Origin of the sequence: Flavobacterium flavigenum, from assembly GCF_027111255.2 — a bacterium.
Classification (GTDB): domain Bacteria; phylum Bacteroidota; class Bacteroidia; order Flavobacteriales; family Flavobacteriaceae; genus Flavobacterium; species Flavobacterium flavigenum.
Window position 1 is genome coordinate 2,652,888 of sequence record NZ_CP114285.2, and the last position, 57,671, is coordinate 2,710,558.

Annotated in this window: 51 protein-coding genes and 1 tRNA gene (2 of these 52 cut by a window edge); 30 read left to right on the plus strand and 22 right to left on the minus strand. The window is 31.8% G+C overall.

Annotation, left to right across the window (positions count from 1 at the left end; translation table 11 throughout):
• From OZP09_RS10855 to OZP09_RS10890, 8 genes are all read left to right on the plus strand, one after another.
• On the plus strand, positions 1 to 695 hold the 3' portion of the coding sequence (locus tag OZP09_RS10855; protein ID WP_269233674.1) for a hypothetical protein. The gene continues 310 nt to the left of window position 1, outside the view; the window shows 695 of its 1,005 coding nt (coding positions 311–1,005); the start codon falls outside the window, past its left edge; the stop codon is at positions 693 to 695.
• Positions 655 to 3,015, plus strand: coding sequence for a hypothetical protein (locus OZP09_RS10860; RefSeq protein WP_281310743.1), 2,361 nt, complete (start codon positions 655 to 657; stop codon positions 3,013 to 3,015). The genes OZP09_RS10855 and OZP09_RS10860 overlap by 41 nt, the downstream gene beginning before the upstream one ends.
• A gap of 20 nt (positions 3,016 to 3,035) precedes the next feature.
• The gene (mce, locus tag OZP09_RS10865; protein ID WP_281310744.1) at positions 3,036 to 3,440 is read left to right on the plus strand and encodes a methylmalonyl-CoA epimerase; all 405 of its coding nucleotides are present in this window, start codon (positions 3,036 to 3,038) and stop codon (positions 3,438 to 3,440) included.
• A gap of 147 nt (positions 3,441 to 3,587) precedes the next feature.
• Positions 3,588 to 3,661: transfer RNA gene (locus OZP09_RS10870), tRNA-Ile, on the plus strand.
• 228 nt (positions 3,662 to 3,889) lie between these two features.
• On the plus strand, positions 3,890 to 5,104 hold the full coding sequence (locus OZP09_RS10875) for a site-specific integrase (protein WP_269233678.1): 1,215 nt from the start codon (positions 3,890 to 3,892) through the stop codon (positions 5,102 to 5,104).
• A 53-nt stretch (positions 5,105 to 5,157) separates the two neighbouring features.
• Positions 5,158 to 7,647: a DEAD/DEAH box helicase gene (locus OZP09_RS10880; RefSeq protein ID WP_269233679.1), complete on the plus strand. Its 2,490-nt coding sequence runs from the start codon at positions 5,158 to 5,160 to the stop codon at positions 7,645 to 7,647.
• Positions 7,648 to 8,043: 396 nt separating this feature from the next.
• Positions 8,044 to 8,913 (plus strand): AAA family ATPase, encoded by an 870-nt coding sequence (locus OZP09_RS10885; protein WP_269233680.1) that lies wholly within the window; start codon positions 8,044 to 8,046, stop codon positions 8,911 to 8,913.
• The gene (locus tag OZP09_RS10890) at positions 8,888 to 9,922 is read left to right on the plus strand and encodes a DUF3871 family protein (protein WP_269233682.1); all 1,035 of its coding nucleotides are present in this window, start codon (positions 8,888 to 8,890) and stop codon (positions 9,920 to 9,922) included. The genes OZP09_RS10885 and OZP09_RS10890 overlap by 26 nt, the downstream gene beginning before the upstream one ends.
• Positions 9,923 to 9,949: 27 nt before the next feature.
• Here the strand turns inward: OZP09_RS10890 and OZP09_RS10895 are convergent, their stop codons facing one another.
• Entirely contained in the window at positions 9,950 to 11,743 is a 1,794-nt protein-coding gene (locus OZP09_RS10895; RefSeq protein WP_281310745.1) for a PIN-like domain-containing protein, read from the minus strand.
• Positions 11,744 to 11,974: 231 nt separating this feature from the next.
• On the opposite strand from OZP09_RS10895, the gene OZP09_RS10900 reads away from it, so the two are divergent.
• Genes OZP09_RS10900 through OZP09_RS10915 form a run of 4 tightly spaced genes read left to right on the plus strand, consistent with a single transcriptional unit; the run spans position 11,975 to position 17,006 of the window.
• Positions 11,975 to 13,987 carry an AAA family ATPase gene (locus tag OZP09_RS10900; protein ID WP_269233685.1) on the plus strand — a complete coding sequence of 671 codons (2,013 nt, stop codon included), beginning with the start codon at positions 11,975 to 11,977 and terminating at the stop codon, positions 13,985 to 13,987.
• Positions 13,987 to 14,595 (plus strand): hypothetical protein, encoded by a 609-nt coding sequence (locus OZP09_RS10905; RefSeq protein ID WP_269233686.1) that lies wholly within the window; start codon positions 13,987 to 13,989, stop codon positions 14,593 to 14,595. The genes OZP09_RS10900 and OZP09_RS10905 overlap by 1 nt, the downstream gene beginning before the upstream one ends.
• Before the next feature lies 1 nt (position 14,596).
• A complete protein-coding gene (locus OZP09_RS10910) occupies positions 14,597 to 15,712 on the plus strand; it encodes a hypothetical protein (RefSeq protein WP_281310746.1) in 1,116 nt (371 codons plus the stop codon).
• A 10-nt stretch (positions 15,713 to 15,722) separates the two neighbouring features.
• Positions 15,723 to 17,006, plus strand: coding sequence for a DNA methyltransferase (locus tag OZP09_RS10915; RefSeq protein WP_281310747.1), 1,284 nt, complete (start codon positions 15,723 to 15,725; stop codon positions 17,004 to 17,006).
• An 81-nt stretch (positions 17,007 to 17,087) separates the two neighbouring features.
• Here OZP09_RS10915 and OZP09_RS10920 read toward each other — a convergent pair whose 3' ends face one another.
• Both OZP09_RS10920 and OZP09_RS10925 read right to left on the minus strand, forming a co-directional pair.
• A complete protein-coding gene (locus OZP09_RS10920) occupies positions 17,088 to 17,522 on the minus strand; it encodes a Cthe_2314 family HEPN domain-containing protein (RefSeq protein ID WP_281310748.1) in 435 nt (144 codons plus the stop codon).
• A gap of 43 nt (positions 17,523 to 17,565) precedes the next feature.
• Positions 17,566 to 17,760, minus strand: a complete 195-nt coding sequence (locus tag OZP09_RS10925) for a hypothetical protein (protein ID WP_269233693.1) — start codon at positions 17,758 to 17,760, stop codon at positions 17,566 to 17,568.
• A 291-nt stretch (positions 17,761 to 18,051) separates the two neighbouring features.
• On the opposite strand from OZP09_RS10925, the gene OZP09_RS10930 reads away from it, so the two are divergent.
• Both OZP09_RS10930 and OZP09_RS10935 read left to right on the plus strand, forming a co-directional pair.
• A complete protein-coding gene (locus tag OZP09_RS10930; protein ID WP_269233695.1) occupies positions 18,052 to 18,456 on the plus strand; it encodes a hypothetical protein in 405 nt (134 codons plus the stop codon).
• 58 nt (positions 18,457 to 18,514) lie between these two features.
• Complete coding sequence (locus tag OZP09_RS10935; RefSeq protein WP_269233696.1) at positions 18,515 to 18,967, plus strand: JAB domain-containing protein; 453 nt, start codon at positions 18,515 to 18,517, stop codon at positions 18,965 to 18,967.
• A 127-nt stretch (positions 18,968 to 19,094) separates the two neighbouring features.
• Here OZP09_RS10935 and OZP09_RS10940 read toward each other — a convergent pair whose 3' ends face one another.
• Positions 19,095 to 19,331, minus strand: a complete 237-nt coding sequence (locus tag OZP09_RS10940; protein WP_269233697.1) for a helix-turn-helix domain-containing protein — start codon at positions 19,329 to 19,331, stop codon at positions 19,095 to 19,097.
• A gap of 81 nt (positions 19,332 to 19,412) precedes the next feature.
• Here OZP09_RS10940 and OZP09_RS10945 point away from each other — a divergent pair, with 81 nt between their 5' ends.
• The 4 genes from OZP09_RS10945 (at position 19,413) to OZP09_RS10960 (ending at position 22,214) form a co-directional block, all read left to right on the plus strand.
• Positions 19,413 to 20,051 carry a hypothetical protein gene (locus OZP09_RS10945; protein ID WP_269233698.1) on the plus strand — a complete coding sequence of 213 codons (639 nt, stop codon included), beginning with the start codon at positions 19,413 to 19,415 and terminating at the stop codon, positions 20,049 to 20,051.
• Entirely contained in the window at positions 20,048 to 20,518 is a 471-nt protein-coding gene (locus OZP09_RS10950) for a hypothetical protein (protein WP_269233699.1), read from the plus strand. Before OZP09_RS10945 ends, OZP09_RS10950 begins: the two co-directional genes overlap by 4 nt.
• A 96-nt stretch (positions 20,519 to 20,614) precedes the next feature.
• Entirely contained in the window at positions 20,615 to 21,262 is a 648-nt protein-coding gene (locus OZP09_RS10955) for a hypothetical protein (protein WP_281310749.1), read from the plus strand.
• A 733-nt stretch (positions 21,263 to 21,995) separates the two neighbouring features.
• Complete coding sequence (locus tag OZP09_RS10960) at positions 21,996 to 22,214, plus strand: hypothetical protein (protein ID WP_269233705.1); 219 nt, start codon at positions 21,996 to 21,998, stop codon at positions 22,212 to 22,214.
• 36 nt (positions 22,215 to 22,250) lie between these two features.
• On the opposite strand, the gene OZP09_RS10965 is transcribed toward OZP09_RS10960, so the two are convergent.
• On the minus strand, positions 22,251 to 22,841 hold the full coding sequence (locus tag OZP09_RS10965; RefSeq protein ID WP_269233706.1) for a riboflavin synthase: 591 nt from the start codon (positions 22,839 to 22,841) through the stop codon (positions 22,251 to 22,253).
• Positions 22,842 to 22,898: 57 nt separating this feature from the next.
• Between OZP09_RS10965 and pdxA the strand changes: the two genes are divergently transcribed.
• The 6 genes from pdxA (at position 22,899) to accC (ending at position 27,930) form a co-directional block, all read left to right on the plus strand.
• On the plus strand, positions 22,899 to 23,948 hold the full coding sequence (gene pdxA, locus OZP09_RS10970) for a 4-hydroxythreonine-4-phosphate dehydrogenase PdxA (RefSeq protein ID WP_269233707.1): 1,050 nt from the start codon (positions 22,899 to 22,901) through the stop codon (positions 23,946 to 23,948).
• Positions 23,949 to 24,054: 106 nt separating this feature from the next.
• Positions 24,055 to 24,597, plus strand: coding sequence for a YceD family protein (locus tag OZP09_RS10975; RefSeq protein WP_269233708.1), 543 nt, complete (start codon positions 24,055 to 24,057; stop codon positions 24,595 to 24,597).
• Between the two features lie 9 nt (positions 24,598 to 24,606).
• A complete protein-coding gene (rpmF, locus tag OZP09_RS10980) occupies positions 24,607 to 24,801 on the plus strand; it encodes a 50S ribosomal protein L32 (RefSeq protein ID WP_008465217.1) in 195 nt (64 codons plus the stop codon).
• 173 nt (positions 24,802 to 24,974) lie between these two features.
• The gene (locus OZP09_RS10985) at positions 24,975 to 25,973 is read left to right on the plus strand and encodes a beta-ketoacyl-ACP synthase III (RefSeq protein ID WP_269233712.1); all 999 of its coding nucleotides are present in this window, start codon (positions 24,975 to 24,977) and stop codon (positions 25,971 to 25,973) included.
• 23 nt (positions 25,974 to 25,996) lie between these two features.
• The gene (gene accB, locus OZP09_RS10990; RefSeq protein WP_110307307.1) at positions 25,997 to 26,485 is read left to right on the plus strand and encodes an acetyl-CoA carboxylase biotin carboxyl carrier protein; all 489 of its coding nucleotides are present in this window, start codon (positions 25,997 to 25,999) and stop codon (positions 26,483 to 26,485) included.
• Positions 26,486 to 26,583: 98 nt separating this feature from the next.
• The gene (gene accC / locus OZP09_RS10995) at positions 26,584 to 27,930 is read left to right on the plus strand and encodes an acetyl-CoA carboxylase biotin carboxylase subunit (protein ID WP_163395367.1); all 1,347 of its coding nucleotides are present in this window, start codon (positions 26,584 to 26,586) and stop codon (positions 27,928 to 27,930) included.
• 286 nt (positions 27,931 to 28,216) lie between these two features.
• On the opposite strand, the gene OZP09_RS11000 is transcribed toward accC, so the two are convergent.
• From OZP09_RS11000 to OZP09_RS11025, 5 genes are all read right to left on the minus strand, one after another.
• Positions 28,217 to 29,467, minus strand: coding sequence for an OmpA family protein (locus OZP09_RS11000; protein ID WP_269233717.1), 1,251 nt, complete (start codon positions 29,465 to 29,467; stop codon positions 28,217 to 28,219).
• A 631-nt stretch (positions 29,468 to 30,098) separates the two neighbouring features.
• On the minus strand, positions 30,099 to 30,470 hold the full coding sequence (locus tag OZP09_RS11010; protein WP_269233719.1) for a hypothetical protein: 372 nt from the start codon (positions 30,468 to 30,470) through the stop codon (positions 30,099 to 30,101).
• A gap of 10 nt (positions 30,471 to 30,480) precedes the next feature.
• Positions 30,481 to 31,326 carry a tetratricopeptide repeat protein gene (locus tag OZP09_RS11015; protein ID WP_269233720.1) on the minus strand — a complete coding sequence of 282 codons (846 nt, stop codon included), beginning with the start codon at positions 31,324 to 31,326 and terminating at the stop codon, positions 30,481 to 30,483.
• Between the two features lie 38 nt (positions 31,327 to 31,364).
• On the minus strand, positions 31,365 to 31,925 hold the full coding sequence (locus OZP09_RS11020) for a hypothetical protein (RefSeq protein WP_269233721.1): 561 nt from the start codon (positions 31,923 to 31,925) through the stop codon (positions 31,365 to 31,367).
• 154 nt (positions 31,926 to 32,079) lie between these two features.
• Positions 32,080 to 32,799, minus strand: a complete 720-nt coding sequence (locus tag OZP09_RS11025; protein WP_269233722.1) for a hypothetical protein — start codon at positions 32,797 to 32,799, stop codon at positions 32,080 to 32,082.
• Between the two features lie 532 nt (positions 32,800 to 33,331).
• On the opposite strand from OZP09_RS11025, the gene OZP09_RS11030 reads away from it, so the two are divergent.
• Entirely contained in the window at positions 33,332 to 34,624 is a 1,293-nt protein-coding gene (locus OZP09_RS11030) for an aminopeptidase P family protein (protein WP_269233723.1), read from the plus strand.
• A gap of 62 nt (positions 34,625 to 34,686) precedes the next feature.
• Here the strand turns inward: OZP09_RS11030 and OZP09_RS11035 are convergent, their stop codons facing one another.
• Together OZP09_RS11035 and OZP09_RS11040 are read right to left on the minus strand one after the other, a co-directional pair.
• Positions 34,687 to 35,205 carry a ferritin gene (locus OZP09_RS11035; protein ID WP_269233724.1) on the minus strand — a complete coding sequence of 173 codons (519 nt, stop codon included), beginning with the start codon at positions 35,203 to 35,205 and terminating at the stop codon, positions 34,687 to 34,689.
• Between the two features lie 90 nt (positions 35,206 to 35,295).
• Entirely contained in the window at positions 35,296 to 35,652 is a 357-nt protein-coding gene (locus OZP09_RS11040; protein ID WP_281310750.1) for a hypothetical protein, read from the minus strand.
• 176 nt (positions 35,653 to 35,828) lie between these two features.
• Here OZP09_RS11040 and OZP09_RS11045 point away from each other — a divergent pair, with 176 nt between their 5' ends.
• Together OZP09_RS11045 and OZP09_RS11050 are read left to right on the plus strand one after the other, a co-directional pair.
• Positions 35,829 to 36,632 carry a TIGR00266 family protein gene (locus OZP09_RS11045; RefSeq protein ID WP_281310751.1) on the plus strand — a complete coding sequence of 268 codons (804 nt, stop codon included), beginning with the start codon at positions 35,829 to 35,831 and terminating at the stop codon, positions 36,630 to 36,632.
• Positions 36,633 to 36,796: 164 nt separating this feature from the next.
• The gene (locus OZP09_RS11050) at positions 36,797 to 37,576 is read left to right on the plus strand and encodes an alpha/beta fold hydrolase (protein ID WP_281310752.1); all 780 of its coding nucleotides are present in this window, start codon (positions 36,797 to 36,799) and stop codon (positions 37,574 to 37,576) included.
• A 648-nt stretch (positions 37,577 to 38,224) separates the two neighbouring features.
• Here OZP09_RS11050 and OZP09_RS11055 read toward each other — a convergent pair.
• The 7 genes from OZP09_RS11055 to ileS form a co-directional block, all read right to left on the minus strand.
• Positions 38,225 to 40,990, minus strand: coding sequence for a PD-(D/E)XK nuclease family protein (locus OZP09_RS11055; protein WP_269233726.1), 2,766 nt, complete (start codon positions 40,988 to 40,990; stop codon positions 38,225 to 38,227).
• 64 nt (positions 40,991 to 41,054) lie between these two features.
• Positions 41,055 to 42,515, minus strand: coding sequence for an OmpA family protein (locus tag OZP09_RS11060; RefSeq protein ID WP_269233727.1), 1,461 nt, complete (start codon positions 42,513 to 42,515; stop codon positions 41,055 to 41,057).
• Between the two features lie 112 nt (positions 42,516 to 42,627).
• A complete protein-coding gene (kbl, locus tag OZP09_RS11065) occupies positions 42,628 to 43,821 on the minus strand; it encodes a glycine C-acetyltransferase (RefSeq protein WP_269233729.1) in 1,194 nt (397 codons plus the stop codon).
• Between the two features lie 82 nt (positions 43,822 to 43,903).
• The gene (locus OZP09_RS11070; protein ID WP_269233730.1) at positions 43,904 to 47,062 is read right to left on the minus strand and encodes a UvrD-helicase domain-containing protein; all 3,159 of its coding nucleotides are present in this window, start codon (positions 47,060 to 47,062) and stop codon (positions 43,904 to 43,906) included.
• A gap of 141 nt (positions 47,063 to 47,203) precedes the next feature.
• Positions 47,204 to 47,800: a lipoprotein signal peptidase gene (locus tag OZP09_RS11075; RefSeq protein ID WP_269233731.1), complete on the minus strand. Its 597-nt coding sequence runs from the start codon at positions 47,798 to 47,800 to the stop codon at positions 47,204 to 47,206.
• Between the two features lie 88 nt (positions 47,801 to 47,888).
• Complete coding sequence (locus tag OZP09_RS11080; protein WP_110307084.1) at positions 47,889 to 48,269, minus strand: TraR/DksA family transcriptional regulator; 381 nt, start codon at positions 48,267 to 48,269, stop codon at positions 47,889 to 47,891.
• A gap of 8 nt (positions 48,270 to 48,277) precedes the next feature.
• Positions 48,278 to 51,679, minus strand: a complete 3,402-nt coding sequence (gene ileS / locus OZP09_RS11085; RefSeq protein WP_269233733.1) for an isoleucine--tRNA ligase — start codon at positions 51,677 to 51,679, stop codon at positions 48,278 to 48,280.
• A gap of 278 nt (positions 51,680 to 51,957) precedes the next feature.
• Between ileS and OZP09_RS11090 the strand changes: the two genes are divergently transcribed.
• The gene (locus OZP09_RS11090; RefSeq protein WP_269233735.1) at positions 51,958 to 52,170 is read left to right on the plus strand and encodes a hypothetical protein; all 213 of its coding nucleotides are present in this window, start codon (positions 51,958 to 51,960) and stop codon (positions 52,168 to 52,170) included.
• The gene (locus OZP09_RS11095) at positions 52,167 to 52,577 is read left to right on the plus strand and encodes a T9SS type A sorting domain-containing protein (RefSeq protein WP_269233736.1); all 411 of its coding nucleotides are present in this window, start codon (positions 52,167 to 52,169) and stop codon (positions 52,575 to 52,577) included. The genes OZP09_RS11090 and OZP09_RS11095 overlap by 4 nt, the downstream gene beginning before the upstream one ends.
• Before the next feature lie 94 nt (positions 52,578 to 52,671).
• On the opposite strand, the gene recO is transcribed toward OZP09_RS11095, so the two are convergent.
• The 3 genes from recO to gdhA all read right to left on the minus strand — a co-directional run bounded on the left by recO (position 52,672) and on the right by gdhA (position 57,251).
• Complete coding sequence (gene recO, locus OZP09_RS11100; RefSeq protein ID WP_269233737.1) at positions 52,672 to 53,385, minus strand: DNA repair protein RecO; 714 nt, start codon at positions 53,383 to 53,385, stop codon at positions 52,672 to 52,674.
• A gap of 73 nt (positions 53,386 to 53,458) precedes the next feature.
• Positions 53,459 to 55,744: a type IX secretion system anionic LPS delivery protein PorZ gene (gene porZ, locus OZP09_RS11105; RefSeq protein ID WP_432419449.1), complete on the minus strand. Its 2,286-nt coding sequence runs from the start codon at positions 55,742 to 55,744 to the stop codon at positions 53,459 to 53,461.
• A gap of 163 nt (positions 55,745 to 55,907) precedes the next feature.
• Complete coding sequence (gdhA, locus tag OZP09_RS11110) at positions 55,908 to 57,251, minus strand: NADP-specific glutamate dehydrogenase (RefSeq protein WP_269237864.1); 1,344 nt, start codon at positions 57,249 to 57,251, stop codon at positions 55,908 to 55,910.
• Between the two features lie 323 nt (positions 57,252 to 57,574).
• Here gdhA and OZP09_RS11115 point away from each other — a divergent pair, with 323 nt between their 5' ends.
• Positions 57,575 to 57,671 carry the start of a THC0290_0291 family protein gene (locus tag OZP09_RS11115; RefSeq protein WP_269233738.1) on the plus strand. 689 nt of this gene lie beyond the right edge of the window, so 97 of the gene's 786 nt are visible here — the first part of the coding sequence; it begins with the start codon at positions 57,575 to 57,577; its stop codon lies beyond the right edge, outside the window.

Below are 57,671 nucleotides of genomic sequence, written 5' to 3' on the forward strand. Positions count from 1 at the left end.
AAGATTTGGCACAAAAAACGGTTAAGCTTATAAACGATATCAATTCTAAAAATAACATCAATAGTAAAGAGATTCAGATTGACTGCGACTGGACACTTTCAAGCAAAGACAATTATTTGAAGTTTATTGAGTTATTTAAAAAGCTTTCGCAAAAGAAAATTTCAGCAACAATACGATTGCATCAGATAAAGTATTTCAAGAAAACCAAAATACCAAATGTAGATTCAGGTGTTTTGATGTATTATAATATGGGGACGATTGCTCCGGATTCACTAAATTCTGTTTATGATAAAAAAGTTGCAGATCGTTATCTGAAAAGTTTAAAAAAATATCCGCTGCATCTTGATTTTGCTCTGCCTGTTTATTCCTGGGCAGTTCATATTAGAAATCAAAAAGTAACAGGATTACGTTCAAAGCTCAATGTAAATGAACTTAAAAAAGATAAAAATTTTGAACAGACAAGTGCTGTTTTTTTTAAAGTAAAACACGCCAATTATAAAAACGGTATATTTTATGAAGAAAATGATGTGTTAAAAATCGAAGCCATTTCGTCAGAAGATTTAATTGAAATGGCGGAAAATCTGAATGACAATAGCTCTCAAAAACCAAACGAAATTATTTTTTACGACTTAGACGAATTCAATTTAAAAAACTATGAAAAGAATATTTTTAAGCAAGTTGTTTCTTGTTTCTAGCGCTTCCTTATTATTTGTATATGGAATTATTTATGCCTGTGCTGACGGAGACGACTGGGATTTTTTCGGTTACAATTCAAATTTTACGCCGGAGACTTTTGCAGATAAATCCTATTCGCCACTTTTTTTAGCGGGAGATGTTTTTTATGGTGTAGGATTCGATACTGAACATAATTCACGCTTCAACGAAAACATAAAATCGGATTGGGTTACCTATCTTAAAGGAGTTGTAGATGCTGCAACTGTCAATTATTTTTTAATTGGAGATGATAAGTCCCGATATTATTCAGACGAAAAAAACACAATAAAAAATAAAGAAGAAGAAGTTACACAGCTTCATGTATATTATAAAAATAAAAAAGAGAATACTGCTTCTGTAAAATGGGGTAAAAAAATCAGCCTTAAAGATAATAAAGTAAAAAGCTTTATTGAATTTTTATATTTAGCTCAAAAAATAGAAACCGTATCAATTGGGGGAGATTATTGGAGTTATGATCCGGTTGTGGCCAAAACTTTTGATGACCTGAAAATGATTCAATCTATAGAAAATGTTTACAATACTACTTCAGATCCGTTTTTGAAAAATAGATATTGGTTTTTGACTATGAAAGCCCGTTTTTACAGCTCTGATAAGAAAACGGCGATTGATTTTTTTAATAAAACAGAAAATTCAGTTCCTAAAAATACACTCTATTATAGGGCTCTCTCTTATGTGGCAGGAATCTATTACAAACAGAAAAAATATGCGCTTTCTAATTATTTATATGCCCAGGTTTTTGATAAATGCCCTGAACTTCGAATTGTAACTGCGTATAGTTTTCACCCAAAAAACGATGCCGACTGGACCAAATCATTGGCAATGGCAAAAAATAATAAGGAGAAAGCTGCTTTGTGGGCAATACACGGCTATTACAAAGACGAAAAACAAGCCATTGAAAAAATCTACGAACTGGATCCTAAAAGTGAACACCTGAATTATCTTGCAACTAGACTAGTGAACAAGCAGGAACAGGCAATCAATAATTCTTTTCAGCAGAATGCCGGGGAAAATGTGCCAATGAAAAACCAGACTGTGGCAGAAAATAAAACAGAAAATCAGTCAAAAATAGATAAAGCGGGTTTTGATTTAGTCGGAAAAATAGCTGCAGCAGGAAATACAGACAGGCCTTATTTGTGGGATTTGTCCCTGGGATATCTGCAGACTTTAAAAGGAGATTATGCAAATGCGGATAAAAGTTATGACAAGGCAGTAAAAACACTTCCGAAAACAGAATTGGCAGGAATGCAATTGCGTCTGCTTCGTTTTGTAAATAATCTGAGCAAAATAGATAAGCTTACCGATAAAAACGAAAAAACAATTTTAGCCGATTTGAACTGGATTTATAATGAACTTCCAAAGACTTATAAGGGACAGGAGTTTCGTTATCAAAATGCCTCTTCATGGAACAGAAGTTATTTGTCAGCACTTTACAAAGGAAAATTGGATCCGGTTATGGCAGAAATATTTGGTGAATCACGTTACAGCTACTGGAACGATGGAAACTCTTTTTATGATAACGAAAAAAATCTGCTTGATATAAAAGCATTTTTGTCTAAATCGAATAAAACCGAAATTGAGAAAATTGGCGCAGGAATCTATAGTTTAAAACTAAAAGATATCAATAATTTTCAGGCTGTTCAGGCAACCTTTAAAAATAAGATTTCAGAAGCAATAGGATTTATGCAGCAGACAGATTCTGTTCAGTATCAAACCTTTTTAGGGAATCCGTTCAACGGAAATATTAAAGATTGCCACGACTGCGATCACGTTGCTTATCAAAAAAAGAAATACAGTTACCTCGATTTTTTAAATACAATAAAAACGATGCAGGAGAAACTGGCTCAAAAAGAGGATGTTTACACTAATAGTTTATTGCTTGGAAATGCATTTTATAATATTACACATTTTGGTAACGGACGGACTTTTTATGAAATTACGATTGTAGGTTATGGATCAAGCCCCTATTCTTTCAGAGATTCTATGAAGGAGATGATAACCAATTGTGATGTTCCAAAAATGTATTATCAAAAAGCATTTGAAGCAGCAGCAACCAAAGAGCAAAAAGCAAAATGTATTTATTTGATATCAAAATGTGAGCGTAATCAATATTACAATAATAAGTATAACAAAGTTAACAGCTGGTGGGAAATTGAGGATGATAAAATTAATTTTATTGCCTGGAACGGATTTAAAACGTTGAAAAAAGAGTATTCGGATACAAAATATTACCAGGATGTAATTGCAGAATGTGGCTATTTCAATACTTATGTCAATCAATAAGTTGTTAATGTACAAAAGTTATGGTGAATAAAATTGAACATATTGGAATTGCGGTAAAAAACATAGATGATGCCAATGTTTTATTTGAAAAACTATTAGGTGTTCCGTCGTATAAAATGGAAACGGTAGAAACGGAAAATGTAGTAACTTCATTTTTTCAGACAGGAACCAATAAAATTGAACTTTTAATGGCTACAAATCCCGAAAGTGCAATTGCCAGGTTTCTGGAGAAAAAAGGAGAAGGAATTCATCATATCGCTTTTGATGTTGAAGATATTCAAGCCGAAATCACGCGCTTAAAAAATGAAGGTTTTGTGTTAATAACCGACGTTCCGAAGAAAGGTGCCGACAATAAACTAGTAGTTTTTCTGCATCCGAAGAATACAAATGGCGTTTTGGTAGAGCTTTGTCAGGAAATTAAATAAAAAAATACAATTTTTATTTGGAAATAATCTACTGAAAATCAATTGCCTTATAAAAGAGAAGTAGTAAAGTTTTACATTAAATAAAAATCTACTCTTAAAATATTTGGAGTGAACCGAAAATAGTAGTAATATTGCAAACTCTTAACCGGTCCTATAGCTCAGCTGGTTAGAGCACCTGACTCATAATCAGGTGGTCCCTGGTTCGAGCCCAGGTGGGACCACAATTTAAAAAGCTTCATAAAAAATTATGAAGCTTTTTTTTGTTTTGGGTAAATCCTTGTACACTACAGCCAATAGAGGATTTGTATATTATAAATACCCAGTTCTAAAAATAAAATCACTTCTCTTTCACTTCAATTTTATAATTCACGAGGCATACAATTAGGGTTGCAATTCCATTATTTTGGGTTGCATATTAAATCATTCATATATAATAAAATACAAGTATAATGAGTACACAATCATTTAAGATACTGTTTGTGATTTCAGGAGCTAGAATTAATAAAAAAGGTTTAGTTCCTTTGATTTGCAGAATAACATACAATGGTAAAAGAAAACCATTTTCTACAGGATTGTTCATTAATCCTGAATATTGGTTTAGTGAGAAACAACAAGCCAAACCTCCTAGTGAAGAGAATGATCATATCAACATACAAATTAGCCTGATTAAAAATAAACTTAATCAGGCTTTTTTATTTCTACAAGTTCAGCAAGAAAACTTTGATGTTGAAGATATTCTCTTGCAATACAAGGGAGAAAGTACAAAAGCACAAAAATCTGTATTGGTATTGTTCCAAGAGCATAATGATAAAATGGAGAAGCTAATAGGTAAAGATTATGTAATTGGCACATTTTGGAAATTTAAACAGGCTAGAGAGCTTTTAAAAGCTTTTATTAAGCATCAATTTAAAAAGGCTGATTACCAATTTGAAGATTTAAATCTGAAATTTCTAGTTGATTATGAGTTCTTTCTTAAGACAGAAAAAAATCTGAGTCAGGCTACTATAAACAAAACAATTCAAAGATTTAGAAGAATAGTGAGAATTGCTATTTCAGAAAATCATTTGGAGAAAGAACCATTTTTGATGTACAAGGTTAAGAGATCAAAGAAAGAAGTAGTTTTTTTAACTCCTGCAGAACTAGATAAGCTTGAAAAACATCAATTCGCACAGCCAAGACTTCAAAAAGTTAAGGATATGTTAGTTTTTTGCTGTTATACAGGTTTAGCTTTTAATGAAATGTCTAGACTTGAGGAAAAGCATATTGTTGTAGGTTTTGATGGTAATAAGTGGATTAAAATAAATAGAGAGAAAACAAAAAAGCTAGTTTCTGTCCCAATATTATCCAAAGCCACTAGCATAATAGAGAGGTACTGTTCTGAAAACATACCATTTATATTGCCTAGAATTAGTAATCAAAAGTTTAACTCATATCTGAAAGAAATTGCTGAGGTTTTAGGTATTGAAAAGAATCTAACTCATCATATTGGGAGGAAAACTTTTGCAACTACAGTTCTATTATATAATGATGTACCAATGGAAATTGTTTCTGAGCTCTTAGGACATTCAAAAATTAGTATAACACAAGAATATTATGCTAGAGTAGTACAGAGTAAAGTAAGTGAGCATGTTACTAAATTAAGTGAAAAATTGAATAAGAAATAATTAGATAGTTTTAGCTGTGTTGTATATTTTTACGATACAGCTAAATTTATTTTATGGAACTACCAAACCAACATTTTCAAGACTTTCCAATAGAGTTTAAAGAGATTAACCCAAGTGATTTTCCAGAATTTGAAATTGAAAACAATAACGAGAAAATAATAATTGAGCCCAATGACGAGGGCTTTATAAATGATGCTTTACAGCCACACATAGCACTAGGACATAAAAATACTGTTATAGTAAATGCATCTGTAGGAAATGGTAAATCATATTCTATTATTCAAACTATTAAAAGATACTATATTTCAGATGAAAATTATTTAATAATAGTAGCTACACCATTTAAGAGTTTAGTTGAACAATATGTTAATGACATACACATTGATGCTGATATACCTAAAGAGCAAATTTTTAATTATCTTGAGTTAGATAGAGATGTCACTTCTGAATATAAAAGAAGAAAAGTGCAAGTGGTAACTGTTAATTTATTATTAGGTAATCCAGGAGAAGATAGTTTAATAAATACTGCAAGAAAAAGAAGTTATCTAGATAGTTTGATTCAAAAATCAAGAGATGAAAATATTAAAGTAGTTTTCATTTATGATGAAATACACGATGCTATACAGAATTTTAAAGAAGAGTATATTTTTAATTTATGGAAATGGAGGAATGTAATACATAAAAACTTCATTATTAGTGCCACATTTAATGAGGCTTCTAAAGTTGTAATTAAATATCTGGCAGAACTGACAGATAAGAAAATACAAATAATAGAATCAAGGAGATTAGCTATACCAGAAAGGCAAAGTGAATTACACTTGCATTATAATCCTGAAAATAGATTGGAATCAACAAGTAAAGTACTTGTAAATGTTGTTGATGATTTATTAGATAGAAATAAGAATATAGATATTCTTTGTTTTTCTAAAGCTCTAGTAAAAGATATAATTAATGATGTTGATGGGATAGGAGGGAAATTAAAAAACAAATTTGGGGATATTAATGAATGCACTGCTTCATCAGGAAGTAATTCATTGACAAGAAATAGGTTTAATAATGATAAATGTAATATTGGTACAAATTTCAAAACAGGTGTCAGCATTAGAAAAGAAAATCATGCCTTCTTAATTATTATGCCTCCTAGATCTACTAGGGTTGGGTTCAAAAAACAATATGGCATATTTTCTAATGGAATTAACTCAGTTATACAAGCAATTGCAAGACAAAGAACTCAAGGAGAAATTCATATTGTTTTACCAAGACCGGATGAATTTGATTTTAGCTCTCTAAGTCTTTCAGGAATGAGTCCAGAACAAATTGACTCATTCACTTTATCTTATAAAACTGTACAGTATTACGGAGTTAAGGAAACTCCTGTAAAGTATCTAAAACTCAATTCGCAGGAAGCATTCTTACGAGATTTTTACAATAATGTATTGAAGAGAAATGTGCTAGAAGAAATTGAGTACATTAGAAACTTAGACAGATCTAATCTAGTTAGATTAACATATCCAACATATGATATTTTTAAATTAGAGAAAGGAGAAAAATTTTTAGCAAATTATTTTGATTTCTTTGGAGCTGATATATCTGCGTATTTAACTTATTCAGCATTTACAAATCAATTTGTTAACTGCAAATTAGTAGCTATAAACTGTGAAAATGATATAATTTTTGAAGAAAACAAAATTCAAAAAGGATTGAGTGACTTTTTTGAGACTTATCTTAATGAAGATTATTATGAAGTAGTTAGGGAGAATGCTAATTTTTCAATGTTTTATGAAACAATGAGGAATGAGATATTTTCAAACTTTATAATTAAATATAAAAAAGATAATTCTGAGAATTTAATACCTATAATTAGATATTCTAATAAGGAGTTTGAAGTTCAACTTTTAATATTTTCAGGTTTTAAATTCTATGGCACTAGATACAATAGATATAGTGTAGTAGATAATGTTCCTGTGGATATAGATTATGTTCGAGGAGATTATTTCCTAGACAATATAAAAGCATGCTTGCATATTGACTTAGAACAATCAACCTATGATGAAGATTTGAAACAAAGAATAAAATTCTTTCAACTTCTAAATTATTTTAGGGAAAAACTTATTAGTAATAAATTGGAGTACAATTCTAATACTCTCAACTTTTACTACTATAAAAACAGTTCAAATGAATTATTTGATGAAAATGATAATGAAAAATTTAGTGAGTTAAAATCACTAGCTACAAAAGATAGGTTTTTAAATCATGGAATATTTGAGTTTATAAGAACTCCTGATATTAATTCATTTTATAGGAAGTTAATTCAAGATTTCTTTGTAACAAGATCTTCCAAACTTTCAACAGGAGATAGAGAAAATATTAAAAAAATAATTTCTATAAAGGAATTGCCCATTAGTGATATAAGTATAAACTTAATAGAACCCAGTACATATTACTATGAGCAACCAGATGAAGAATATATCAATGAAAATTATGGTAGCCAAGAAGAATATGATCACTACCAGAATAGAATTAATGAACTATTAGATTCTTAAATATCTAATAAAAAAAATAATTTTTAGAGTCCGTCCATTATTTGTGAGTGTATATAAAGTACTTAACAAAAAGTGGACGGATTTTTTATTTCTATGTCTATTTGAAATTTTAGAGAATAAACTCAATCTAGAAATTTTTAATTTAGAAAAACTCGCATAAGGGGTTCTTTAAAAATCTCCCCAACCTTAAAAATCTTTGATTTAACAACGCACGAACTTGGAGGAGGACTACTTTAGGAGTAGGTTTTGTTTCAATGTTTTGATGCACAAAGCTACTAAATTCTCAGGACATTATCAATGGTTAAAGCTACTTTGAAGCTAATAGCCAAATCTTTACGTGCCTGAAAAAAATATTTTTATTCATTTCAATATTAATCATTTTAAACAATTTTATTTATGCAATTAAGACATTCTGAAAGAAAAAAAGCCAAGATAAAAATGGCTCTTCAAGGCAGTAGTGGTTCAGGAAAAACATATTCAGCTTTACTGCTTGCACATGGCTTAACTAATGGAGATTTTTCTAAAGTTGCCATTATAGATACTGAAAATGGAAGTGCAGATTTATACGCGCATTTAGGAAAATATAATGTATTGACATTACCACCTCCATTTACACCTGAAAACTACATTAAAGCAATTGATGTATGTATTAATTCGAGTATGGAAGTAATTATTATTGATAGTATTTCTCATTGCTGGGATTACTTATTAGATTATCATTCTAGTTTATCTGGAAACTCATTTACAAATTGGGGGAAAATTACCCCTCTTCAAAAAGCATTTACAGATAAAATATTACAGTGTGATGCTCATGTAATTGCCACAATGCGAACAAAACAAGATTACGTCCTAAATCAAAAAGATGGTAAGTACATTCCTGAAAAAGTAGGCTTAAAAGCTGTACAAAAAGATGGATTGGACTATGAATTCACAATAGTCTTTGATGTAGATATTAAACACTTTGCTATCTCATCTAAAGATAGAACAGGTCTTTTTATGGGAAAACCTGAATTCATAATTAATTCCCAGACAGGTAGAAATATTTTAGAATGGTGTAATTCCGGAACTAATTTACAAGATGCTAGAGAGAAAATTAAAAATTGTAATTCAATACAAGCTTTAAAAGGTCTCTATTCCCACTATAGCAATTGGAGAGAACTATTAGAATATGACTTTAAAGTCCAAAAAGACAAAATCAATACAAATGAATTATTAATCAACCCTAAATCCTTTAATACAAATGGAACTACTACGCATAGAAACTAACCCAATAATGCATCTTCATACAGTATCTCAAAAAAGCACACATATTCCTATTGTTTCTAGTGGGCATGCTCTATTTAAAGCATCTTCTTTTGAAGTAAAGCCATTCATCGAAGCAAATACTACTGAGATTAATTTAGCACACTTAAAAAACAACTGCGTTATTCCTGTATTCTCAAAAGACAATGAAAGAACCATAGCACATCAAGAGTACATTGAAATTGTACAAGGTTGTGTTAGTAAAGTGTTTCCAAATCATGTTTTTGATAAGCCTGAAATACGAGTGTCTCATGAAATAAAAGGTAGAATTCCTGAAGCAATAAATAAACAGGCTAAGGATCTATTAGAGTGCGAAAGAACTCAGTATTTTGAAAGAATGGCTTTTATCATTAGAGTTCCTAGTATCATAGAAACAATTAATGGTAATGAAATGTCTTTAGTAATAGGGGGAGTTCGAAGTTATAATTTGGAGAATTTATACAGCAAGAAGTCTTTTGAGAAATTCAAATTTTTTATTGGGTTTCAGGTAAAAGTATGCTGTAATTTATGTGTAAGTACAGATGGATTTGCAGAAGAAATGAGAGTAACTAGTTATGTGGAACTACAAGCTAAAATTATGGAAGTACTTCAGAATTATAATGCTGAAAAACACTTAGTACAAATGAAAGCACTTTCTAGACATTCTATTACAGAACATCAATTTGCTCAATTATTGGGTAGAGCTAGATTGTACCAACACTTGCCCAAAAAAGACAAAACAAACATTCCTACATTACATTTCAATGATGGACAACTGAACAACATTGCAAAGGATTATTATGAGAATGAAAATTTTGGCAGGAATTCAAATGGAGATTTGAATCTTTGGAATATGTACAATCTCTTCACACAAGCTAATAAGAGCAGTTATATTGATACATTCTTAGATAGGAATGTTAATGCCTTTGATTTTTCAAAAGGCATTTCTAAGGCACTAGATGGTAAAAGTAATTACCATTGGTTTTTGAGTTGAATAATGGCACTCCTTGAGTGCCATTATCTATTTGTTGTTTTTAAAATCCATTTCTTCAAGTACAAAAAATTTGTCACCCGGATTTTGACTATAGTCAAATTTAACTAGTTGTAATGGTAATGCATACTTATTTAATACAAAATTTTCAAAGCCTCTAACATTTCCTAGCTTAGATATGCTAGAAAATGCTTCTTCTTCTAGTAGTTCAAAGCCATCTAAAGTTACACTTTCAACTCTTACTGTTCTACCATCTTTATCAGATATATTTACGCTAATATTTCTTATAGGAGAATTTTTAACAGGAATTATAAAAATTGCATTTCCCGTTTTTTCAAGGTGTTGGTTTATAAAGTTAAATGAATTATCAAATGCATCAATTTCACTAAGCTCAAAAATTTTCTGATAAAAAGTGTTTTTGTACTTATTACGAATTTCGCCTATTGAATTAAAATAAATTTCGAACAATATACCATTTAGTAAATCAACATTGAAAATGGTTATTTTTTCTAATTTTTGATTTATCGATTCGATGAATTCTACTGCTTGAAATGCTCCTCCACACGCTGATTGATATATATTTCTACCAATAATAAAAAATAAGTCCTTATTGATTTGATTGTTTTCAAATGATTCGAAATTTAGAGAATTAATTATTTCAATTGCCTCATTCTGAGCATACCAATTATGTGACTTTAACATTGTTATTACTGAAATTAATTCAGAATTTAAGTCAATAGAAGTTGAGTCAGCAATTGCAAATTCAGAATACTCATCATTTTTCACTATAACTCCAGGAACGTCAACAACAACATCAGATGGAGTTGTAATTTCATTTGAAGTGTTTTCCTCACTAATAACATCAGTGTTTAATTCGTTATTTGCTTCATCATCTAAGTCATGAATTAATTGTAAAGCTTTTGCTAGTTTAAAGTATTTGCTGTTATTATCGTCCGAAATTAAAAGTTTAGTTAATGTTTCAAAATTTATAATATATAACTCTTCTGAATCTGTATATGTTTGAAACTCATAAACTAATCTCGGATCTGCTATTTTAAACTCCGGTTGTGAATTACTTTTGGTTCTGCCATTTTCCACTATTCTAAGAGGAGCATACATCCAATCTTTTTTATTATCATTTGTAATAATAATAACCTTTTTAATCTCATTATTAGATGAATAGTTTAGAATTTCATTCCAAATTATCAAATCGCCGAAAGAATTAAAATCTTTATCATCTTCAAATCCAGGAGGTAGTTCTTGCAGATATCTTGATTTTCCATCTGGAACAAGTTCAGCAACTAAATCAAAAATATCACTATTTATATTTACAGCTTCAAATCTTGATACCAATTCATCATGAGCTTCTATGATATAATCAGTCATTTTAGTAGCCACTATAGTATGTATCTTTTTTAAACACTCTTGAGTAGAATCAAGATCTGTGAATAAATCACCAGTATTAGCGTATTTTGTTTTATTCAATCTTTTATCATCAACATGTAATTTTAAGTAGTTTGCTAATGATGCAAATTCTTTTTGGATAGTTGATAGTTTTGAACCACCATCTAAATAATCAGAAGTTTTTTTTCTGATAAATCTATTTGTATATTCATTTATAACCCAAGTTGGTACTTTAATCTTATTTTTCTCTATCATTTTATCGATCCATGCATAAAACTCCATTCTTGCAGAGATATTCATTTTAAAGAATAAAGCTAAAATATTTGTATCAATAAATATGATTGAATCATTATCGATTAATAAATCATTAATGCGTTTTAAGTACTCATCTTTATCTAGCAGGCTCTTGGGAAACTTCATTTATATTCAATTTTATTCAAAGATATTTTAAAATTTCGATATTTAGTGTTTTAGTAATAAATCCAATAATGTTGTTAAAGAAATTGTATTTAAGTATATAATGCATGCCCTTTATTTAAGTTAATATGATCTAAATGATTGTATTTCAAAATCATATATCCAAGTCTTTTGATGTTTTTTGCAACATAAATTTCAGTAAGTTTGTAAATATGATAAATGTAAGATAAATAGATGCGTACAATATATCTTCCTACTCTTAGAAAGCTTAAAATTCAAAATTTCACTTTATATCCAAATGGTTTAAATTTCGAATATGACTTTATTAATGGTGTTAATTTAATTATTGGTGGAAATGGAATGGGTAAAACCACTTTAGTAAATATAATTAAGTACGCTATCATTGGTAATTACACTAAACAATTTGGATATTCGAGAACTTATTTAGAGAAAAAAATTGAAGGACGAAAATCTTTTCCCATTGATTATTTTAAAAATAGATTGGATGCAACTATGTCCACCCCTTCTAAGGCAACAGTATCAATTGAATTTGAAATTAATGAGAATATTTTTGTTATTGAAAGGTGCTTAGAAGACATTAAGATTAACTCACTAATAGTAAATGGTGCTGAAATTGAAGGAGAGATAATTACTCAAAAGAAATATGATAGTTTAAAAGACACTGAGAAAAGCATATATCTTAATTATCATTATGAAGATAAGATTTCAAGTTTTTCTGGGATGTCATTTGATGATTTGATTTTCTTTATAAATGAAATATTGTTTTTTGGAGAAAGTCATAATACAGTTCTTTGGAATGACGATGACCCAAATGTTCAGGATGAGCTTTTTAATAAGTATTTTAATAGTCCAGAACTAGATAGTCAGAGACAAGAAGCTATCAGGCAAGCGAAGTATTTTGACAGTATTTCTAGACATAAGTCTGAAGATATAAGGGCAATAAGAGAAGTACTTAAAAAAATAAATCAAAGAGTTGATAATAATAATGGTCAAAATACCAATAATATAGAAGAGTCTTTAAATTTTAAAATATCAGATCTTAAAAAAATAATTGAGAACATTGATGTTAACATTGAAAATAAGCAGAAGGAAAGGATTGTAATTGATGATAAAATTAGATTATTGAATAATAGATCTAATGCATTGAGTATTACTGAAACAGACCTCGATAAACAAAAAAAATCAACAGAAGATAAGTTATTTGCAAATAAATGGGTAAAACTTCATAAAAAATACGATGATTATTTACAAAATTTAAAAGCCAATAAATTTTGTCCTATGTGTAACAATGAAGTTGAAGATTCCTTTGTTTTGGAAAAAATAAGCCATTCTAATAACTGCTTTCTTTGCAATCAAGAAATAAATCAAACCACTAATGATGAACTTACTGCTAATTTTTTAGTGATTGATAAAGAAGTAAAATCAGTTTATACAGAAATCCAAAATATAATCAAGGAGGTAAGAGAAAATGAAAATGCACTTAAAAATTTGGATCGGGAATTCAAATCATTAGAGTATGAAAAAAGGAAATTAATGACTGAATTACGAAATCTTGAATATGAAAATGTTAAAGATACGAGTAAAAACAGTGATGAACTCCAAGCTTTTTTTGATGAAATTGAAGAGTTGGAAAAACAAAAATTAGAATTTCAAGAAAAAAGCAAAGTAGAGAGAGCAAAAGCAGAGAAATTCAGTAAAGATATAGAGTATTCAATATCAAAAAATACAATTCATTTTTCGAATCTGTTTTCTCAATTTGCAGGCAGTTTCCTAGGTATTGATTGTTCTCTTACATATACAGATATGGGAAATGGTAATAAACGATTTTATCCTATGATCGGAGGTAGGGTTAGATATTATGAAGAAGAATTATCTGAATCTCAAAGATTTTTTGTTGATCATTCTTTCAGGATGAGTATTTTAACTTTCTTCTATACAAAACCATCTTTTTATATTGTTGAAACTCCGGATAGTAGTCTTGACATAACATATGAAAGAAATGCGGCTGAAGTATTTGCTAAATTTTTAGGAAATCCAAATTCATTAATAATAACTTCAAATTTAAATAATAGTGATTTTGTCAATCATTTAATAGAAATATCAGATGTTAAGTTGATAAGCTTAATTGATTTAGGGAAAAAATCTTTAATTCAAGGCTCAAGTAATTTACTTAATGATATATTAAAAACAATGTATAATAAAATTAAAGCTAAAGTCATTAAATAATGAAAGCTACTTCTAAAGAAATATTTAATTCAAGTTCAGATATCTTAACATTAGTTTTTTTAGTTAAAGAGATCGGATGGAATTCAATTAGACAACAATCGATTCAAAGAGTTGTATATCTCTCTAAAGTCCTATATTCTTTTGTGAATAAAGAAAATAAAAATCCTTTTGAATATTACCATTTTACTGCGAGCTTGTCAGGACCTTATGCAGATATAATTAATAATTCTATTTTGTATTTAAAAAGTAATGAATACATTTCTGATGATGATGGCGAGCTTAAAATTTTAGATGCAGAATTGGAAAAGCAAATTATTGAAGATGAGAAATTTAGATGGCTAAAAACTATAGTTTATATTTTAGGTGTCTATGGCGAGAACAAAATTTTTGGATTTACTATTAATGACCCACTGTATAAAGATGCAGTTCAGAGGAATGAGCCAAAAGAGTTAGATACTTCTCCTGATAACAAGACAATTAAAGTTTTAAGTCAGTTCAAGGAAGCATTTGAAGAAACTTTAGAGGATGTATCTAAAATTGACAAAAAAGAATATCTGGAATTATACTTTGAGTATATATTTAGTAAAATTATTAAACGTGAAGTCTAATATGGATGATTTTAAAGAAAACCTTAAAGCTTTAATTAGAGAAAAAAAAGAACAAATCTATAAAAGGACAGGCGATGATTTTTCAGAAAATGATAATTTTAAGAAATTACTGGTTGTACTGCATTCCTATAGAAATAATAATATTTTTCAAAAAGAGTACAAAACAATTCTTATAAAAAAAATTGAAATAGAAAATTTATCGACGGATATAGCTGTCAAAGTTGATTTGTGTTTAAAAGGAATAGATGCAGTAGCTAGTAATCATCTAGTAATAGATAGAAATGCATATCTAATTTCCTCTGAAAATAGTACGTATTCAAATGGTACAGAAGCGCGAAAAACCTATTTAGAACTTTCGAAAGATTATTGTGTTTTTTTCATAAATCCAAGTGGAATACATTATTTTATTGATGGAATTGATGTAGGCGACACTATCTTTTTTACACCTCAAGATTATGATAGATTCTCTGAATTAAAAGATGTCAATAAAATTATTGAGGTACTAGATGAATATAGAAAGAATCTTGAGTTAAGAGATGTTTATAGAAAGTTTTTTGTTCTTAATACTGGAAAAAGAGCCTTACATCAGCATTTAGCAAAAGGTTCTGCCACAGAAAAATCGTATGAAGATTTTTTATTAAAGAACCAGCAATTACTTAATAATGTTCCGGAAGACATTTTCCGAGAAGATTTGAGGTTGTTTCTAAAAACGAAATTAAACGCAAAAGTTTTAGGTAAAGAATTAGTTTTAGAAAATTTTAAAAGACTTGATATATTTATATATGACGAATATGGAGACTTATATTTTCTCGAGGTTAAATGGGTAGGTATTAGTATCCATAGGACAGGTCAAAAAATTACAACAGAGTATACCGCGTCAGATATAAATCCAAACGCAGTTATTCAAACTTTGGGGTATTTGAAAGAGTTAAACGAGAAAAAAGAAAGAATAAAAATGGGATACTTAGCTGTGTTTGATGCTAGAAAAAATAATGTAACAGCCACTGACACTGTTGCTCATTTTGACGATTCAGTCCTGGCTGTAGATTTACAGCCGTATTACCGAAGATTTTTTAAAATTCCAGATTTTAAGGTAATAAATAAGCATCCATATTAAAAAATATAAATTGAAAATAACAGATTATACTAAAGATTACTCTAACCTAGTCACTTTTGATCCAAATAAAAATCTTGCTGTACATAAATGGTATCTTTTAGTTGAAGGATACTCTTCAGATTTGGTAAAATCTATTATTAATGAGCAAGTTGTTAAACCTAAAGTTTGTTTTGATCCTTTTGGAGGAGTAGGAACAACTGCTTTAACTTGTAAAGAATTAGGCATAGAAACAATTTCAATTGAAGCTAGTCCTTTCTTTTATGATGTCACCAAAGCAAAACTAAATTTTTCAAATTATGATGCTGAAATTCTTGAATTACTAATTTTAAATTTGCGAAGAAGTTTAATGAAATCCGTTGGAATGCCTAAGCATCCTGAATTGGAATCGAAAACTTTTTTTGAGAATTCTAAAAAAAGTAAATGGATTTTCCACCAATCTGTGTCAAATGCTATTTTTGATATTACAAAAGGAATTGAAAAGACATGTAAAGATCATCAAGAGTATAAAAGTTTATTTACGATCGCTTTAGCTTGTATTCTTCAAGACGTAAGTAATGTATTTAAAAATGGTAAATGTCTATCTTATAAAAAAAAGTGGAAAGAAAAAGTATATAGTAGAATGGAAGTTCATAATTTATTTCTTAAGCAAATAGAAAGTTCTATTCTACCAGATTTAAAGAATTTTCAGAATTTGGATAATAAGACGAAGTTTGAGCTTTTAAATGGTGACTCAAGGGAGAAAATAAAAGATGTAAATACAGGAATAGATTTAGTAATTACATCTCCTCCATATCTTAATTCTAGGGATTATACTGATATTTATAGACTTGAACTTTGGATGCTTGGTTACGTGTCCTCTTATGAAAAGGAAAGGACTTTCAGAAAAAGAGCCTTAACATCACATGTCCAAATTCCTTTGCCTAAGGTAGATTTTCCTCAAGTTGAAGAGCTGAAAAAGGCAGTTGAATTTTTAGAAGGATCTGACGCAACACTTTGGAATAAAAACATTCCAAATATGGTTCGAGGTTACTTTAATGACATTCAAAATTTGCTCCTTGACTTAAAGCCTAAGCTAAATGACAATGCAAAATTATATATAAATGTTTCAAATTCTTGTTATTCAAATTATATAATAGAAGTAGATGTAATTATAGCAAAAGCGGCAGAACTAATAGGTTATGAATGTGAAGAAATTCGAATTGCAAGACCTATAAGGACGAGTAGTCAACAAAACTTGATTCTGAATAGTTTGGATAAAATGCGTGAAAGCATAATCGTATTAAAATTAAAATAATATTAGCGTTGCTTGTACTTTGTATAAGCAACGTTTTTCTCTATTTCTTCAATTAAAGAATTAAAAAAAGCAAACATATAATCAATCGTTAGATTTATTATTTCTTGAATATAGATTTTTACTTCTTCTTTTTTTTTCTTCCTTTTGATTGTTAAACCACTGCTGTAGCACTTCATCAATCTTGATTAGATCTACATTAAAAATTGTATCCTCGATTGATTTGATCTCTTTAGATTGATAATTTTCTTGATGAATTATAATATTTCTTTCATCTTTTTTTTCGGACAATTTAGCATTCAACTCTTTTAAAATTCTCACAGCATCAGATACGGAAGCTTCCTTCGTAATAGAAAATTTATAGAAAGTTATGTCTTTTTCTTTACTGTGTATATTGAATACTACACTTCCTAATTTACAACATAAATCTAGCAGAGTTACTATACGTATTAAAAAATTCTCATAATGACATTTATAATAGTTAATTTCCTGAATACCAATTGTTTCTATCAATTTCATGGATTGAATTGAATCAAAAAAATGGAATTTTTAATAAGGTCTGTTATTGAGTTTCAATTGAATTGTATTTAGTGAAAATTTTATTAAAATATAATTCATAATCTTCTCCATAATTTTCAAAATCAATATCATTATGACTGTTTAAAATTTTCTTCATATGTTTTGCATAGATTTTAGAAACGATTGGTGCTAAAAATGCAACAAAATCAGAGTTGTTTATTTTATTGTCTAAATCCATAATGAATTTGTGTGTTTATATTTGAAAGAATTAAACAATAATACAATTTATTTAATAAAATTTTTTACAGAACTATTAATATTGGGCAAATGCACATGACAGTACAAGCCCCCCGGCACTTCAAAACAATTCACAAACACCCCCACTTATTCCGAGCGAGGACACATTTCTTGTACCTGATTTTAAAACATGCCTTTTACTATACATAAAGATTCAAGTTCAAAGCTGTAATTTTTTGTAGACCAAGTGATGTTTTAACTCAGGGTATTTTCAACTCAAAAAATCAAAAACATGGTAAGAATCGTAAACTATCAAAAGAGACAAACAGAGGAAGGTAAACTTTTCTTTGTATTAGAAATCCAAAGTGGGATTGAAATGGTATTAAGCACTCAAACTGGGCAATATTACGCGACAGCTAAAAAGGCAAATATCTCATCAACATTTGATGAAGAAACTTGTAAGGCATTATTGGGTACTGATATGCCCGGTAATATTGTAAAAATGGATTCTGATCCTTACGAATATACTGTAAGAGAAACAGGAGAAATTATAATGTTGACCCATAGGTATGTTTATCAGCCCGAGATAAATAATCCCAGTTCCACTAGCTCCAAAAGAGAGTCCTCTGAAAATGACTTTGCAACTAAAGTAGAAGCTTTTTCTAGAAATGGGCATTTAGCAAGTATGTCAATGTGATTAAATTAATTTTAAGACGTCCATTTTTTGTATAGCCCCTTTATAGAAATTACAAATTATGGACGGATTTAATATTATGGAAGTAGCAGAAATAAAAGTTTCCTATTCAAATAATAACATTGAAAGGATAAAAGTAACTAATAGCCAAATTTTGTATGATTTGGTTTTGAAGCATTGGGATTTAGATCTTATAGAATTCCAAGAAGAAGTGAAAATTGTACTTCTTAATAGGGCTAACATTGTGTTAGGAATTTATGAAATGTCTAAAGGAGGAACTTCAGGAACTGTCGTGGATACTAAAATAATTCTTGGTATAGCCTTAAAATGTAATGCTTCGAGTATTGTAATAACTCATAATCATCCAAGTGGTACTCTTGAGCCTAGTGAGCCTGACAAATCAATAACAAAAAAGCTTAAAGAAGCCTGTAGAATATTGGATTTAAATCTTCTAGATCATTTAATAATTACGGCACAAGGATATTATAGCTTTAGTGATAATCTCATATTATAACCTCTAGTGTGAAAGGGAAATCTTGAGGTCTTGATAAAGTAAAAGTGTATGTGTGTTATTACTTGATTGTATTTAATACAAAATACACTTTTTACTTTTATACAATACATATATAGATAGCTAAATTTTATTTTGTAGTGGGGTCAAGTTTAACTAGCTCTTCTAATGGTACTTCTAAAGCTTGACTAATACGATATAAAGTATGTATAGTAGGATTGGTTCTTCCTGACTCAATTCTTGAAATATTAGTAGTATCAATATCTCCTTCAATTTTACCCACCAAGTCTACCTGAGATAAGCCTTTGCTTAATCTTAGGTTTTGGATTCTTTTACCCACATTTTTAAGTAAATCTGACTTTTCCACACTTGACATATTTGACAAGTCAAATCAAGTGGTTATATTTGTTTTGATTAATGCCATATATGGCAACTTTAAAAGATTCGTATGGGAAAATGGGAGCACATTTTACAATATCAAGAACATCAAGAGTTCTATGAGAATATGAAAGATCATTTACAGATTGAACCTGAGTTTAGAGATCTTATCAGTTATAGAATCATTGCAACTTCCATGGATGAGGTAAAGGCACTTTTTGAATATTATAGAGAGGGGTGGGGCTCATTGGGTAAAGACACCTCAAATTATTCTGAAGTTTATGATGAGTTTTTTAATGTAGAGTATTCACCGCCACTGAGAAGTACGGAAGAAATATTAAAAGAAATTGATATGATAGTAGAGAGTGCTAAAGACCCCAATTTAATAATAGATTATAAAAGACAAAATACTAATTCTTTTGATATTGATGAAGAGGATTCAAAAGCAAAACCACGTAGATGTATTAAGTGTAATATGCTCTTTAATACAGTAAGTAATGACACATGTGATAGTTGTAAAAAAGAAGAGGATGATTTTAAATGGTTTGCCCCTTTTTCATTTAGAGGTATCTTGTATCTAGGGATATTAGGGGCAGTGCTTTACGTGTTGTATAACAATGTTTCAATCACTTATACAGGCTTTTTAGTCTTAGGAGGATTAGTGCTTTTTGCTTTTCTGTATTTTGATGATAATTACAAAAAGAAATGAGATACGAAACTTATCTCTGTGAACTTCAAAATGTATCTCCAACTCTCAATATAGAACATATTCAAGATTGGCTTATGAAATATGACAAAGAGTTTCATATTGCTATTGCTAATTGTGAATGCAGAAAATGGAGTAAATGGCTAACTGCTAATGAAAAGCCATTTCCATGTACCTGTGCCACTAGAGTACAAGATTGTATATTCATTGAAACCTACTATGAGCTAAACAATGTTTTAGATCTGTACAAAAGACAGAAATACTTTATTGATCTAGTGGCAAAGTATCATTCAATAAAGAATAATAAAGAAGAACTCAAAGCATTTACTAATAATGAGTCACTAGAACATATTTTGTCTTTTGACTCTAAAATAATAATAAGTCTAAATCCTGAACCATATGAAAAGCTAGTACTCCAACTCAATGAGGTAGAGTTTGAGGGTATCATAGAACTTCAAGAAATTCTTTAATCAACTATTTAAGAGAATATTAAGTAATTTATTAATCACAATTAAACATAAACCCAAAAATCTGCTCCAAGCATAAGCAGAATTAAATTTTAAATTATGAAAAGAACAAAAAAAATAGGGCTAATTATATTTAGTAGTATTCTGTTAACAAGTTGTGCAGTTGGCAGAAAAGTCAAGTATGATGGATTAAAATTGGATTTATTTGACATTAAAACTAAAAATATAGATTTGGCACTTCTAGACCATAGAGAAGCAGTAATTGATGGTTCGAGAAAACCAGATTTTGTAGGGTACATGAGAAGTAATGTAGGTATAGCTTATCCAATAGGTACAGAAAGTAAAAATAATTTGATGTTAGATTTATCAAATAACATAGTTAATTCATTAGATAGATATGATATAAAAGTAACAAGCCTCACAACAAAATGGCAAGAGGATGAAAAAACAGTAAAATCACAATTGCTAAGTCTAAATGGAGATAAAAAGATTTTTTTAGTATTTGATCAATTACACACAGATGGTTATATGATACAGTTTTTCTACTATAAAATCCACTTATACATTTATGACAAAGATGGAGCTTTATTAAAGTATAAATCAATTGAAGGTAAAGAAAAATTAGGAGGAAATGTAGCTTTTGGTGCAGGTGCCTATAAAACTTATATGCCGGAGGCTATGAAGAAATTATTTGAAGATATGTTTAAGGATAAAGAAATAGCAGGGCTGTTAAAGAATAATAGTTAAAGTTGTTTCTTATCATAATGTATTTTCCTTATTATAATCAACCACCTGAAAAGGTGGTTTTTAATTTCCAATAGCTATGAAACAATTTAATATATCTTTTCAAATTAAGTTTGAAATATGAAAATTGAGAATTTGAATTAGGCTTATGATGCACTAGATTTAAGAATTTGCATAATTATAAATATGTGAGTACAGGGCTAAATAAATTTCTGAATAAAACTACAGATAAAACTGTACTCTTTTTTAGTTTAGATGTACTATAAGGAGTTATACTAAAATTTAAGGATAAAAGTATGCAATTCTTTAAGGGCATAATCTCCTTATGTGCTAGTGCCACAGGAGAACTAAAGCATCTTTTTTGCATTGAACAATTTGCGCAATTTGAAGCAGAAGTAAAGTGTTTTTACAAGAATAAAGATGGCTTTGTAATCTACTCTAAAAAAGGTCTCATTGAGGGGTTGATAAAGAGATATTATGAAAAAAGGCATACAAAAAGGCATACATAAATTTATAGGCTTTGTGAGATACTGATATTGTTATCATGAGAGTTAAGTAAGAGAGCCCAGGTGGGACCACAATTTAAAAAGCTTCATAAAAAATTATGAAGCTTTTTTTGTGTCGTAGCTTTTTTGAATAAAAAAGCAATATATTTGTAGCGGACTTTATAAAGAACCACGCTTTAAAAGTCTGTAAATCAAATTTAAGCAACTAAGATTAAACTATTTCGTATTGTATGAAAATATTAAATAAAGTTTTTACTGTTTTTTTTATATTATTTTCCGTTTTGAGCGCTTTTGCAGCTCCTTCTCCTGCTCCTCCTCCTGCTCCTGGTCCACCAGTACTTGGGGCGCCAATTGATGGCATTGGTCTTTTGATGCTGGCCTTTGCTGCAATTTCATTAGGGATATATGTAATTTATAAACATAAATTAAAAACAAAAGCTTCAGTATAAAACTGAAGCTTTTGTGTTATAAGAAAGTTTGTTGTTTTATTGGTTGATGGAGTAAAGTCTTGCAATGTACTTTCCTACTACATCGAATTCTAAATTAATCTTCGTTCCAACTTGGAAATTTTTGAAATTAGTATTTTCAAAAGTATAAGGTATTATTGAAACACTAAATTCGTTTGTTTTAGAATTTACTACTGTTAAGCTGACACCATTTACTGTTATTGAACCTTTTTCGATAGTGATGTTGTTTAGGTTTTTGTCGTATTCAAAAGTGTAATTCCAGCTTCCGTTGGCTTCTTCAATTTTTATACAGGTTCCGGTTTGATCTACATGGCCCTGTACAATGTGTCCGTCAAGGCGGTCACCAAGTTTCATGCCTCTTTCTAAATTAACTATGTCACCGGCTTTCCAGTCTCCAATATTGGTTTTTAAAATAGTCTCCTCAATTGCTGTTACTGTATAAAAAGTGTCTTTTATTGCTACAACTGTAAGGCAAATTCCGTTATGGGATACACTTTGGTCAATTTTTAATTCATTTGTAATGGATGAATCGACCGTTATATGAAGGTTGTTTTGGTCTTTTTTTATTTCTTGAATCCTTCCTAAGGTTTCTATGATTCCTGTGAACATTGTGGGTTTTATTTACTAAATTTGCACATCAAAATTAGTAATAAATAATTGGAGGTCATGAATAAAAAAGCAGAAAATATAATTGTTGGAATTTCGATAGGAGATTTAAACGGTATTGGAAGCGAAGTTATATTGAAAACATTCGAAGATTACCGCATGTTGGAACTGTGTACGCCGGTTATTTTTGCAAATGCCAAGATACTTTCTTTCGTTAAAAAAAGCTTTACGTCTACTGTTCAGTTTCATGGAGTTGACAAACTGGATCAGATTATCCCTGGTAAACTTAATGTTTTTAATCTTTGGAGAGAAAGTGTGGAAATAAATTTAGGTGCAAATGATGAGAGAATAGGAGAGTATGCTGTAAAATCTTTTGTGGCTGCTACTAAGGCACTGAAAGAGGGAGAGATTGATGTTTTAGTGACTGCTCCTATAAATAAGTACAACATACAGTCAGAAGATTTTAAATTTCCGGGACATACAGATTATCTGGATCAGGAATTAGAAGGAAATGCATTAATGATGATGGTTCACGATGACTTAAGAGTTGGTCTGCTGACAGATCATGTTCCTTTAAATGAAGTTTCTTCTCATTTGACTGAAGAATTAATTACAAGAAAAATTGAAACGATTAAAAAATCTCTAATTCAGGATTTTAGTATTGTAAAACCGAAAATTGCTGTATTGAGTTTAAATCCACACGCAGGTGATGGAGGTGTAATAGGAAAAGAGGATGATTTAGTTTTAAAACCTGTATTAAAGAAAATCTTTGATGCCGGAACTATGGTTTTTGGCCCTTTTCCTGCAGATGGCTTTTTTGGAAGCGGCCAGTATGAAAAATATGATGCAGTCGTGGCAACATATCACGATCAGGGGTTGGTTCCTTTTAAAACATTATCATTTGGAAAAGGAGTTAATTATTCTGCAGGGCTTAATAGGATTAGAACCTCGCCGGATCACGGTACTGCTTATGATATTGCAGGAAAAGATATGGCAGATTATAATTCTTTTAAAGAGGCTGTTTATCTTGCAATTGACATTTTTCGTTCACGTAATCAGCATGAGGAGATTACCGCAAAACCTCTTAAAATAAAAGAAAAACAGTTATAAACAAAAAAAGGTGAATAAGATTATTAGTTTTATAATAATTTTATATCTTTGCACCCCAATTCAGGTGTCTGGGTTTTAGATCCTAATTGTAGAAATTGATGTTGAAATGAGCAAAACAAAAGAATTTTTAATTCCTTTCGTGGGATTAAAGCTAGGGAAACACCATTTTGAATATCAAATAAATAAGAAGTTCTTTGAGGACTTTGATTATGATGAGTTTCAAAATTCGGATATCAAAGTCACTTTAGTTTTAGATAAGAAAAGCAATATGCTGGAACTGGATTTTAAGCATAAAGGAACAGTAAATGTACCTTGTGATCTGACCAGTGAAGATTTTGATTTGCCTGTAAAAGGAAAGATGAAGCTTATCGTTCGTTTTGGAGAAGAATTTAACAATGACAATGAAGAGTTATTGATTCTCCCTCATGGTGAATTTGAAATAGATGTGGCACAATACATTTATGAAATGATTGCATTGTCAATTCCGCAAAAGAGAATTCATCCGGGTGTAAAAGACGGAACTTTGCAGACAGAAGCCCTGACGAAACTAAACGAGTTAAAAGTTAAGGAACAAAAGAAAGAGAGTAAACAAGAAGAAGATATTGACCCGCGTTGGGAAAAATTAAAAAAACTATTAACGGATAAATAATATAGTAAAATGGCACATCCTAAGAGAAAAACCTCGAAAACAAGAAGAGATAAGAGAAGAACACATTATAAAGCTACTGTAGCTCAAATCGCTACATGTCCTATTACAGGTGAGGCACATTTATACCACAGAGCTTACTGGCATGAAGGTAAAATGTATTACAGAGGGCAAGTTGTTATCGATAAATCTGAAGCGGTTGCTTAATACGTTTTTGTAAATGATATTAGAACTCTCACTATGTGAGAGTTTTTTTTGTTGGTTACAACTTTCTTTTTTAAAGAAATTTACGACAATACGTTTAGATTTTTTTTTGTAATTTTCAAGTCTTTTAAAAATTTTTCAGATACCCTGTATTTGAGAGGAAATAATAGAATATAATGAATACAATCACAGCCGCAATTACCGCTGTTGGAGGATACGTTCCTGACTTTGTACTTTCTAACAAAGTACTAGAAACAATGGTTGATACCAATGATGAATGGATCACTACCCGTACGGGAATAAAAGAAAGAAGAATACTTAAAGATGCTGATAAGGGAACTTCCTATCTTGCTATAAAAGCAGCACAGGATTTAATAGCAAAAGCCAATATTGATCCGTTGGAAATTGATATGGTAATAATGGCAACAGCTACGCCGGATATGATGGTGGCAGCTACAGGCGTACATGTTGCTACAGAAATCGGTGCAACTAATGCATTTGCTTACGATTTACAAGCGGCTTGTTCAAGTTTTTTATATGGAATGTCTACTGCAGCTGCTTATGTGCAGTCAGGACGTTATAAAAAAGTACTGTTAATTGGGGCAGATAAAATGTCATCAATTGTAGATTATACAGACAGATCTACTTGTATTATTTTTGGAGATGGGGCCGGTGCGGTTTTATTTGAACCAAATTATGAAGGTCTGGGATTACAAGATGAATACTTACGAAGTGATGGTGTTGGACGCGATTTTCTTAAAATTCCTGCAGGAGGATCTTTAATTCCTGCTTCCGAAGAGACCATTAAAAACAGACAGCACAATATCATGCAGGATGGTAAAACGGTATTTAAATATGCTGTTACCAATATGGCTGATGCTAGTGAATTAATTTTGCAAAGAAATAATCTGACAAAAGAAGATGTTAACTGGTTAGTGCCACATCAGGCAAACAGACGTATTATTGATGCTACAGCTGGCAGATTAGAACTTGAAGAAGATAAAGTGCTTGTAAATATCGAAAGATATGGTAATACCACTTCTGGAACATTACCATTAGTACTGGCTGACTTTGAGAATAAGTTTAAAAAGGGAGATAATGTTATTTTTGCCGCTTTTGGTGGTGGATTCACCTGGGGATCTATTTACTTGAAATGGGCTTACGATAAGAAATAAATTAAAACTAAAAACGAATCATTATGGATTTAAAAGAAATTCAAAACCTAATCAAATTTGTAGCAAATTCGGGAGTTGCAGAGGTGAAGTTAGAAATGGATGATGTAAAAATCACTATCAGAACAACTTTAGAAACAAATGTAACTGAAGCTACTTATGTTCAGCAATTACCAGCTCAGGCTGCATTGCCGCAAGCAGTTGCTCCGCAGCAAACGGCACCGGTAGTTGTAAACGTAAATAGTGAAGCGGCTGCTCCTGCTGAAAATTCTAAATTCATTACTATAAAATCTCCAATTATTGGGACATTTTACAGAAAACCATCTCCGGATAAACCAGTTTTCACTGAAGTAGGAAGTACTATCGCTAAAGGTGATGTTCTTTGTGTAATTGAAGCAATGAAATTATTCAACGAAATTGAATCAGAAGTTTCAGGTAAAATTGTAAAAATTCTTGTTGACGATATGTCACCTGTAGAATTTGACCAACCTTTGTTCTTAGTTGATCCATCTTAATTTTAGATCGTTAGATTATTAGATTTTAGACTTTTTCGGAAGCGCTTTAAATCTAATTATCCAATTATCTAATTATCTAATTATCTAATTTTAAAAAGATGTTTAAAAAAATATTAATTGCGAATAGAGGAGAAATTGCACTACGTGTAATCCGTACGTGTAAGGAAATGGGAATCAAGACTGTAGCGGTTTACTCTACAGCCGATGCGGAAAGCTTACATGTTAAGTTTGCAGACGAAGCGGTTTGTATTGGTCCTCCTCCAAGTAACTTATCGTATTTAAAAATGTCAAATATTATTGCTGCTGCAGAAATTACAAATGCAGATGCAATACATCCGGGATACGGATTTCTTTCAGAGAATGCTAAATTCTCTAAAATTTGTCAGGAGCACGGAATCAAATTTATTGGTGCAGCTCCTGAAATGATCGACCGAATGGGAGATAAAGCTTCTGCAAAAGCTACAATGAAAGCAGCAGGAGTACCATGTGTGCCAGGTTCAGACGGATTATTAGAATCTTTCGAGCATGCACAAAAAGTAGCTAAAGAAATCGGATACCCGGTTATGATGAAAGCTACTGCAGGTGGTGGTGGAAAAGGAATGCGTGCCATCTGGAAAGAAGATGAGCTTTTAAAAGCATGGGAAAGTGCACGTCAGGAAGCCGCCGCAGCATTTGGAAATGACGGTATGTACATGGAGAAACTTATCGAAGAGCCACGTCATATCGAAATTCAGGTTGTTGGTGATTCTTACGGAAAAGCATGTCACCTTTCTGAAAGAGACTGTTCTGTTCAGCGCCGTCACCAAAAATTGACTGAAGAGACACCTTCACCTTTCATGACTGATGAATTGCGCACAAGAATGGGTGAAGCGGCTGTAAAAGCAGCTGAATTCATTAAATACGAAGGAGCTGGAACTGTAGAATTTTTAGTGGATAAACACAGAAATTTCTATTTCATGGAAATGAATACACGTATTCAGGTAGAGCATCCAATTACTGAACAGGTAATTGATTATGATCTGATCCGTGAGCAGATTATGGTTGCTGCCGGAATTCCAATCTCTGGTAAAAACTATCTTCCGGAATTACACGCTATAGAAGTTCGTATTAACGCTGAAGACCCTTATAACGATTTTCGTCCTTCACCAGGAAAAATTACTACGCTTCACATGCCAGGTGGACACGGAGTTCGTTTAGATACTCACGTTTACTCAGGATATAGTATTCCGCCAAATTACGATTCCATGATTGCGAAGTTAATTACAACAGCGCAGTCCCGTGAAGAAGCTATCAGTAAAATGAGAAGAGCTCTTGACGAGTTTGTAATCGAAGGTGTGAAAACGACAATTCCTTTCCATAGACAATTAATGGATGATCCAAAATACATTGCAGGAGATTATACGACTGCTTTCATGGATACTTTCAAAATGAATAGTCCGGAATAATAATATTAAACCTCATTGAAAAATGAGGTTTTTTTATGCCTTGATTTTAGTGTATGTTGATTGTTTGAATCCATATTTAATTATGACAACTAAAAGTAAGTCTTTACAGTGCACATTCTTATTTTAAATTTTGAAAAGATCTTAAGCTCTATGTATTATAAGGTGCAGACGTTTCAGATGTCTTAGTAGTCTTAGGAACTAAAACAAGCGACTGTATGTATATAGATAAAAAAAATGCCACATCGTGCGTGATGTGGCATTTTTAATTATTAGCTTAAGCGATGTGTTAGTTTTTTATTTTGAAAGTAACTCTTCGGACTAACTTTCTTGCGGTAGCAGACTCTTTGTCTACAGAAGAATCTACGCCGCCTCTCATGACATTAATTCTTTCAGGAGCAATCTTCGCTTTAAGAAGAATTTCTTTTACATTGTTCGCTCTTTCATCTGCTAATTTTTCGTTGTATGAAGCATTACCAATTTCATCAGCATAACCCGTAATGTCAACAGAAGCTGATGAATTGTTTCTTAAATAGTTTAGTACAAAATTAATACCATCCATAGAAGATTCATTTGGAGTAGATTTGTTGAAATCGAAATAAGCGGCAACATAACCTCCGTTCACTAAATTTGTGATTGATTCCTTATCGCTCAATGGAGCATCTGATCTGCTTGGATAAGTTTTTGTTAAGTAACTCTCTAATTCATCAGGTATACCGTTATTATTTAAGTCAACTGCTCTTCCTTTAGAATCCACCATCAGTCCTGCAATAGTGTTCGGTTCTAAATCTAAATAATCAGCTACACCATCTTTATCACTATCATTTAACATTTTTTCAAGCTGATCAATTCTTTCTCTTTGAACAATTACTTCATTATCAACAATAGTAACCCAGTCAGCATGTTTTTCGTTTTTTCCCAGATATAATGTCAGACCTATAGTACCATTGATCAATGCTCCGCTCAAGCCTTTATCTTTATTTATTCCAGCTGCATCGTATGTGTAACCTTGAAAACCATTCATGATCGTTGAAAAATCTCCAGTCAGAACTAATCTGTCTGAAAGTTTAATCTGACCTGTTATCCCAATAATAAAATTCAACATTTTATCATCTAATGAAGAGTTTTTATCCTCAAAGTATGCGGCACCAATACCTGTATGTGCTAACAAGCCAATAGTATTTGTCCAGGTTTCGAAATTCATAATTCTTCCTAAATTAGCTACACCCTGTACATCAAATCTATAATATTTAGTATCAAAAGGTGGTGAGTTTTTATCCTCCTGAAAACTGTTGTAACCCAAATCAGCTTTCAAACCAAATTTATTATTGAGCATATATCTTACTCCTAAATCAACAACAAAAGGACTTATAGGTGATGTATAATATTTCATTGGCTTTTGTGGTTTGTTAAATCCACCTGCTAATTCGATAGACCATTTGTTGAAATTTCCATCAGCTAAACTTTCGACATTGCCTGTTTGAGCATTAGTCGTTACAACTCTTACAAGCAGAACTAGTAATAGTATAATTTTTTTCATTTTATATTCCAATTTTAAAATTTGCGCAAAATTACAATTTAATTTTTAACATTTAAGCATAGAGCTAACACAATTATTATGAATTGTTTGCGATTATGTTAATTTTTTTTTTGAAGTTTTAATTTTTGTATTATTATTCTGTTTATTCTGCAGAACTTTTATAATTGAATTCAAAAAAATTTTATTATAAGAAGTCATATGATATCATATATGTTCATATTAAATCTCAGATAAGATATCAAAAATTAGAATGTCAAAAAAAAAAATTTAATGACTAAACGCTTTCTCATAATTTTATGAATGAATTGAGTTTTGAATCTTCTTGTAGTTATAGATTAAAAATCTTCTATTGGGAATTTATAATTATTATTTCAATTCAGTCTTTCTTATGTTGTTCTGTATAGTCTTGATTCCCTTTAATTCTGGAATCTTCAGTGTGCATTCCGTTTGACATACCTAACATAAAGGCTGTTATGATTAAAATGAGTTTTCTTTTTATCCAAAGAAGTGGCTTTCGGGATTTACCCGAATTTGTCTTGTGATTTTGTTTATACATTTTGAAAATGATAAATGATTAGACATTAATTATCATCTTATGCCTGAATAGCATAAATGCTTAGAAAAGAAATTCCTAAGCGCTGTACAAACGGGTATGAAAATTACCTGAAGTAATGCGTTCGTTTACAAAAACAGATTGTTTTATAAATGAAATGCTATTTTGATGAAGAAGTTCGCACAATCTTAAAAGCTCTTTAGTCTGAAAACTAAAAACTTCTGAAATTCGAAGAAAAGTTATGAGTATCGGAAACGCAGTCTTTGCTAACGATTTCGTGTGAGTGTATCGATATAAACGAAAACTTTTAAAATCTAATTCCCTGCCTGCAACAATTTGAGAAGACTGGTAATAATCTGCTGATTTCGTCTTACTATTTAAAGTACCCTCACACGCAAGCATGACTAATGCCAAAAAGAGAGAGATAAGGTATTTTAAATGGTTTTTCATTTATTTAGGGTTATTGTTTTAATTCTGTTTTCATCTGCAGAGCTAAAGACTTGATTTTTTCGTGGCTCATTAAATCCGAATTTGCCTCTACGAACCAACTATTAAAATTTTCAATATCTTTTTTGATATAATAAGCTTGTAAAATATTGTATGCATTTTCAGAATTATAGGTTTTGTCCTTACATTCTTTAACAACTTTGCGACAAACAGTTTTAGCATCTTCCAATTTGTCGATTTTGGTTTCAGCATAAATTAATTCTTTATTGGTATAGGCGTCCAACGAATCTGTCTTTAAAGCTAATTTCAAAACATTAACAGCTTTCTCATATTGTTTTAAACAATTATAAGAGTAAGCTAACTCAACACGAAGGCCTTTATATTCCGGGTCAATTTTATTTGCTTTTTCCAGATACTCAAGTGCTTTTTGGCATTCATTCCAGCCATTGTACATAAAACCCCATTTGTAAAGACGCTCTATAGATCCCTCGCCTTTTTTATATAATTCAAGCCAGTCGGGAACCTTATCTACATACAATTCCTTAAATTTTGATTCGGGAATAAGTGCTACTAAGTTATTATTTGGCTGTAGTCGATATTTCATCGAACTTGTCTTCACTTTTTTATCCGTGATAAATTTGCCGGTTTTATCAATTTTAAAAAAACCTTCATATTCTAATGTTAATCCTGCCTGAGCATCAATGTATATGAATCCGAAATTATAAGCACCTGTGCTGTCTGCCGGAAAGGCGACCCATTTATCTTCGCATTGCACATACTTTTTATCAAACTGAAGACTATTTTGTGCTGAAAGACCGGATACTAAAAGAAAAATTAGAAAAGTAAAAAGTTGCTTCATATTTGAAAGATTAAAATCTGATTCCAAATATATAGATTTCATTTCGATTTCATACTCTCATTCTTACAAAGTAGAAAGTATAATCCCAAAGAAAAAACCAGGCAGCTCAATAACATTAAAATTCCGTTTTTCAATACAAAAAAGGAAAATCCAACCAATGGCGCTCCAATTATGACCATTAAAGCACTTATTGTATGTGTTTTGATAAAATTCACAGCATGTACAGCCAAACCAACAAAAAGAAGCGAAGGTCCAACAATTACAAACGGAAACACAATAGCCGGCGTGTTACTTAAATGTTCACTCAATGCAGATTTTGCTGCTTCATTGTCGCCATAACTCCACATAATAAAGTCGATAGTACAAAGCCCGATGTGCGCCACAACTCCTAAAGCTGTTATGACAGAAGCAACCGAATTCAGTTTGTTTTTTGGAAACACTTGATTGAAAGACAAAAGCAAACACGCTCCAATTAAATTAAACCAATGGGCAAAATCAACCGGTTTTTTGAAGTACTCAAAAGCAGCACTGTTTGAAAACATAATGTAACTTAGAACAAAAAAGAACAGTCCGATTAAACAAATGGTTTTTAGTTTCATGACTTTTGGTTTGTTGTAAAGACTTTGGGATTTGGAGTTTGTTACAGGTTTTGATTTTATATGTTTTTAATGTTTACATACTGTGTGGGCACAGATTACAAATCTGCGCTATCGGGTATCGTCTGAAATAGCATTCAAAACCAAATTCAACATTCTATTTAGTAAATCCTATCTTAATTTCTCCAAATAATATCCCTTTTTCATCTTTTAAAAAATCAACATTTTCAAGCTTAATTATATACTCAGCCTTATTTTTAATACTCCTTTTTAATAATTTACCCAAAGCATTAGACAAAACATTTTGAGTATACTTATCAAACTCCTTTATGCATTTACTAAGTTCATATTCTTCTCTGTCTTTTTGATTTCTTAAAAGTATAATCTTATTTTGAGTGAGATCATGTCTTATTATTTCGTATACATCATGTTTATAACTAGAATTTCCATCTGATTTATAATTTGACGAATGTGATCCAATCTTATTTCGCAGTTTTATAATTTCTAAATTCTTATAATTATTTTGAATTTCTTTTTTATTTGATAATTTATAAATTTCTACAAGATTAATGATTGCCTGACATTGGAGATAAATTGCATTCAGAATCCCGTATAATCTTAAATAAAACTCTCCAGATTCTTTAACTCTTGAAGGCCCTTGTAAATCAAATTTACGATAAGATTCTTTAGCCAACTCAGTATCATCAATTACATAAAATGCATTTAACAGAATATTCCAATGAAACTCATCTTCAAAACCGTATGTTTTCTTAACATCACTTTTAAATGATTCTGAGTTCTCGGGATTCCATCTGATAGAGAAATCATGTAAAATACCTTTTTGAATATCATTATATTTTTCTATTAAACTCTGCATAATATTAATTTACATTTAACAACAATACCAATATACATAAAATACCGTATCGATAATCTTTTTTTAACTTCTAACAACCAAGACCGCGTGAGGGATAGAGGCGGTATCTTTTATGAAAGTCCCGATAGCTATCGGAACGGAATAAAAGATATAGCCGAAAGCCCGGCCCTTGGGACACGGCCAAAGATTATAGATTCTAATTTATTTACAATCTTCTAAAGAAATCGTTTAATTAAGGATTAGCAATTTTGATTGTAAAGTTAATTGCAAGGATTCTTCGTCCCTCAGAATGACAGGATTAAAGATTTGCTTTGCGGAATTTTTAGTGTGATTTCTCCTTGCGTCGAAATGACAAGATGCTAAAAAAAATCTGCGTAAATCTGCAAAATCTGCGTGAAACAAAAACTTTGTGATTTCGTACCATTGTGGCAAAAACAAAAATTAATAAATAGGAAAACTTTAATAAATCAATTTTACGTTGATTACTTAAAATTAGTAATTTTGAAATATCAAGTTCAATATCTAAGTTATTATGAAATATCATCAAATAAACAGTGCTCTTTTTGTAAAAAACCGAAGAAAGTTCACAGCTGAAATGAAACCGAACAGTGTTGCGGTTTTTAATTCCAATGACATTTACCCTATTAGTGCCGACAGTACGATGCCGTTTGCACAACACCGTGATATTTTTTATCTGAGCGGTGTCGATCAGGAAGAAAGTATTTTGCTTTTGTTTCCGGATGCGCCTTACGAAAACCAAAAAGAAATGCTTTTTCTGAAAGAAACCAGCGAACACATTGCGATTTGGGAAGGCGAAAAACTGACTAAGGAACGTGCTTTTCAGGTTTCGGGAATCAGGACGGTTTACTGGCTGCAGGATTTTCATAAAGTTTTAAACGAAATGATGACCTACGCCGATACCATGTACATCAACACTAACGAGCATTATCGTGCAGCTGTAGAAACAGAAACACGTGAAGCCCGTTTTGTAAAATGGTGGAAGGAAAAATATCCGGCACACAATGTCGCAAAAAGCAACCCGATTTTACAGCGAATCCGTTCTGTAAAAGAAAGCGAGGAAATCGATTTGATTCAGAAAGCCTGTGACATTACCGAGAAAGGTTTCCGCAGACTGCTTCCGTTTGTAAAACCAAATGTGACAGAATACGAAATCGAAGCTGAACTGATTCACGAATTCATCCGCAACCGTTCTAAAGGCTTCGCTTATACACCGATTATCGCTTCGGGAAACAATGCGAATGTTTTGCATTATATCGAAAACAACCAGCAATGTAAAGCCGGAGATTTGATTTTACTAGATGTTGCGGCAGAATACGCTAATTATTCGAGCGATATGACCAGAACGATTCCGGTTTCCGGTAAATATTCTGATCGCCAAAAGGCAGTTTACAATGCGGTTTTAAATGTAAAAAATGAAGCTACCAAAATGCTGACGCCGGGAACGCTTTGGAAACAATATCATGTTGAAGTGGGTAAAATCATGACTTCTGAATTATTAGGTTTAGGCTTAATTGACAAAGCTGATGTTCAGAACGAAAATCTGGACTGGCCAGCTTACAAAAAATATTTCATGCACGGAACTTCTCATCACATGGGATTGGACACGCACGATTACGGATTGCTTCACGAACCTATGAAAGCGAATATGGTTTTTACCGTTGAACCTGGAATCTACATTCCGGCAGAAGGTTTCGGAATTCGTCTGGAAGATAATGTTGTGATTCAGGAAAAGGGAGAACCTTTTAATTTGATGCGCAATATTCCGATTGAAGTTGATGAGATTGAGAGTCTTATGAATTCTTAAATAAAGAAAGCCCTTAATAATTGATATCATTAAGGGCTTTTAAATTTATAAATCGGTTAATATTATCCGATTTTTGCTATTTGTACATCTAATTCGAATTTACCTGTAGCTTCGTTTTCGTTGATCAATTCGAAAAGTTCTAAGGCTCTTCTTGCATTTTTCTCCTCTTCTCTTTGCTCAGCTACATACCACATCATAAAGTCTTCTGTAGCATAGTCATTTTCAGCTCTGCATTTTGCGATTACTCTATTGATTGCCTGAGTAACGGCAATTTCATTTTGCAAAGCGATTTCAAATACTTCCCTGAAAGAAGCAAACTCCTGTTGTACTTCCGGAACAGATGGCGTAACTGCAATCCCTCCCATATCGGTAATAAATTTGAAAATTTTCAGGAAATGTTCTCTTTCTTCTTCCGCCTGCTTATACAGATATGATGCTGTATTATCGTAACCGTTTCTATCCAGCCATGCAGCCATAGCTAAATATTTATTAGAAGCGTCACTTTCTATTTTTGCCTGTAAGTTCAATATATTTTCTATTCCTTCAGTTAATGAAGTACTGGTTCTTAGTAAATCTTTCATAATCATTAATTTTTTATACATGTAAATTTACAAAATATAAAAACAAAAGCCTTAATCGCCTGAAAATTTGGATTTAATCTAAGTAAGAATCTAAATTAGCTCAACATTTGCAATACTGCAAAGCATAGAATGCAAACTAAGTGTAAATTTAGTGCCGTTTAATAATTCACGAAGCTGCACTATTTCGCAGATGGTAAGATTTCTGGAGAAATTTTTTTTAGTAGTTTCAATCAGCTGTACATCAGCATGATCAGACAAATCATAAAGCATGTCTAAAATATCGACACTATTGACTTTTCTTTGGAAAATTAAAAAATCCTGAATTTTATAACTTGACACTATATCAGTAAAATTAATGATGATACTATTGGTCAAATCACACTGATAACTATATCCTTTTTCAGTTTCAAATAATATTTTGGTGGTCAAATCGCTAACTAATGCCATTCTGATAAAATTATAACGCTGCAAAAATATAGAATTTAAACGAATTAAATACATAATTAAGACTAATTTAAAATAACAAAAGCTGTTTTTGTTTTTAAAAATCTATTAACAATATAAAAGTTGTAACATTATAGAGCATCATTCGACTTATTTTAAAACTATATAACTTAGAAATTATGCAGGCACACGAAATAGATTATCAGATTTTTGGAGAAGAAATGCAATATGTTGAAATAGACTTAGACCCGCAGGAAATTGTAATAGCCGAAGCCGGCAGCTTTATGATGATGGAAAATAATATCCAGATGGAAACCATATTCGGCGATGGTTCACAGCAGCAGGGATCGGGTTTATTTGGCAAACTTTTAAATGCCGGAAAAAGGGTTCTTACGGGAGAAAGCTTGTTTATGACTGCATTTTTAAATCAGGGTAATACCAAAAGTAAAGTTTCATTTGCATCACCCTATCCCGGAAAAATACTTCCGATTGATTTAACCGAATTTCAGGGGAAATTTATCTGCCAAAAAAGTTCGTTTCTATGTGCAGCCAAAGGTGTTTCCGTTGGGATAGAATTTTCTCAGAAACTGGGTCGAGGATTGTTTGGCGGAGAAGGATTTATCATGCAGAAAATTGAAGGAGACGGAATGGCCTTTGTTCATTCAGGAGGAACAATGGCTAAAAAAGTTTTAGCACACGGTGAAGTCCTGAAAGTAGATACAGGATGCATTATTGGTTTTACCAAAGACGTCAATTATGATATTGAATTTATTGGTGGTATTAAGAATTCTATTTTTGGAGGCGAAGGCTTATTTTATGCTACTTTAAAAGGTCCGGGAACAGTTTACATACAATCATTGCCTTTCTCCAGACTCGCAGACCGCATCATTGCATCGGCACCAAGATCCGGGGGAAACAGTCGCGATGAAGGAAGTCTTCTTGGCGGATTAGGAAATCTTTTGGATGGAGATAATCGATTTTAATCTATAAAAAAGCTTTCAAAATGAAGGCTGTTTTATTTATACCAAAACTGCATTTATCATAAGAAAACAATACAACATAACAGCTAAAACTCATATTTTAAACTTAAATTTCTTATATGGTTTATCGTTTATTATCTTTGCTTTTCACATTATAAAACTTCATTTTGAAAACCGTTCTATATAAAAACACTACCATATCCTATACTGATTCAGGCGAAGGAACAGCAATTGTTTTACTTCACGGCTTTCTGGAAAACAAAAAAATGTGGCAGGATTATGCTGCTTTTTTCTCTGAAAATTATCGCATAATTACCATTGATTTATTGGGCCACGGCGAATCCGAATGTTTAGGTTATGTTCATGAAATGGAAGAAAATGCCAGAGCTGTCAATGCCGTTTTAGAAAATCTGAAAATTGAAAAAGCGATAATTCTTGGGCATTCAATGGGCGGTTACGTTGGTCTGGCTTTCGCCGAATTATACCCGGAAAAGCTACAAAAACTGATTTTGCTAAATTCAACTTCAAAAGAAGATAGCGCAGAAAAAAAAATAAACAGAACTCGTGCTATTAAAGCGGTAAAACAAAACTATGCCAGCTTTGTTAGTATGTCGATTGCAAATTTATTTAGTGAAAATAATCGCGAGCGTCTTGCAAACGAAATTGAAAAAGTAAAAAAAGAAGCATTAAAAACACCTTTGCAGGGAATTGTAGCTTCACTTGAAGGAATGAAAATCAGGAAAGACAGGGAAAATATTTTGAAACAAAACCTTTTTCGTGTTTTATTGGTTTTGGGAAAAAAAGATCCTGTTTTAAATTATGATGAAAATATATCTCAAATCAAAAATACAAATGCGCAACTTGTTTCTTTTGAGGACGGGCACATGAGCCAAATTGAGAATAACGAAGATTTGAAAAAAGTTCTATCTGATTTTTTCAGGGATTAAGAATTGCGTAAAATAGAAAAAAGACCGATCATCATTGTGAAACGGCCTTTCTTCATTATCGGGGGCAAAATCTTAATCGCTTTAATTTTTGACTTCTCATGTCAAATTTCTAAAATAATATATTTTTTTAGACGCGACAAAGGTATTTGAATAAATATAACTTTTCAATGAATGACTGTTAAAATACGGCCTAAAAATAAGTGTTAGTATCACTTTTATTAATAACACATCAATTCTTTCTTTTTAAAATAAACTGCATAAAAAATCTTACTTAATAATTTATATCTCATTAAAAAACAATAAGATAAAAGAATAAAATTTAATTTAATAATTATAAAATGCGGTACGGTAATTAAAAATATATAATTAAATGAAGGATGTATTTGACAATTAACCTTTCTCAATAAGATCTTCTTTCTTATTTATATCATGCAGTTTGCCTTCTTTAATCAAAACCAACCTAGTAGAAATTTTGATTACATTCTGATAATCATTATCAGTAATAATGATTCCTTTTCTTTGTTTATTCGATCTTATCAACATTCAAAGCAATCTATTAAAATTGGAGACATCTTTTGAGAGTCATTCGGCAAAACAAATTATCTAGCAGCTTTAAAAATCCGAATATATTTAAAAGCTTCCTCATAATTAATTAATCTTTTCTTCAAAAGGAATATTAGCATCAAAAATCTCATTTAATAACAATACTATTTCATTCAAATAATTATTTAAAGTTTCACTAGTAACATTGATATCCAATTCTTTATCTTCCTTAAATCCAAACCTTAAAAAACCAGACTTCAAATTTTTAAATGAAATAATTCCTACTTCTACAGCAAATTCACCAGCTTGCTTTTCAAACATAAAAGCATAAGCCAATACCTGAATAATTTTATCATTTTTAAGCTCCTGCGTCAATCCGTTCCATGATTTCAGGATAACATTAGCTTTTTCAACTTTTCCTGTCTTATAATCAATGATTCTTATCTTTCCGTTACGTAGTTCAATCCTATCTACATTTCCTTTTATTAAAACAGGAAATGGCAGACTAGGATGAATTAAATCACGCCCGAATGTTTCTTCTAAAGCGATAATTTTAACTACATCCCCATTTTTAATTGCTTCCAATTCCATTTTTAAAAAATTAGAAACATTGCGCTTTGCAACCTCAAAAGCCAGAAGATTACGCCCTTTTTTGATTTCACCTTCTTTATAAACCAGCTTAAACTGTTTTAAAACCTCATCATCTAAAAGCTTAAAGCAATTTAAAATATCGGATTCCGAAATAAACTTACCGATAAAAGGCTCGTATAGGGCTTTCAGGGTTTCATGAATTATGGTTCCGAGTGTATTCAAAGCAATATTTTCTTCGACTTCTTCGACTTCCCGGATGCGGAGTATTTTTTGAAAATAAAAATCGATTGGATTCCGAATATAGCTTGTCAGTGCAGAAGGAGAAAATCCAGTGGAAGCAATTTCTTTCAAACGCGCCATTACGGCATCTGACTTTGGAATTGACATTGGTTTATAGGCAGTTGTTGGCAGTACCGGATTGTAAATATCAAAAGTTAAATTATGTTTTGGCTGCTTTTCCACTTCTAATTGTGTGATAAATCGGCTGCGTTCACCAGCATCAAGTCCGTCATTTTCGGTATTATGTATCAGATAGATATTTTTAGCTCTTTGCAGCAAATGATAAAAATGATATGTATAAATAGCATCTTTTTCTTTAAAAGTTGGCAAGCCAAGCTCCCTCTTTACATCATATGGGATAAATGAATTTTGAGATTTGCCGGCAGGAAATTTTCCTTCATTCATAGAAGTTACAATTACTGTATCAAAATCAAGGACACGGCTTTCCAAAACCCCCATAATTTGCATGCCATTTAAAGGCTCTCCTTCAAATGAAACCTCTGCAACGTCTATTACTTGCTTATATATTGCATACAAAGTCTGAATGTTATCAATATGAGTATGCTTAGAATAATAATTGATTAACTTATTGATAACTTTAAAAATAGAGAACACAAAAGTTTTTGCGATTTTCTCTTCTTCATTGTCATTACTGAAATTTCCTTTAATCAAAAGTAAAAGTGCCGAAATACTTTCGAGTACAGCTAAAGATCCATTTTCCCATTTTTGAAACAGGAGACTAAACAAATCTGACGGATTAAAATTGAGTTCGTTTAATCTGGTATGGGTAATAAAAGTGTAATTATTTTCTTTTATAATTTTAACCAATTCACTGGTTTTAGCAAAAGGCTGAATTAACGGATGTGTGAGAATATCAAGCACATCCTTGTAATAAAAAACATAGCTTGCCCCATTTCTGGAAAGGGCATTTGTATGCATTTTGAACAATTTGGCAATTAAAATTTGTGACGGATTGTTTTTACCTGAATACCCCATAGTAATATTCAATGCACCAACAGAATTTGGCAAAGAATACAAAACTGGGATTAGTAAATTTTCTTCACCAAGCACAATTGCTACTTTATCAAGAGAAGAACCTGGATTATCTTTCAGAATATTTTCAATAATGCTTCCGGAAAGTTTTGCCTGTCCAATAGTTTTTGGAGTCCCTATTACCTGAATATTCTTTGTCTGGGAAAAATCATTTGTAATCCACTCAAAAGGATTTGATTTATAATGTTTCCAGTTTTCTTTAAACCGTCTTACAAAAAGTCCAGCATCATGGTAAGGATCATTTAGAAACGTTTGGTCTATATCCCAATAAATTTTTGCCTGATCAAGAGCTAAAAGATGCTGTACTATTTTCTCCTCAGCAGCATTTAAAGCATTAAAACCTGCAAAAACATACGTTTTATTTGAAATAGAGTTTGAAAAATGATTTAAGTTATTTACTGCTTCACGATATATTAAACCCTGATAACCAAAACCTTTATTGAACAAATGGCTATATAAAGCTTCATAATAAACTGGCAGCAATTTCCAAAAATCAATATAATTTTCAAGGAGTTTCGTTTTATTTTCAACTTCAATCCCCCACTTTTTAATATCTTCAATATCTTTTAGATAAGATAAAACATGCGAAGGCTCCAGAAGATATCGGTCAATTTCATTAAAATCCTGAAGAAGCGTTTTTGCCCAATTTGCAAATAATTCAAATGACTGTTGATGCTGTTTTTCTGTAACAGAGAGATAAACTTCGTAAAATTCAAACAACAATTCAATTGAATCAACAGAACGAATAGAAGCAACTTCCTGTACAAAATCCTCAATTGAAATAATATCAGGAGAGAGAATTGTTTTATTTGTTTGTTTCCTTAATGCTTCAATCAAAAAAACCTTAGCTCTTTTGTTAGGGAGAACTATGGTAATTTCAAATAACCTGTCAGAATAATCCTGAATAATAGTAGCTGCAATTTTTTCTAAAAAAGAAGTGTTTATCATATGATAAAAATAAAAAAAGCCATTCAATTAAGAATGGCTTTTTAAAATTATTTAGAAAAGTAAATTATAGTTTACCTTCGTATTTAGAACCAATATGTTTGATTTCAGTTCTTCTGTTTTGAGCTTTACCTGCTGGAGTTTTATTACTTGCAACTGGCTGAGACTCACCAAAACCTTTAGAAACTAAGTTATCAACGCTAATTCCTCTTTCGATTAATGCATTCATAACAGCTGCAGCTCTGTCTTCAGAAAGTTTTTGATTCAATTTGTCAGAACCATCACTATCTGTATGACCTTCAATACTGAATTTCGCGTTAGGATAGTTTTTAAGGATTTCTTTAATTGCATCTAATCTTGCAAGAGTTTCTTTATCTCCTGTTTTGAATGTAGCTTTACCTGAGTTAAAGTAAACAGCTCTTGCCTGAACTTTAAGTTCTTCTAATGCTTCAGTAGTTACTTCAGGACAACCTCTGTTACTAGCTGGACCAGCTACAGTAGGACAATCGTCATCTTTATCTAAAACTCCATCTTTATCAGCATCTAAGAAAGGACAACCACCGTTTTCTTTCGGACCAGCCTCATTAGGACATTTATCATCTTTATCAGCAACTCCGTCACCGTCAGCATCAGGACAACCTTTTAAAGCAGCTAAACCAGCAACATCCGGACAAGCGTCATCTTTATCAGCAATTCCGTCTCCGTCTGTATCAGGACATCCGTTTAATGCAGCTAGACCAAATACATCTGGACAAGCATCAGAAGCATCAACAATTCCGTCTCCGTCAGTATCAGGACAACCGTTGAATTGTTTCAAACCAGCAACATCCGGACAAGCGTCATCTTTATCGTAAACTCCGTCACCGTCAGTATCTTTACCTCCGAATTTGAAAACTAAACCTGCAGTATGCTGGAAGTGAGATGGAGCATCTGGCTCACCATTTGTATCTCTATCACCGCCTACAGCCCATTTATATCTTGAAGCAAGTTCAAGACCAATAGCATCTGTAAACCAAAAAGTTAAACCAATACCTGGATTCACAGTACCATAACTGCTATCACCAAAGAAAGTATAGCCTCCACCAACAGATAACGAAGGATCAATTACTTTAGATTTAATTAATTCCTGGAAGCTATATTTAATAGTAGCATCAATTCCGTAGTACATTAAATCTCCTGGATTGTAAACAACATTTCCTCTTGAGTCATGATCTGGACTTGATGGATCAAATACAACATATTTATCAATTTTGTTTACAGAACCTTGTAAACCAAGAGAAAAACCACTTCCAACGTATCTAGATACACCAATGTAAGATAAAGAAGGAAGAATATTCCAGTTGTCTTTAACACCGAATGGCTGAGAAAAGTGTTGATCAAAGAAACCACTTCCTGAACCAGAGCTTGTTCTGGTATCAACGGCATTAACCCCAAAAGAGATAGCCCATGGATTGTTACTGTCCTGTGCGTGAGCATTTAAACCCATCGCCATTAATACAGCAACAAAAAGTTTGTTAAGATGTTTCATACTTATTTTTTTTAATTACAATTTAGTTAATTATAGACAAAAGTAACACGTAATTTTTTAAATACAAAATGTTATGTTAAAAAAAACCTACAAAAATTGCTCCAAATGGTAATTATATAACTTTTAACATTTTCCCTACAAACTCAAATGCTTCTATTGCTCTGTCTAAATGTTCTTTAGTATGGGCTGCGGATAACTGCACTCTAATTCGTGCTTTCCCCTTAGGAACTACAGGAAAAAAGAAGCCAATTACATATATTCCTTTTTTTAGAAGCTCATCAGCCATATTTTGGGATAATTTTGCATCATACAACATAACAGGAACAATGGCTGAATCCCCATCTATAATATCAAAACCTGCTTTTTTCATTCCATCTTTAAAGTAACTGGTATTCCAGGCTAATTTATCTCTTAAAGATGTATCTTTTTCCAGGAGCTCAAAAACTTTAATAGAAGCGCCTACTATTGCCGGAGCTAAAGAATTTGAAAACAAATATGGTCGTGAACGCTGACGCAGCAATTCAATGATTTCTTTTTTGGCAGTAGTATATCCTCCCATTGCACCTCCAAGGGCTTTACCGAGGGTTCCCGTTATGATATCAACTCTTCCCATTACTCCTTTTGCTTCAAGGGTTCCTTTTCCTGTTGCTCCAATGAATCCGGCTGCATGACATTCATCCACCATCACCATTGCATCATATTTATCTGCAAGGTCACAAATTTCATCCAGTGGCGCTACAAGTCCGTCCATAGAAAAAACACCATCTGTAACAATTAATTTAAAACGTGCCCCAGCTTCATTAGCCTTAATCAATTGCTGTTCTAAATCTGCCATATCACTATTTTCATAACGATAACGTGCAGCTTTGCATAAACGCACCCCATCAATAATCGAGGCATGATTCAGACTATCTGAGATTATAGCATCATTTTCTCCTAATAAGGGTTCAAAAACTCCTCCATTAGCATCAAAAGCGGCTGCATAAAGAATAGTATCTTCTGTACCATAAAAATCTGCAATCTTTTTCTCTAAAGTTTTATGAATATCCTGTGTTCCGCAGATAAAGCGAACAGATGACATCCCAAAACCGTGTGTATCCATTGCATTCTTTGCTGCCTGAATAACTTCAGGATGCGATGAAAGTCCTAAATAATTATTAGCACAAAAATTCAAAACCTTTTCTCCTGTAGAAATAGTAATTTCTGCATCCTGAGCAGAGGTTATAATACGTTCTTTTTTAAAAATCCCGTTTTCTTCAATTGACTGGAGCTCATTTTGTAGATGCTCTTTAATTTTTCCGTACATTTCAATATTTTATAATATGTTAAAAATTAATACATTAGCAAAATTAAAGCTACGTAAATCATTTAACATCTGATTAATTTTATCACAAATTTACCACATCAATTTCAGCACCTATATATACCAAGGTTCTTTTTAACACTTTGTATCCTAAATCTTCAATTGCATTTTGATATTCCTGAATTTGATGTACATATTTAGGATTTTTAGCTCCGGTTTTATAATCCAGCAAATAAGCTTCCATATCCTTTGTCAACACAATTCTGTCCGGTTTTAAGATTTTCCCCTCCTTTTGAACAATTGTATGCTCATTTAACACCGTATTTTGTTCATTAAAACAATTACTTATCTCTGGATGATTTACGATTTCAAATAGTGTTTTAGCAACAATTTCTTTTTGATCTTGTGTTATCAATCCAATTTCAATTGCCTTTGTAAGCGCTAATTCAATATCTGACTTATCTTTCACGAAAGCTAAAATCTCATGCACAATATTACCATATGAAATCGCCTCTTGCTGGTGTGTACCCCACATTAAGGCTTCACGCTGAGCAATTTTAATATTTTTCGGATTTAAAACTTCCGAAACAACCGGAATTGTTTTCAACACAGTCAGTGTTTTATCAGAGGTGGAAAGCTTCTTTGAATTTCCAAATTCATATTCCATTTTATCAGAATCATAAATTCCTTTATCGATTAAAAATTTAATAAAAAATGAAGCCATATTGCTTGGAAATTCTCCATCTTTTCTTTCTTTCAGCGATTGAGAAATAACATACAACTGCTCTTCTGCCCTTGTTAATGCTACATACAAAACATTAATATTATCCAATAACTCCTCTTGTTTTTTTAAATTAAAAACAGCAGAAGCATTTTCTCCAAAACTTTCTACAGCACTACTATTATCAATGAGAGCTTTCGGAACACCTAAATCAGCTTCTTCAGTATCCAGCCAGAGTTTATCTTTGGGTTTTCTGTTATAATCTTCTTCTGCAAAAGGCATAATTACAACAGGAAATTCTAAACCTTTAGATTTATGAATTGTCATAATACGAACTGCATTATTTCCTTCGGGAGACGGAATACTAAATTTTTCTCCATTCTTATCCCAATAAGCCAGAAAATCAGCTATTCCTGCCTGATTACGGATATCACGCTCCAGAACAATATCAAGAAAATATTGCACATATGCATTTCCTTCAGCAGGAGAAATAAATTTAGATATGATAATTTCTACTGCTTCATAAAGTGATTTTTTTCGAATATTTTCAAAAGAAAGAGAAACATCAAAGCTTAAAAGCCATTTTTCAAAATCATCTTCAGCTTTCTGATTCATTCCTTCTGCAATAAAATCATGAATTGGCATTTCAATCTCCTTTGCATTTCCCAGAAAATGGAGAAAATTTGCTTTTGCCTCCAAATCAATATTATTATTAAGATACTTCAGCAAATGGATGATCAGCCTCACTTGAGTAGCATTTTGAATCATCAATGTTTCTGATGACAAAAGCGGAACATTTTGTTCTGTCAGATAATTTGCAATAGCGATTCCCTGATCCCTTTTACGGGTCAAAATTACTATATCTTTATATTCAAAACCTTCGCGAAGGACTTTCTGAATTGTATTTAAAGTTGCCAGAACATACAAATCTGACTTTTCAATCGCTTCTTCTTCATCTGCAAAATCATTTTTTTCGATTACAGGCAGAAAAGAAATATTTACATAGCCTCCTTTTTTAGAGTTTGCATTCTGAAAACTATGATTTTCGTATAAATTTTTATAATCCGCATTTGAAAATTCAGCAGAAATTAATTTAAAAAAAGCATTATTAAAATCAATTACTTCACTGTAACTTCGATAATTGGTATCTAAATGTTTTATAGATTTATCGGGGTTACTAAACGGATTTAAATCTTTACTTAACTCAATAAATTGCTCTGCCTTTCCTCCTCTCCAGCGATAAATTGATTGCTTTGGATCCCCAACAATCATCAGAGTTCCTTTATTGCCTAAATCATCCTGTCCTGAAAGTGCATTATCTATAAGCGGAATTAAATTTTGCCATTGCATCTCTGAAGTGTCCTGAAATTCATCTATAAAAAAATGACGATATCGTTCTCCCAGACGTTCATAAATAAATGGCGCAGGCTGGTTTTGAATTTCGCGATGAATAATCGCATTGAATTCTGAAATTGACAATACATTTTGTTCCGATTGAATTTTAGCCAGTTCATTACTGACTGTGTTCAATAAAGAAAGTGGTGTAATATTTTTTAGAAAAGCCTTGTAGAAATCCCTTTTTTCGAAATTTTTATAGACTTTGCCTAATATCAGAAGCAATTGCGGAATAATATTTTCAATCAAAACCCTGTCACTTGCCGTCTTATTAATTGCAATATCTTCAAATTGATGAAAGGTCTTATTTTTTGGATTGAATTTACCGTCACGAATACTTTCTAAATGATTTGGAAAGGTTCCACGGGAAAAAGATTTTAAGTCAATTCCGTTTTTATCGATTAAAGAAAGTGCTTCAGTAGCTAATTGTTCATTTTCTGATTCCAATTCCTCGCACAAGCCCTGCATTTTCTTTTTAATGACAACAAATTCTTCAATCGTTTTATCATTAAAATGAATAATTTCATTTCGATTATTTTCATTCAAAACCAAACGACCTGTTTCAAGGATTTCACGCGAAACATCCCAGCTTTTATCGTCATCGGTCTTTTCCATCGTAAAATCGATCAGCAATTTAGTGAGTGTTTCATCCTTACCCGCCTGCGCAATAATCGCATCAACAGCTTCTATCAATAAATTTTCGGTATCCAGGGTGACCTCAAAAGTCATGGGCAGATTTAAATCATGTGCAAATGCCCGGATTACTTTATGCGTAAATTTATCAATGGTAGAGATATCAAAAGCAGCATAATTATGAATAAGATGCTTGATAATATTTTGAGATTTTGTTTTGATTTTAATTACAGAAAGTCCTGTTTCCCGCGACAAATCTTCCATTAAATCTATGGCTTTTGCTGAAGGCTCGTCTTTGGCAAATTCAGATAAACTTCCAACAATCCGGCCTTTCATTTCATGGACTGCCTTATTCGTAAATGTTATCGCAAGGATATTCCGATAAGCATCATTTTTAGGTGAAGAAAGAATGATTTTAAGATATTCCTTAACTAAAGTATAGGTTTTTCCGGAACCTGCAGACGCATCATAAATTGAGAAAGACGGGCTTTGCATAAGCTTGGTTTTAGTCTTGTAAAAATAGCACATTAAATATTAAAACCAATAAATACAAAATCCAAATTCCAATAGATGATGGGTAATCACATACTATTGGAATTTGGATTTTATTTTTTTTTTTGACTTTTTAAAACAAGATCAATGTTTTGGAAATGCTCTTTTATTAAAAACAAGCAAAATACCTACACCTGTAGAAATGGCTACATCGGCAACATTAAAAATAGCATTAAAAAACTCAAATCGCTTTCCTCCAAAAAAAGGTATCCAATTAGGCAAATCACCTTTCCAGATGGGAAAATAAAACATGTCTACCACTAAACCATGAAACCAGGTACCATAAGGCTCAGGAGAAAAAGGAGTCGCTAAATTGTTATAACTGCTGTCAAAAATAACACCATAAAAAACAGAATCCAGAATATTTCCCGCTGCTCCTGCAAAAATAAGTGCAATGGCCACAACTAAATAAGTCGACGCATGTTTTTTTACAGAATCGTATAACCAGTATCCAATCCCGAAAACGGCAAAAATCCTAAATACAGTCAAAATTAATTTCCCGTATTCACCAGGTATTTTAGTACCCCATGCCATCCCTTCATTTTCTATGAAATGTATTTTAAACCAATTGAAAATTGTAACCTCTTCACCTAAAATAAAATTTGTTTTTACATAGATTTTAGAAACCTGATCAATTAATAATATTATAAATATAAGGAGATATGCTTTTCTTAATGACATGTTGTGAATTTTAATGTTGGCAAAAGTAACAATTAAATCAAAAAAAACGCCCCTGATGGAGCGTTAATTGTTTTGTAATTTGAGATGATTATCGTTGCAGGTTTTTAGCTTCGATACTCATTGTTGCATGAGGCACGATTTTAAGTCTTTCTTTTCCAATTAATTTACCTGTTACTTTACAGATACCGTATGTTTTATTTTCAACACGGAATAAGGCATTTTTTAAGTCACGAATGAATTTCTCTTGTCTGATAGCCAACTGAGAGTTTGCTTCTTTTGACATGGTCTCACTACCTTCTTCAAAAGCTTTAAATGTTGGAGAAGTATCGTCAGTTCCGTTATTCAAATCGTTCATATAGGCACTTTTGATCAAATCAAGATCTTCTTGTGCTTTTTTAATTTTTGCCTGGATTATTTCTTTGAACTCTGCTAAATCTGCATCAGAGTATCTTGTAATTTCATCTATCATTTTAATACCTATTTTGAAATTAATATCATTGTTCTAATGTCATCAAACTCAATTTCTGTGCCGTTTTCTAAAGCGTCAGCAAAAACCAGTTCGTATGTTAATGTTTCAGATTTAATATAATCTGCGTTTTTTGAAACAGCTTCTTCTAAAATACTGTCTCTTTTTATTTGTACTTTGATCTTATCAGTAACTTCAAATCCTGAATCTTTACGGATATTCTGAATTCTGTTTACTAATTCTCTCGCGATACCTTCATTTTTCAACTCTTCAGATATTGTGATGTCAAGCGCGACTGTAATTCCGTTTGAATTTGCAACCAGCCATCCTTCGATATCCTGCGATGTTATTTCGACGTCTTCTAAGGATAAAGTTACATTATTTCCTGCAATAACAATATCCAGCGTTCCCTGCTTGTCCAGCTGATTGATCTGCCCTGCAGAAAAACCTTGTATCTCCTTAGAAATCAACCCTATATCTTTACCAAAACGTGGCCCTAATGCTTTAAAATTAGGTTTGATTTGTTTTACTAAAATACCTGAAGCATCATCTAAAAGTTCAATTTCTTTTACATTTACCTCCGCTTTTACCAAGTCAGAAATCGCCTCTATTTCAGCACGCTGTTTCTCGTCAAGTACCGGAATCATTACCTTTTGCAGCGGTTGACGTACTTTTATCATCTCTTTTTTACGTAGTGATAAAACCAAAGACGAGATGGTTTGCGCCTTCTGCATTTTGCTTTCCAACGTTTTATTAACAAAGTTTTCGACAAATTTTGGGAATTCAGCCAAGTGAACACTAGCAAAATCCTCGGTTCCCGTCGACGCAGTTAAATCCCGATACAATTTATCCATAAAAAATGGAGCAACCGGAGCGCTTAATTTACTGATGGTAAGCAAACAAGTATAAAGCGTTTGGTAAGCAGCGATTTTATCTTTAGCATATTCTCCTTTCCAAAAACGACGACGGCATAAACGAACGTACCAGTTACTTAAGTTTTCCTGAACGAAATCAGAAATAGCTCTTGTAGCTTTTGTTGGCTCATAATCCTCATAACATTCATCAACAAATTTTATTAATGTATGTAATTCAGAAATAATCCACTGGTCGATTTCCGGTCTTTCGTTTAACGGAATTTCCGCTTCTGCATATTTAAATCCATCGATATTAGCATATAACGAGAAGAACGAATACGTGTTGTACAGTGTACCGAAGAATTTACGGCGAACCTCAGCAATTCCTTCGATATCAAACTTCAGGTTATCCCACGGATTTGCATTAGAAATCATATACCAGCGCGTAGCATCGGGACCGTATTCTGCGATTGTTTCAAAAGGATCTGTTGCATTCCCTAGACGTTTAGACATTTTCTGTCCGTTTTTGTCTAACACCAAACCGTTTGAAACAACATTTTTGTAGGCTACTTTATCAAAAACCAAAGTTCCGATCGCGTGTAAGGTATAAAACCATCCACGAGTCTGATCTACTCCTTCTGCAATAAAATTAGCCGGAAAATCTTTATTCTCATCAATTTTGTCTTTATTTTCAAATGGATAATGCCATTGTGCATAAGGCATTGCTCCAGAATCAAACCAAACGTCGATTAGATCACTTTCGCGCTTCATTGGTTTTCCAGAAGCAGAAACTAAAGTAATTTCATCCACAACATTCTTGTGCAAATCAATTAAATCATAATTGGATTCAGACATGTTTCCGATTTCAAAACCTTTAAACGGATTTTCTTTTTGAAAACCAGCTTCGATAGATTTCTCGATCGCATTGTACAATTCTTCAACAGAACCAATAAGAACTTCTTCTTTTTTATCTTCAGTTCTCCAAATTGGCAACGGAATTCCCCAATATCTAGAACGAGATAAGTTCCAGTCGTTGGCATTTTTAAGCCAATTTCCAAAACGTCCTTCACCAGTAGACTTAGGTTTCCAATTGATAGTTTCGTTCAGGTCGAACATTCTATCTTTTACATCGGTTACTTTAATAAACCATGAATCTAGTGGATAATATAATAACGGCTCATCAGTTCTCCAACTGTGTGGATAACTATGTACGTATTTTTCAACCTTAAAGGCTTTATTTTCTTCTTTTAATCGAATAGCGATTTCAACATCTACAGATTTCTCCGGAGCTTGTCCTGCATCGTAATATTCGTTTTTCACGTATTTACCAGCCAAATCACCTAAATGAGAAGTGAATTTTCCTTGTAAATCTACTAATGGAACTGCATTTCCATCTTCATCCAAAACCAACATTGGCGGAACTTCAGGTTTTGCTTCTTTTGCTACTTTAGCATCATCTGCACCAAAAGTCGGCGCTGTATGAACTACTCCTGTTCCATCTTCAGTTGTAACGAAATCACCTGAAATTACTCTGAATGCATTTTCAGCATTTTCGTATGGTAATACATAAGGCAACAATTGCTCGTAACGGATTTCTACTAAATCAGCTCCTTTTGCTTCGGTTAAGATTTTATACGGAAGTTTTTTGTCGCCATTTTTCACGTTGTCAAAATCAGCATCATCTTCACTTAAGAAAAATCCTTTTCCGAATTGTTTTCCAACTAAGTTTTTGGCCAAAACAACATTGATTGGCTCAAAAGTATATTGATTGAACGTTTTTACTAAAACATAATCGATTTTTAGCCCAACTGTCAAAGCTGTATTTGATGGAAGTGTCCAAGGAGTTGTCGTCCAGGCTAAAATGTGGATATCACCAAAACCTTGTAAAAATGAAGGCAACGTTTCCGGCAATGTTTTAAACTGTGCCACAATTGTAGTATCCGTAACATCACGGTAAGCGCCCGGCTGATTTACTTCGTGAGAAGACAATCCAGTTCCGGCTTTTGGAGAATATGGCTGAATGGTATATCCTTTGTACAACAAACCTTTATCGTAGATTTGTTTCAAAAGCCACCAAACCGATTCCATGTATTTTGGTTTATAAGTCACATACGGATCTTCCATATCAACCCAATATCCCATTTTTTCGGTCAAATCATTCCATACGTCTGTATAACGCATAACGGTTTTTTTACACGCTTCGTTATATTCTTCGATTGAAATCGTTTTACCAATATCTTCTTTTGTAATTCCTAATTCTTTCTCAGTACCCAATTCTACAGGCAAGCCGTGAGTATCCCATCCGGCTTTTCTTTTAACCTGAAAACCTTTTTGAGTTTTATATCTGCAAAAAATATCTTTAATCGCACGCGCCATTACGTGGTGAATTCCTGGTAATCCGTTTGCTGAAGGCGGACCTTCAAAAAACACATAAGGCTCAGCACCTTCGCGGGTTGTTACACTCTTTTCAAATATATTTTCTTTCTTCCAAAAATCAAGAACTTCAGACGCTACGGTTGGCAAGTCAAGTCCTTTGTATTCAGTAAATTTTGTACTCATTTTATCCTTTTCTTAAACGAGGTGCGAAAGTAAGGAATTTTGAGGAAACATAAAAGAGAATAAAATTAAAGGATAAAGTTGAATTAATCGAAAGCTAGGAACTGTATTAATTCACATAAAAAAACAAAAACTTTCATTATCAGATATTTAAAAATACATTTTTAAAGAACTTTTACAAATGAGAAAATAATCATGTTAAAAAAACAACACTTCTGCAGTTTTCCTTTTAATTTGTAAGATTTATTATTGTAAATTCGCGCAAATCTTAAAAATTATATATGAAAACAAAATTACTTATTTTATCATTATTTTCAGCAGGTTTGGTACAAAGCCAGAACCTTTTACAAAACGGTAGTTTTGAGCAATTTACAGGCAATTCTCCCGATTCATGGATCATACAATTTGGTTCTACCTCAAATGAAGAAATAATTAAAAATGAGGGAAACTCAAGCTTCAAAGGAATGACTTTAGGAGATTCGGACCTGATATGATAACTAAGGAGTTTGGAGTATGGAAAACTGTTACTTATGATTTTAAGATAGCAATGTTTCTAACACCAACTACATCTGTGACAATGGCAGTTAATTTTGTTGCAGGATCAATGATGGATGGTGCTGTGATATACTTTGATAATGTTGTTATTGCGAAAAAAAGCACTTTAGGAATTGCTGATTTTAACAAAAAAGCTAATCCAATTGAAGATGTATCTGAAGATGTAATAAAATTAGCTAATGATTTTAAAAATTCTTCTTACACCGTATATTCTTTAGACGGAAAAGCAGTTAAAAAATCCATCAATAACTCATCTGACATTATTGAAATTTCAGGATTAACCAAAGGCGTTTATCTTTTAAAATTGAATACTATAAGTACTTCGGTTAAATTCATAAAAAAATAACGCGTTATTCTCTAAATAAAAAAGGATTGAATCTGAAAAAATGTAGATTCAATCCTTTTTTTATTTTAATTTCCTGCAAGACAAAGAGGCCGGTTTATGCAAAGATTTCTTTTAGTATTTCTAATGATTTGGGTTTTTTAAACCCATCTAAATGGAAACTGTAATAATCAATCAAAATCTTTAGTAACAGCTGTCTTTCTATTACATGAAAAATTTTCTCATCGTTATCAAATTTTAAACCAAGTAGTTTTTTTAGCAAACTTGTTTCGTGTTCAGTCAGGGAGTCTGATCCTTTAAAAAGAGTAAAAACACCATTATTCATTTCAAAATGAGGCAAATCAATTTCTGAAACATCCGGATAAAAACCCAGATATTTTGTAGTTTCCAACATTAAAATTAAATGAAAATTAGAAATTTCATCATGATGATCGAGCCATTTCAGTGCAGTCTCTAAAAAAACAAACAATGATTCATTCTTTTCTTCTTCCTGTATTGAATAATGCAAAATTTCAGAAAGAAACATTACCATTGTACTTTTTACAAGATCTGTATGAATACTTTGAAAAGGAACTGCTGTTTTGATTTCTTTGAAATTTTCCAAACTTCCTTTATTTTTATGAACGGCTTCTATTTCGAGAATAGACAGAGGTTGAAAATAGGCAATTTTCTGGCTTGCTTTGCGACTAGAAAAAGCGTCACGCACAAAATAAGATTTCAGTCCGTTTGAAAGTGTAAAGCATTTTACGATCAGGCTTTTTTCCTGAATTTTTAGAGATGAAATTACTATGGCTTTGGTTTTAACTAACAATTTATATTTTAGATTTTAGATTTTTTGACTCCTAAAATTTTATAGTAAATATTTTGAAAACTGAATACCGAAACTACCGAATTATCATCACTTTTTTGACTTTTGTTTCGCTTCCATCCTGTGCGGAAACAAAAACCATGTATACGCCAGATGCTACTTTATACTTTCCAAAAGCAGTGGTATCCCATTCTATCGTTCCTCCTTCTGAAATAGTTTCATAAACCAGATTACCTTCAATATCAGTAATTTTAATATTGGCTTTATCAATTAAACCTGCAACTTTTACAGTTCCTGAATAAGAAGGACGAACAGGATTTGGATAAATATATACATTGTTCAGATTTTCATTAGCTTCTGTAGCTGATCCTTTAAAAGAAATCATTCCTTTGGTTGTGGCAATAAAAACCTCACCTGTTTTACTATTTATTTTTATATCGTTAATAACATTAGTTGGTAAAGGTGAATTGTTTATTGTAAAATGATATTTTGTTTCCTGACCGTTTTGTGACACCATAAAAACACCAGAATCTGCTGTCCCTATCCATTTATTATTAGATCCGTCTACTGCTATCGCAGTTATAGATTGTTCATATAATAATTCTTGTGCCAAACCATCTTCTAAGATTATTATAGGCTTTGTGGTTAATTGATTTTCAGTCTGAAAATTATTCACATTCGACAAAATCCTTAGTCCTCTGTTTGTTCCAATCCATAACTGATTTTTAGCATCAATTGCTAAAACGTTAGCTTGTGTTGATGGCAGATTTCCGGAATCTACACCATAATTTATTTTCTTAAATGTATTAGTACTTTCATTAAAACCAACAACTCCTTCACTATTCATTGAAATCCATTTAGTTCCATTTTTATCAATAATCAAATCAGTATAACTGGCATCTTCCGGCTTTGACAAAATAGTTTTCATAGAAACACTTTGCCATTGTCCATTTGCTTTCAATACTTTCAATCCGTTTTCAATCATATTATTTGTAATCCAAAGATTTCCTGATTTATCAAAAGCTGATCCATTGATACGGACATCAATATAAGTAGGCCCCACAAAAGTTAAGGTTTCTAAACCACTATTTTTTTCATTATACAAAACCGATGGTTCGTTGTTTTCGATTTTTAGCAATCCCGAAAAATAAGAACTGGCATATACCTGATTTTCATCATTTGGATTAATCAGTATGTTTACAATTGATTTTGCTTCCAATACTTTTTCGTAGGGAATATTAAGCCATTTTTTTTCTCTTAAGGTACTAACACCATAAGTATCCAGAGGATATGGATTCATTGTAGAGTTATAATCTCCATAAACAGCCCAAAGCACATTTGGATTAACATCTAGAGCAAAAATGTTATTTCTTAGAGGACCATCAGGAATGTTATTCTCAAAAGCTGTAGAAACTGAAAGTGAAGAACTAAATAAACCGTTTGCTTTTGTTCCGATATAAATAACATCTCCCAATGAAGCTGCACAAGTAAAACTTAAATTGCCATTTAAAACCTGTGTATTGATAATCTGCCGATTAAGAATCATTTGATTATTATAAACATAAATAGAATTTGGAGTTGTAACAAACAATTTATGATCAACTGCACGCATATCTGTAGAATATTCCGGAAGCTGAGAAAAACCAATAAAAATATTTGAATTGTAACGATGAATATAACCTCCCGAATTAATTGCAACAAGTTCTGAATCTAAAGGTTCAACGCTCGACCAATCACCTGGGTTTACCACTGACCATTGATTATAATCTATTAGATTAGTATTGTTACTACGTGCCCGCCTTATTCCATTTGAAGTTGCAGCATAAATAAAGTCATTAAATAAAGCCGTTTGCCTCACACTAATTTCGGATCCAGCATCACCAATAAAGTAAGTATCGCCAAACTGTGAAGTAGTTAAATTAAACTGGACAATTCCGAAATCACAGGAAACATAAATCAATCCGTTGTACTCCATAAAATGATTGATTTTTTTTATACCTGAAGGCAATTGTTTATTAATTATGTCTACGATTTTTAACATACTACCGTCTTTTTCATTGATAACGATCATCAAACCATTTTCATAACCTAGTAAGGTTTTTTTAAAGGTTTCACTATGATAAATTGATGATATCGTTTGCCCTGAAAGACCGTCAATAGTTGTTAGCGTTTTAATGCTATTTGTTACCGGATCTTTAAAAAATAAAGCATTTTCTGAAGCTGAAATAACAGTTGCTCCTGCAACAGAAACATCTTTAATTTCATTGTAGGAAAAATAACCTTCCCAGGATAAGTTATTCTGCGAAAAGCTGTTTTGCAGAATCATTATAAATAAAAAATATAAAAATCTTTTTTTCATCATTTGGACTATTCAGAGTCACAAATATAATACAAACTAGAGTATTTGATTTTTGTTGTTTTTTAAAAATCTATTTCAAATATATTAGAAGATTTTTTAAAACTTAAGAATGCCTTCATTTTATAAAAAAATAAAATGAAGGCATTCTTTAAAATCCAAATAAAAGTTATACTACTCCCTGAGCAAGCATCGCATCTGCAACTTTAACAAAGCCGGCAATGTTAGCTCCTTTTACGTAGTTTACATACCCATCTTCTTCAGCACCGTATTTTTTACACTGGTTGTGAATTCCGACCATTATTTCTTTTAGTCTCAAATCTACTTCTTCGCTTGTCCAATTTAGACGAATAGAATTTTGGGTCATTTCTAATCCGGATGCAGCAACCCCGCCTGCATTAGCCGCTTTTCCTGGAGCAAAAAGCACTTTGTTATCTAAGAACAATTTAATTGCATCTAATGTAGAAGGCATATTTGCAGCCTCAGTTACACACAAAACACCATTATCAATAAGTTTCTGAGCATCTTCGCCGTTCAATTCATTTTGGGTGGCACATGGAATTGCAATATCTACTTTTACTTCCCACGGACTTTTTCCTTTATGGAAAATAGCATTTGGATATTTCTCTAAATATCTTTCTGCCCTGTTGTCTCCAGTTGCGCGCATTTCCAGCATATGATCAATTTTTTCTCCAGAAATCCCTTCTTCATCATAAATATAACCGTCAGGACCAGAAATCGTAACTACTTTTCCTCCAAGTTCATTTACTTTTAAAGCAACGCCCCAGGCAACATTTCCAAACCCTGAAATAGACACTATTTTTCCTTTTATTTCGTGACCAATAGTACGAAGCATTTGATCCGTAAAATATACTACTCCATAACCTGTAGCTTCTGGTCTGATTAATGATCCTCCATAAGCCAGGCCTTTTCCAGTCAAAACACCAGTAAATTCATTTCTGATTCTTTTATACTGACCAAATAAGTATCCTATTTCCCTGGCGCCAACACCAATATCACCTGCAGGAACATCCAGGTCAGGGCCGATATGCCGGCATAATTCTGTCATGAATGATTGACAGAAACGCATAATTTCACCATCAGATTTTCCTTCAGGATCAAAATCTGAACCTCCTTTTCCTCCTCCCATTGGCAAAGTTGTCAGACTATTTTTAAAAACCTGCTCAAAAGCCAAAAATTTCAAAACTGAAAGATTTACTGTGTGATGAAATCTGATTCCGCCTTTATAAGGACCAATTGCAGAATTCATCTGAATTCGAAAACCTCTGTTTACAATAATTTCCCCCTTATCATCTACCCATGGAACTCTAAAAATTATAGATCGTTCGGGTTCTGCTATTCTAAGAAGTAAGTTTTTTCCATCGTATTTTTTTTGTTCAGCTATAAACGGAATTACTGTTTCTGCGAACTCTCTGACGGCCTGAAGAAATTCAGGTTCATTTGGATTTTTTGACTCTACAAGAGCCATAAACTCATTTATTTTTTGCTTCATCATTTTGAAATAAATTACGCTTACAAATCATTTATTTGTACAATTAAATAAGAAAACATCATTAAGAAAACGTTTTCGTTATTCATAACAAAGGTAAAGCAAAATCAATTTGAAAATTATTTTTTATAACAATTTTACAAGAATTATATATTTTTCAAACAAATCTAAAATTCTCATTTACAAAAATTAGATTACAGCCTAAACCGAATATTATGATTAACTTTTTAAGTGTTTTTATAGTTATTTTTTAATTGGCTAATTAATTATTTAAAAGTCGGTTATGTTTTTTATATATTTGCCATGATTTGAAAGCAGAAAAACTCATGTTCAAGCAAATAGCCTTAACTTTTTTTACAATATTTGGTATTACCACGGTATCAAATGCACAATTAGCCTACGAAGTGGGATTGATAGCTGGCC

Coding starts and splice junctions, on each gene's coding strand:
- OZP09_RS10860 (WP_281310743.1), top strand. CDS start 655: ATGAAAAGAATATTTTTAAGCAAGTTGTTTCTTGTTTCTAGCGCTTCC.
- mce (WP_281310744.1), top strand. CDS start 3,036: ATGGTGAATAAAATTGAACATATTGGAATTGCGGTAAAAAACATAGAT.
- OZP09_RS10875 (WP_269233678.1), top strand. CDS start 3,890: ATGAGTACACAATCATTTAAGATACTGTTTGTGATTTCAGGAGCTAGA.
- OZP09_RS10880 (WP_269233679.1), top strand. CDS start 5,158: ATGGAACTACCAAACCAACATTTTCAAGACTTTCCAATAGAGTTTAAA.
- OZP09_RS10885 (WP_269233680.1), top strand. CDS start 8,044: ATGCAATTAAGACATTCTGAAAGAAAAAAAGCCAAGATAAAAATGGCT.
- OZP09_RS10890 (WP_269233682.1), top strand. CDS start 8,888: ATGGAACTACTACGCATAGAAACTAACCCAATAATGCATCTTCATACA.
- OZP09_RS10895 (WP_281310745.1), bottom strand. CDS start 11,743: ATGAAGTTTCCCAAGAGCCTGCTAGATAAAGATGAGTACTTAAAACGC.
- OZP09_RS10900 (WP_269233685.1), top strand. CDS start 11,975: ATGCGTACAATATATCTTCCTACTCTTAGAAAGCTTAAAATTCAAAAT.
- OZP09_RS10905 (WP_269233686.1), top strand. CDS start 13,987: ATGAAAGCTACTTCTAAAGAAATATTTAATTCAAGTTCAGATATCTTA.
- OZP09_RS10910 (WP_281310746.1), top strand. CDS start 14,597: ATGGATGATTTTAAAGAAAACCTTAAAGCTTTAATTAGAGAAAAAAAA.
- OZP09_RS10920 (WP_281310748.1), bottom strand. CDS start 17,522: ATGAAATTGATAGAAACAATTGGTATTCAGGAAATTAACTATTATAAA.
- OZP09_RS10925 (WP_269233693.1), bottom strand. CDS start 17,760: ATGGATTTAGACAATAAAATAAACAACTCTGATTTTGTTGCATTTTTA.
- OZP09_RS10930 (WP_269233695.1), top strand. CDS start 18,052: ATGGTAAGAATCGTAAACTATCAAAAGAGACAAACAGAGGAAGGTAAA.
- OZP09_RS10935 (WP_269233696.1), top strand. CDS start 18,515: ATGGACGGATTTAATATTATGGAAGTAGCAGAAATAAAAGTTTCCTAT.
- OZP09_RS10945 (WP_269233698.1), top strand. CDS start 19,413: ATGGGAAAATGGGAGCACATTTTACAATATCAAGAACATCAAGAGTTC.
- OZP09_RS10950 (WP_269233699.1), top strand. CDS start 20,048: ATGAGATACGAAACTTATCTCTGTGAACTTCAAAATGTATCTCCAACT.
- OZP09_RS10955 (WP_281310749.1), top strand. CDS start 20,615: ATGAAAAGAACAAAAAAAATAGGGCTAATTATATTTAGTAGTATTCTG.
- OZP09_RS10960 (WP_269233705.1), top strand. CDS start 21,996: ATGAAAATATTAAATAAAGTTTTTACTGTTTTTTTTATATTATTTTCC.
- OZP09_RS10965 (WP_269233706.1), bottom strand. CDS start 22,841: ATGTTCACAGGAATCATAGAAACCTTAGGAAGGATTCAAGAAATAAAA.
- pdxA (WP_269233707.1), top strand. CDS start 22,899: ATGAATAAAAAAGCAGAAAATATAATTGTTGGAATTTCGATAGGAGAT.
- OZP09_RS10975 (WP_269233708.1), top strand. CDS start 24,055: ATGAGCAAAACAAAAGAATTTTTAATTCCTTTCGTGGGATTAAAGCTA.
- rpmF (WP_008465217.1), top strand. CDS start 24,607: ATGGCACATCCTAAGAGAAAAACCTCGAAAACAAGAAGAGATAAGAGA.
- OZP09_RS10985 (WP_269233712.1), top strand. CDS start 24,975: ATGAATACAATCACAGCCGCAATTACCGCTGTTGGAGGATACGTTCCT.
- accB (WP_110307307.1), top strand. CDS start 25,997: ATGGATTTAAAAGAAATTCAAAACCTAATCAAATTTGTAGCAAATTCG.
- accC (WP_163395367.1), top strand. CDS start 26,584: ATGTTTAAAAAAATATTAATTGCGAATAGAGGAGAAATTGCACTACGT.
- OZP09_RS11000 (WP_269233717.1), bottom strand. CDS start 29,467: ATGAAAAAAATTATACTATTACTAGTTCTGCTTGTAAGAGTTGTAACG.
- OZP09_RS11010 (WP_269233719.1), bottom strand. CDS start 30,470: ATGAAAAACCATTTAAAATACCTTATCTCTCTCTTTTTGGCATTAGTC.
- OZP09_RS11015 (WP_269233720.1), bottom strand. CDS start 31,326: ATGAAGCAACTTTTTACTTTTCTAATTTTTCTTTTAGTATCCGGTCTT.
- OZP09_RS11020 (WP_269233721.1), bottom strand. CDS start 31,925: ATGAAACTAAAAACCATTTGTTTAATCGGACTGTTCTTTTTTGTTCTA.
- OZP09_RS11025 (WP_269233722.1), bottom strand. CDS start 32,799: ATGCAGAGTTTAATAGAAAAATATAATGATATTCAAAAAGGTATTTTA.
- OZP09_RS11030 (WP_269233723.1), top strand. CDS start 33,332: ATGAAATATCATCAAATAAACAGTGCTCTTTTTGTAAAAAACCGAAGA.
- OZP09_RS11035 (WP_269233724.1), bottom strand. CDS start 35,205: ATGAAAGATTTACTAAGAACCAGTACTTCATTAACTGAAGGAATAGAA.
- OZP09_RS11040 (WP_281310750.1), bottom strand. CDS start 35,652: ATGGCATTAGTTAGCGATTTGACCACCAAAATATTATTTGAAACTGAA.
- OZP09_RS11045 (WP_281310751.1), top strand. CDS start 35,829: ATGCAGGCACACGAAATAGATTATCAGATTTTTGGAGAAGAAATGCAA.
- OZP09_RS11055 (WP_269233726.1), bottom strand. CDS start 40,990: ATGATAAACACTTCTTTTTTAGAAAAAATTGCAGCTACTATTATTCAG.
- OZP09_RS11060 (WP_269233727.1), bottom strand. CDS start 42,515: ATGAAACATCTTAACAAACTTTTTGTTGCTGTATTAATGGCGATGGGT.
- kbl (WP_269233729.1), bottom strand. CDS start 43,821: ATGTACGGAAAAATTAAAGAGCATCTACAAAATGAGCTCCAGTCAATT.
- OZP09_RS11070 (WP_269233730.1), bottom strand. CDS start 47,062: ATGCAAAGCCCGTCTTTCTCAATTTATGATGCGTCTGCAGGTTCCGGA.
- OZP09_RS11075 (WP_269233731.1), bottom strand. CDS start 47,800: ATGTCATTAAGAAAAGCATATCTCCTTATATTTATAATATTATTAATT.
- OZP09_RS11080 (WP_110307084.1), bottom strand. CDS start 48,269: ATGATAGATGAAATTACAAGATACTCTGATGCAGATTTAGCAGAGTTC.
- ileS (WP_269233733.1), bottom strand. CDS start 51,679: ATGAGTACAAAATTTACTGAATACAAAGGACTTGACTTGCCAACCGTA.
- OZP09_RS11090 (WP_269233735.1), top strand. CDS start 51,958: ATGAAAACAAAATTACTTATTTTATCATTATTTTCAGCAGGTTTGGTA.
- OZP09_RS11095 (WP_269233736.1), top strand. CDS start 52,167: ATGATAACTAAGGAGTTTGGAGTATGGAAAACTGTTACTTATGATTTT.
- porZ (WP_432419449.1), bottom strand. CDS start 55,744: ATGATGAAAAAAAGATTTTTATATTTTTTATTTATAATGATTCTGCAA.
- gdhA (WP_269237864.1), bottom strand. CDS start 57,251: ATGAAGCAAAAAATAAATGAGTTTATGGCTCTTGTAGAGTCAAAAAAT.